The following is a 57,339-nucleotide window of genomic DNA, read 5'->3' on the forward strand; positions in this document are numbered from 1 at the left end:
GCCGCTTGCGTGAAATCACACCCGCATCGGCATCAGCACGTACAGCGCGTTGCGATTGTCACGATCCTGGATCAAGGTCGGCGAGCCCGGATCGGCCAGCCGGAGCACCGCGACCTGGCCCTCGATCTGGGCGGCGATGTCGAGCAGATAGCGCGAGTTGAAGCCGATATCGAGCGCGTCGGCGGCGTATTCGACCTCGAGCTCTTCCGTCGCGCTGCCGGAATCCGGATTGGTCACCGACAGCACCAGCTTGCCGGGGGCGAGGGCGAGCTTCACCGCGCGGCCGCGCTCGGAGGAGATGGTGGAGACGCGGTCGACGGCGGCGGCGAAATCGGCCTTGTCGACGACGAGCTCCTTGTCGTTGTTCTGCGGAATGACGCGGCCATAGTCCGGGAAGGTGCCGTCGATCAGCTTGGAGGTGAGAACCACCTGTCCCAAGGTGAAGCGGATCTTGCCCTGCGACAGCTCGATCTTGATCTCGCTGTCATTGTCTTCGATCAGCCGCTGCACCTCGCCGACGGTCTTGCGCGGCACGATGACGCCGGGCATCTCGGCCGCGCCGGCGGGCTGCGGCAGGTCGACCTGGGCGAGGCGGTGGCCGTCGGTTGCGACCGCACGCAAGGTGGGTTGCTTGGCATTGCCGCCGGCATGCAGATAGATGCCGTTCAAGTAATAACGTGTCTCCTCGGTGGAGATCGCGAACTGCGTGCGGTCGATCAGGCTCTTGATGTCCTTGGCGGGAACGCCGAAGGCATGCGTCATTTCGCCCGCCGCCAGATCAGGGAAGTCGCTCTCGGGCAAGGTCTGCAAAGTGAACTTCGAACGGCCGGCGCGGATCGCGAGCACCGCGCGCTCGCCGTCGCTTTCCAGCACGATCTGCGAGCCGTCCGGCAGCTTGCGCACGATGTCGTAGAACATATGCGCGGGGACCGTGGTGGAACCTGCGGTCGCGGTCTCGGCCGCCAGCGTTTCCGTCACTTCGAGGTCGAGGTCGGTGGCGCGCAGCGACAGCCGGGCATTCTCGGCGCGGACCAGAACGTTACCCAGGATCGGGATCGTGTTCCTGCGCTCGACCACGCGATGGACATGGCCCAGCGACTTCAGCAGCTGCGCGCGTTCGACGGTCACCTTCATTGCACTATCCCGCCCGTTCCCAACTGAGCTCGTCCTGGAATGCCGGCGGGCTGGAACAGCGCCGCGGCCGATGGCACCTCGCCGCCCGAACAGCGCTTTTTCAGCGTCCAGGAGCGTGAGGGGGAGGCGTAAAGTGGCGCGGATGAGGCCCGAGCGCAAGGGATTGCGGGCCGATTTCCCATGTTTCGGCAGGCGTTTCGGCGCGCCGGGGATCTGGTCGGAGGTCGGTGGTTTTGCGGGCCAACCGCGGCTGGGGCCGGACCTTCTGTCCGCGCCCCCTAGCCGATCGGTTGGTGGTGCGGGTGAACTAGTCCTGCAACTGCCGCTTGAGCGACTCGACCTCGTCGTTCAGCGTGATGTCCTTGCCGACCAGCGCCTCGATCTTGCGCACGGCATGCAGGACGGTGGTGTGGTCGCGCCCGCCGAAGCGGCGGCCGATCTCGGGCAGGGATCGCAGGGTCAGCGTCTTGGCCAGGTACATCGCAACCTGGCGCGGGCGCACCACATTGGCGGTGCGGCGCGACGACAAGAGGTCGGAGCGGCTGACATTGTACTGCCGGGCGACGACGCGCTGGATGTCCTCGATCTTGATCCGCTTCGGCTCCTGCGGACGGACCAGGTCTCGTACCTCGCGCTCGGCCATGTCGAGCGTGACCGGCTGATTGTTGAGCTTCGAATGCGCGAGCAGGCGGTTGATCGCGCCTTCGAGGTCGCGGCCGTTATGGGTGATGGAGCGGGCGAGATAGTCGAGCACCGGCTCCGGCACGTCGAAGCTCGCATGATGCGCACGGGCCGCAGCGACGCGCGATTTGAGAATGCCCAGGCGCAGATCTTCGCCAAGCGTGGCCATCTCGACGACGAGGCCGCCGGCGAGCCGCGAGCGGACGCGATCGTCGAGGCTTTCGAGATCGGACGGCGGCCGGTCGGCCGCGATCACCACCTGGCGGCCGGCGTCGATCAGTGCGTTCAGCGTGTGACAGAACTCGGCCTGGGTCGATTTGCCCTGCAGGAACTGCAGATCGTCGATCACCAGAACGTCGATGCCGCGCAGCGCTTCCTTGAAAGCCAGTGCGGTCTGCGATTTCAGCGCCGCGACGAAGCCGTACATGAACTTCTCGGCGGTGAGATACAGCACCTTGCGCTCGCCGCCGGCATTGCCGGCCCAGGTCACGGCCTGCAAGAGGTGCGTCTTGCCGAGGCCGACGCCGGCATGGATGTAGAGCGGGTTGAACATCACGGGATCGCCGCGGCGGCCATCCGCGACCTGGCGAGCGGCGGCATGCGCGAGCGTGTTGGCGCGACCGACGACGAAGCTCGCGAAAGTCAGGCGCGGATCGAGCGGCGAGCCGCCGAGCGCATCATGGCCGGCCGCGACCGGAGTCATCATCGGAGCGCGTGTATCGGCGACGGGCTTGGCGTCGCTGCGCTCGGTGCGGCGCGCTTCCACCGGCGCCGGCGCTTCCTTGGCCGGCGTCGCGCAACGCATCGCGGTGCGAACGGACAGATCGATGCGGTGAACTTCGGGCATCTCGGCCTGCCAGCACGACAGCACGCGCTCGGCATAATGCGCCTGAATCCAGCTCTTCAGGAAACGCGTCGGCACCGACAGATGAACGCTTTCGTCCTGGACAGCTTCGAGGTCCATGCGGGCGAACCAGCTCGTATAGACGTCCTCGCCGACGGTCGAGCGCAGCCGACCCTTCACGCGAGACCAGCGTTCCTGTTCCGAATTTGTCATGGCAGTCGCAACTTTTCGAATTGAGTGGTGGTGTCGTGTGACCGCCGGGCAGACGTCCAAATGAAAAAGACGCATCTGCCGCAGCGAGACCTCGAGCGGAGGTTCAACTCCAGACATGGCTTGCCGTTCGGCGCGCGCGCCGTCGGGCATCATCGATGCTGGGGAAGAAAAGTCTCCGCGAGGTCAGCGCATACTCGGACGCGCGATGGAGGCGGGGGGCGGGCCGATGGCCGTGCTGGTGATGGCCGCGCTGGCGATGTCGATCACTTCGGTCTCTAAGGGTGCGTGATCCGGAACCAGCCTCTGGCGTTTACCCGCAATGTGTCCGTAAAGCATGCAACCTCCCCGCCTTACCGTGATCGCTCACGGCAAGTTGTCATCCCAATGCCGGTGTGTCCGAACCCCAAGATTCAGCCGCACCGCCGTCAATCCCGTCCAACTTTTCCACCCGCTGAGCGCAGCCGCCGCAAGCTTCAGCCGGTCGACCGACGTCGTATTTCTCTTGTTCAAAGCGGCGCAACGATGATGCTGCGCCCGAGAAATTTCGACAACATTCAGTCGCTCCCCATATTGCTATGGAGATTGATCCGGCCACCGCTTTGGAAAGCGTCGCCAACGCGCACACCGCCGCCGATTTGCACGTCCGCCCCGTTTCTAAAACCGCGCTGGTCTCAAGATCGTGGGCGCCGCGAGTGGATAAAAGAAATACACGATGCGTCGGGACTCGCAATCCATTTGATTTGCGCACGCCTGACGAGTCTTCGCGCACCTCGCCGCGCGATGATCGGCGTTAAGAAAGCAAGGTTTTGAATCATCGCGAGGAATCTCGGATGTGACAAACAACATGGTCTGCGCAAAATTTCTTCATAATTTTTTTAACTTTGGACCGAGCTCACCCGCTTTTCCAATCACTTGGACTCGCTATGCGCTTAAGTCATTTTCGAGACGATGTTTTTCGCGATTGCTCGCAGCGGGTAACTCCCGTCGCGTGCGCTGCGTGAAGCGAGCGGGGCATCTGCGCTCTTGACATTGATGCGCAGCCACAACGCGCAGATTCGCAGCTGTTTCCGGTGAGACAATATTGTCACCGCGTAAAACTACGGAACGATACGTAGGACTACGGAACGTGTCAGGCGCGCGCGACAGTGCGTGTGTTCCAGCACGCGGAGAATGCATTGTTGCGATGATGTCGCCATGAACTAGAAGGCAAGAACTAGAAGGCAAGCCGATGCGATGAACGAGAAGCGCCGCCACGGGCGTGCGCAAAAGAAAAGCCCGGCGCGAGCCGGGCTGTTTGCATCTTGATAGTTCGTCAGTCGCGCGATGTGTTCAGTCGCGCGATGGGCTCACTTCGCGAGCTTCGCGATCTGATGCACGAGGCGCGAGACTTTGCGGCTGGCGTTGTTCTTGTGAATGATGTTGCGCTGGGCGGCGCGCATCAGCTGCGGCTCGGCGTTGGCCATCGCCTTCAGCGCGGCGTCGCGGTCGCCCTTCTTGATCGCGTCCTCGACGGAACGGACAGCGCCGCGCATCTGAGTGCGACGCGACTTGTTGATGATGGTGCGGCGGGCAATCTTGCGCGTCGCTTTCTTCGCGGAGGTCGTGTTGGCCATGCTCTCAAATATCCTTCGGCGGCGAGCAGTCGCCGCTTGTGCGGGTACGCGCGCGGCCCGCTTGACGCGGCCCCATCGACGCGGTGGGTTGTTCGGACGCCTCTCTGAGAATGCCATGACCGGAGCGGTTGCTCGGCGGATCGGCGCTGCTCAAAGAACAGCGGCGGCGGGATTGCGCCCACCGCCAGTGGCGGACCTTATAGGCGCAGCCTTACCGACCGTCAACGGTCTCGGAAGCCGCATCGCGCGCCGGAACCGGTCAAAAGCCGGTTCTAAACCCCTGACGAGGTTGAATTTCTAAGGAGGCCCCGCTATGGCCTTGCTGCCCGTGGGGGCGAGCGAGAGAGGGCAGGTGAGGCATGATCCGCGGTTTTTTCCGCCTGGTGGGGCTGTTGCTGCTGGCCGGAAGCTTCATTTTCCTGGTCTATGACGGCGCCCGCTGGGTCGCCGACCAGACCCTGCAGTTCACCCGCTTCGGCCAGCTCTGGAACGACGTCCACCAGGCCAGCCAGGCCGCCTTCAAGGCCTGGGTCGAGGCCAAGGCCCCGTTTCTGTGGGAGTGGATCGTCAAGGCCTTCCTCGACCAGCCGGTCTTCGCCGTGCTCGGCCTGCTCGGGATCCTCTTGATGCTGCTGTTCCGGCCGCGCAAGCCGCTGATCGGCTATGGCCGCGACTGACCGCCCGCAAGCGGCGTAACACCGCTGGGGCTGGCGTCGTAGAGACCTATATAATCCCAGACTGACCGTCATCGCGCCGCGGGACTCTCTCCCGCGGGCGAATGCCATGCCCGGAGACACCCCATGTTCTTCATGCGCAAACCCGCTGCGATGCCGAGCGCCGCCGAGGCGCTGCCCGGCCGCGCCCAGCCGATCCCGACCGCGAGCACCCATTTCGTCAACGGCCGCCGCCTGCTGCCGCCCTATCCCGCCGGCCTCGAGCAGGCCGTGTTCGGGCTCGGCTGCTTCTGGGGCGCCGAGCGCAAGTTCTGGCAGCTCGGCGACGGCATCCATGTCACGGCCGTGGGCTATGCCGGCGGTCACACGCCGAACCCGACCTATGAGGAGGTGTGCTCGGGTCTGACGGCGCATACCGAGGTCGTGCTGGTCGTGTTCGATCCCAAGGTGATGTCCTATGAGCGTCTCCTGAAGACGTTCTGGGAGAACCACGATCCGACCCAGGGCATGCGCCAGGGCAACGACGTCGGCACGCAATATCGCTCGGCGATCTACACGTTCAGCGATGCGCAGCGTGAGACGGCCGAGGCCTCGAAGCAAGTCTATGAGCAGGCGCTGCGCGCCAAGGGGCTCGACGCGATCACGACCGAGATCGCGCCGTCCGGACCGTTCTACTTCGCCGAGGACTACCACCAGCAATATCTGGCCAAGAACCCGGCCGGCTATTGTGGCCTCGGCGGCACCGGCGTCGCGTGTCCGATCGGTGTCGGCGTCAGCGCCTGACCGGCGCAGCGCGCGACCCACACACCTCTCCCGTCCGGCGGGCAGGGCTATCGCCCATATGAAGTTCGGAGCCATCCGGACGAACGATCCTGCCGGTTTGTTACTCCGTCATGCCCGGGCTGTCCCGGGCATCCACGCCGTCCCCCGGCATGCTGACCGACGTGGATGGCCGGGACAAGCCCGGCCATGACGAGTGGAGAGAGACGAGCGCCAAACTTTGTCATACGCGATAGCCTGGTTCGACAGGGCGCGGATTTTTCGCAGCTGATTTGCAACAGATCTCGCTTGCGACAGACGGCGACTGCACGCGCCAACGATTTGTTAACCTTAACCGCGCATGACTAGGGCACATCCTCATTCAAGGATTGTTCGAGTGCGCGCGTTGTTTCTTCCGGTCATTGCCGTCGTTTCCACGATCCTGCTGTCGGGTTGCATGCACACGGCCTCCCCCGTGGCTGTGGCCCAGCCGAGTGATCTCGACGCAATGGCCTATGGGACACCTTCGACCGGCCCGGTTGCCGCCACCGGGCAGGGCGGAGCGATCCCCGCGCTGCGCAACGCCTTCGCCGCCGCGCCCAGTCCGGGCGCTTACGTCATGCCCGCCGGCTACGCGCCGGGGCGGCGCGACGCCGCCTATCATCTCGATGCCGGCGACAAGCTGCGCGTCGTCGTCTACGGCCAGGAGGGCCTGACCAACACCTATGCGATCGATGCGTCCGGCTCGATCACCATGCCGCTGATCGGCAGCGTGCCCGCGCGTGGCCGCACCACCGCGGGCCTCGCCGCCGAGATCACCGCCAAGCTGCGCAACGGCTACATCCGCGAGCCGTCGGTCGCAGTCGAGATCGAAGCCTATCGCCCGTTCTTCATCCTCGGCGAGGTGCAGGCGCCCGGCCAATATCCGTACGTGCCCAACATGACAGTCGAGAGCGCGATCGCCATCGCCGGCGGCTTCTCGCCGCGGGCTCGGCGCGACATCGTGACTCTGACTCACACGGACCCCTCGGGCGCCATGCGTTACGAGGTGCCGCTCGGCACGTCGCTCAAGCCCGGCGATACGATTCAGGTCGGCGAGCGCTGGTTTTGAATTCCGCGTCAATGGTTCCTGCGCACCCGGAAACATGTTCGCGGAATGAAGCGACGCTGCATCCTCCGTCATTGCGAGCGTAGCGAAGAAATCCAGGGGCGTCACGCGCGGTCCTGGATTGCTTCGTCGCTTCGCTTCTCGCAATGACGACGGAGGAAGATCAGCGCAGATGCTGCGCGAAGAACGCCAGGCTGCGCGTCCAGGCGAGATCCGAACTCGCCTTGTCGTAGCTGGCGCGCTCGTCACAGCCGAAGCCGTGCTGGGCGCCGGGATAGACGAAGATCTCGACATCCGGCCGCTTGGCCTTGATCGTCTTGACGTCGGCGAGCGGAATGCCTGAGTCCTTCTCGCCGAAATGCAGCTGGGTCGGCACGGTCGGCTTGTCATCGGCGAAGCGCACGACCGCGCCGCCATAATAGCCGACAGCGGCCTTCAACCCGGTGAGCTTGGTCGCCGCCGCGTAGGCGATGCTGCCGCCGAGGCAGAAGCCGATGATGCCGACCGGGCCTGTGCCCTTCACCGCATCGATCGCAGCCTGGGTATCGCGCAGGAACGCCTGCCAATCCGGATTGGCCACGAACTTCCGCGCCACGGCGATTTCATCGGGCGAATAGCCCGAGGTGAAGTTCGGCTCGACGCGGTCGAAGATCGCCGGCGCGATGGCGACATAGCCTTCGGCGGCGAGCCGGTCGCAGACGTTGCGGATGTGATGGTTGACGCCGAAAATCTCCTGGATCACGACCAGCGCGCCCTTGGGCGTTCCGGTCGGGTCGGCCCTGTAGGCGCCGAGCTGGAAGCCGTCCGATGCGGTGAGCTTGATGTCCTGTCCCACGTTCTGTCCTTTGCAAATTGGCGCCTCGCGCTCAGCGCCACATCCAGTTGGTGCCGTAGTCCTCTTTCCAACCCGTCAGCCGCCCCTTGCGGAACTTGAGAAACAGGCGGTGATGGTGCGGGACCAGTCCGCTGCCGCCGAGATCGCGCAAGGCGAGGAAGGTCTCGTTGCCTGGCGTGCCCTCCAGATAGATCAACGGCTGCGCCAGCACGCGCGATGTCTCCCCGACATCCATGCCGAAGGCAAGCGGCGACACGTTGGATAACGTCGCTGTGAAAGGGGCGCGGGTCATCGAGAGCGGCGGAGGCTGCGCCGCTTCGGCTTGCTCCGCGATCAGCACAGCGGTGAGCGGCAGGGCAGATGCAAGCATCGCGGCGGCGGCGCGCCGATTGGCGTAGGCCTGTAATCTCATGAGCTGACGTCTCCTCGCGTGCCGCCGACTGCAGCCTTCTTAGCCGATGCGGCGCAGCGATCCCACAGCTTCTGCGTTGCACAACCCGAATTGCCGATTTCTTTCGCAAAGCGGTGTTCCAAATTCCGTTGCGTCGTTCCGCCAACGCGATCATTCTTTCGCGCAGGCTGGCATCGAACCGGTGGGTGCTGGCGTCCAGACAAACCGAACTTCGCCGTAAGCGAAGTCGTAACGCCGGGCGGGGAAGAAACCAAATGCCTAATCTCACCATCAATGGGCGGACCATGTCCGTCGATGCGGCGAACGATACGCCGCTGCTATGGGTCATCCGCGAGCAGTTGCAGATGACCGGCACCAAGTTCGGCTGCGGCGCCGGGTTGTGCGGCGCGTGCACCGTGCATGTCAATGGCGAGGCGGTGCGCTCGTGCCAGACCATGGTCGGCGACGTCAAGGACAAGAAGATCACCACCATCGAGGGCCTGTCGCAGAAGGGCGACCATCCCTTGCAGAAGGCGTGGATCGCCGAGCAGGTGCCGCAATGCGGCTACTGCCAATCGGGGCAGATCATGCAGGCGGCCTCGCTGCTCGCCAAGACGACGAGCCCGACCAAGGAGGAGATCACAGCGCATATGGACGGCAATCTCTGCCGCTGCATGACCTATTCGCGGATCCAGAAAGCGATCCAGCGCGCCGCATCCGAGATGCGCACCGCCTCGAACACCAGCGACCGGAGGGCGACATGAACCAGCACGTGAAAGCAGCGCCCGCCATGACCCCAGATATGGCCACTGATCTCAGCCGCCGCTCCTTCCTGGTCGGCACCGCCGCAACCGGCCTCGTGCTCGGCTATGCCGGCCTCGCCGATTCCGCGCTCGCGGCCACCACGCCCTCGGCGTTCGAGCCGTCCGTGTGGTACTCGATCGCGCCGGATGGCCTGGTCACCGTGACTTGCGGCAAGGCCGACATGGGCCAGCACATTGCCTCCACCATGGCGCAGATCGTCTGCGAGGAGCTGGGCGCGGCCTGGAAGGACATGCGCGTCCAGCTCGCCTCCAACGATCCGAAGTTCAACGATCCCGTGCTCGGCGCCCAGATTACCGGCGGCAGTTGGAGCACAATGATGAACTTCGACGCCATGAGCCGCGCCGGCGCCGCTGGCCGCATCGCGCTCACCGAAGCGGCTGCGACCTCCATGGGCGTGCCCGCCAAGGAGCTCGTGGTGCGTGACGGCCTCGTCATGCATCCGAAGTCGAAGAAGCAGATGAGCTATGCCGAGATCGTCAAGAGCGGCAAGATCACCAAGAGCTTCACGCCGGACGAACTGAAGGCGATCACGCTGAAGACGCCCGACCAATACACGATGATCGGCGTCTCGGTGCCGCAGCTCGACATCCCCTCGAAGACCAACGGCACGGCGAAGTACGGTATCGATACGATGCTGCCGGGCATGGTCTACGGCAAGGTGGTGACGCCGCCGGTGCGCTTCGGCGCCACCGTCACGTCGGTGGATGACAGCGAGGCGAAGAAGGTCCCCGGCTTCATCAAGGCGGTCGTGCTCGACGACAAGACCGGCTCGACGTCGGGCTGGGTGGTCGCGGTCGCCTCGACCTTCGCCAACGCCAAGAAGGCGGCGGACGCGCTCAAGATCAGCTACGACAAGGGCCCGTACGCCAATGTCAGTACCGACACCATCATCACCGAGGCGATGCGGCTGCAGGCGCAGGACGATGCCGGGCAGTTCTTCGTCAAGGACGGCGATGCCAATGCGGCGCTCGCCGGTGCGGTGAAGGTGCTGGAAGCGGAGTACACCACCAGCATCAACATCCACGCGCCGATGGAGCCGATGAACGCGACCGCCGAGTTCAAGGGCGACATCCTGCACATCTACTCCGGCAATCAGTTCGCGACCCGCTCCGGCGCGATCGCGGCGGGCGCTGCCGGGATCGATCCCAAGTACGTCGTGATGCACCAGGCCTGGCTCGGCGGCGGCTTCGGCCGCAGGCTGGACGCCGACATGATGGTGCCGGCGGTGCAGGCGGCGAAGGCGGTCGGCAAGCCGGTCAAGGTGATCTATTCCCGCGAGAACGACATGACGATGGACTACTCGCGGCCGCTCACCTACCAGAAAGTGAAGGCCGGTCTCGACGCCAGCGGCAAGCTGGTCGCGCTCAGCCACGACGTGGTCTCGGCCTGGCCGACGGCGCGCTGGGGCATCCCGGACTTCCTGTCACCTTCGGTCGACAAGAAGGGCCCGCTCGACTCGTTCACGGTCAACGGCGCCGACTTCTTCTACACCGTGCCGAACCACCATGTGCGCGCGATCAAGAACGAGCTCGCGCACAATGCGACGCCGTCCGGGCAGCTCCGCTCGGTGGCGCCGGGTTGGACGTTCTGGGCGGTCGAGAGCATGATCGACGAGATCGCCGCCGCCTCGGGCCAGGATCCGGCGCAGTTCCGCATCGCGCTGCTCGACGGCAAGGGCAAGAACGATGGCGGCGCGCAGCGGCTGCGCAACACGCTGCTCGCAGCGATGGGCCTGTCCGGCTACGGCGCGAAGAAGCTGCCAAAGGGCGAGGGCATGGGCGTCGCCTGCGTGTCGTCGCAGGAGCGCGCAACCGCGAGCTGGACGGCGTGTGTCGCGCATGTCGCGGTGGCCGACAACGGCGCTGTCACGGTGAAGAAGCTCACCGTGGCGACCGATGTCGGCACGCAGGTGCATCCCGACAACATCCGCGCCCAGGTCGAGGGCGCGGCGCTGTGGGGATTGTCGCTGGCGATGTACGAGAAGGCGACGTTGAAGGATGGCGGCATCGAGCAGACCAACTTCGACAGCTACACGCCGTTGCGCATGAGCCAGGTGCCGGAGGTCGCGATCGCCGTGATCGCCAATGGCGAGAAGGCAACCGGCGTCGGCGAGCCTGCTGTCACGGTGGTCGCTCCGGCGCTCGGCAACGCCATCTACAATGCCTGCGGCGCGCGGTTGCGCTCGCTGCCGATTACCGCGGAGGCGGTGAAGGCGGCGATGAAGGCGTAGCCGTATTCGCAACGACGCATCAATGGGAAGCCGCCGGAGATCCTCTCCGGCGGTTTTCGTTTGCTTCGGGCTTTGGCAGAAAGAAAGTACAATTTGAATGATTGTCGCAACGCTTCGCTCACCCGAACGCAGACAGCTTGAACGATCAGATTAAGCCGCGTCGAACCCGGAGCCCGGTAACGTGCGTGTGCAGCAAACCGACAGGGGCGAGCACGTATGAGCGCGACAGCCAAGCAGACCGTGACCCAGAACGCGACCAGGCGCCATCTCCTGCTCGCGTCCGATCGCGGTGACCAGAGCAGCGAGCTGGCGCGCATCCTGCGTTCGGTCGGCGACGTCGACCTGATGCCGACTACCGAAATTCCAGAGAATCCCGGCAATCGCTTCTCCGGCGTCATCGTCGACATCAACCTGCGCTCGCCCGAGAGTGTGCAGCGGGTGCGCAAGAAGCTGTCCTCACGCGCCTATAGCGAGGTGCCGCGCCTGTTCGTTCTCGCCGAGGCGCTGCATCACGCCACCATGCAGGCCTGGGCGCTCGGCGCCACCGACACCATTGCGCGTCCCTTCACCCCGGCCGATGTACTGCAGCGGGTCCGCTCGGCGCTGCCGGCCGACGACGGCTATGACGAGAGCGATCGCGGCAAGCTGCTCAATCGCGGCGTCGAGGCCGCGCATGCTGTCATGGTCAAGATCTTCGAGAAGCTGCCCGCCGGCGTCGCGCTGACGATGGAGGACATCGTCGCCGCCGAGAACAAGATCCTGAAGGCGATCAAGCACTCCTCGCTGCGCGAATGGATGACCGTTGTGGGCTGCCACCACAACGACACCTACCGGCACTGCCTGTTCGTGACCGGCTTTGCCGTCGGCTTCTCGATGCATCTGGGCATGCGCGAGGACGATCAGCGCCGGCTGGTGCGCGCGTCGCTGCTGCATGATGTTGGCAAGGCCTTCATCCCCGTCGCGATCCTCGACAAGCAGGGCAAGCTGACGGCCGAGGAGATCGCGGTCCTGCGCCAGCATCCGCGGCGCGGCTACGAGGCGCTGTGGCGGCAGGGCGGCTTCCCGCCGGAAATGCTCGATGTGATCCTGCACCACCACGAGTTCCTCGACGGCTCCGGCTATCCCGACGCGCTGCATAACGAGCAGATCAGCGACATCGTCCGTCTCACCACGATCGTCGACATCTATGCCGCGCTGATCGAGCGCCGCGCCTATCGCCCGGCGTTCACGCATTCCCGCGCGTTCCAGATCATGGAGAACATGGGCCCGAAGCTCGACCAGCAGCTGCTGCAGGCGTTCCGCCCGGTGGCGATGGGCGCGCATTAGGCACGCGGGCCTTAGCTCGAGCGCCGCCTCGTTCAATCCACCAGCTTGCGCAGCTCGGCCTTGGCGACTTTTTCCAGGGTCGAGCGCGGCATCTCATCCACCAGCCTCACCTCGCGCGGCACCTTGAAGTCGGCGAGACCGGCGCGGCAGGCGGCCAGCACCCTCTCCGGCAGATCGTCGCGCTTCGCGCCGTCGTGCGGGATCACGAACGCAACCGGCACCTCGTCGAGCATCGGGTGCTTCTTGGCGACGACAGCGGTCTCGCGAACGCCTGCGACGGTGATGATCACCTGCTCGATCTCCGACGCCGCGACATTCTCGCCGCCGACCTTGAGCATGTCCTTGGTGCGGTCGCCGAACTTGATGAAGCCGTTCGGCAGGCGCGTGACGCGATCGCCGGTCAGGAAGAAGCCGTCGGCATCGAAGCTCGTCCGGGTCGCTTCTTCGTTGTAGAGATATTCGGCGAACAACGACAGGCCGGGCACGCCCTTGATGGCGAGATTGCCGGTTGCGCCGACCTCCGTCGGCCGGCCGTCATCGTCGGTGATGCGGATGGCGTATTCCGTCGCGGCGCGGCCGATCGACATCGGCGTGTTCGGCTGGTCGACCTCGCCGATGATGCCGTGGGTGATGGTCTCGGTCATGCCCCACCAGCCGATGATCTTGATGCCGAACTTGCCGAAGATGGCCGGCTCCGATACCGATGTGCCCCACAGTCGAAATTTGTGGTTCTTCGGCACCTCCTGATCGAGCAGGGCCTTCAGGCAGAATGGGATGGTCGAGGTCCAGGTGCAGCCATGCTCCAGCGCCACGCTCCAGAACCGGCTCGCCGAGAAGCGTGGCTGGATCACGCAGGTGGCGCCGACCCACAGCGTCGCCAGCATCGAGTAGGCCAGCGCATTGGTGTGGAACAGCGGCAGATAGGTCTGGTGCACGTCACCTTGATGCAGGTCCTCATGCACCGCATTGACCTTGGCGCCCCACAGCGCATTGGCGTGGGTCCATAGGACCGCCTTCGGCCGCGACGTCGTCCCCGATGTATACTGCACGCTGCACGACGCCATCGGATCGACCGCGCGGCGCGGCCTGTCAGCGCTATCCGCGAATAGCGTTTCGAAACGGTCCCCCACGCCGACCGCTGTCGTTTCCGGCTGCCCCGGATCATGCGAGATCACTGCGAGCCAGCGGATGCCGCGGCAATGCGCCGAGATCATCTCGGCATAGGCAGGCTGTGTGATCGCGGCCACCGCGCGGCAATGATCGGCGAAGTAGTTCATCTCGGCGGCTGCCGAGCGCGTGTTGGTTGTGACGGCGAGTGCGCCGAGCTCGACGCAGGCGAACCAGGCGAGCAGCGCCTCGACGCAATTGTCGAGATGGATCAGCACCGCATCGCCCGGCTTGATGCCGCGCTTGACGAGACCGGCCGCGAGCGCGCCGACATCATCGTGAAACTCGCCATAGGTCCAGCGCCGCGCCGGCGCGTCGAACGGGGCCCAGATCAGGAACGGATGATCACGCCGTGTCGTGCTGCGCAGCTTCAGCAGCCAGGGCACGTCCATGCCGTCGAACGGCGTCACCGTGCCGGACGCGATCCTCGATCCGTTCATCTTCGCTCCCACTGTTTGTTGTCCGCGGCCCGTCCCGGCCGCTTCGTTGCGATCTTGCCCGATCGTTCTGCCATTCCCCGCTGCCGTGATCAAATCAGGATTGAACCCGTCTTCCTTTGGCAGCGACCAATGGCGCGGCAAAACACGTCCGGAGGTTCGCATGCAGGCCCTGGCACGACCATGGCGGCTGCCCGATGCCCGCTATTTCCAGATCGCGGCATTAGCCACGCTGCTGTCGATTAATTTCGCTCTGATCGATTTCGGCGCGCGGCCCGAAGCGAGCATCATCGCGGTGACGACCGCCTTGCTCACGCAAGTCGTCGGCTGCCGCCTCACCGGCGCACCACTCGATTTCAAGTCGCCGTTGATCACCGGCCTGTCGCTCAGCCTGCTGTTGCGCGCCGATGCGCTGTGGCTCTACGCAGCGGCGGCGGCCATCGCGATCGGCTCAAAATTCGTGCTCCGCGTCAATGGCAAGCACGTCTTCAATCCCGCCGGCTTTGCGATCGTCGTGCTGCTGTTCACATCGGGTGGCGTGTGGATCTCGCCCGGCCAGTGGGGAACGGAAATCTGGTTTGCGAGCCTCGCCGGCTTCTTCGCCATCCTCGTGCTCAATGCGTCCAGGCGTGTCGATATCGCGTTCTATTTCTTCGCAAGCCATGCAGCGCTGCTGCTGTTGCGCGCTGTGTGGCTTGGTGATCCCATGGTCATTCCGCTGCATCAATTGCAGAGCGGCTCGCTCCTGATCTTCACCTTCTTCATGATCTCCGACCCGCGCACGACGCCGGACTCGCGCGCCGGCCGGCTGCTGTTCGCGATGACGGTTGCCGTGACCGGGCATTACCTCGCCTTCGTGATGCAGATGCGCCCGGCACTCTATGTCGCGCTGATCGCGCTCTCGCCGCTCACGCTGGTGCTCGACCGGCTGATTCCGGCTGCCCGGTTTTCCTGGCACTCGTCCGTTCCCAAAGGAGTATCGACATGACCCCTCGCTTCAGCAAGATGGCCCGCGCTTCCCTGGCGACTGCTGCGATCCTGTCCCAGGCGGCGCTCGTGCCGGCCCAGGCCTTCTGCGGCTTCTATGTGGCGCAGGCGGACTCCAAGCTGTTCAACCAGTCCTCGAAGGTGGTGCTGGCGCGAGACGGCCAGCAGACCTCGATCACCATGGCCAGCGACTTCGAAGGCGACGTCAAGGAATTCGCCGTCGTCGTTCCCGTGCCCACCTTCATCGAGCGCAAACAGATCGGCGTGGTCGAGCCGAAGACGATCGATCACCTCGACAAATACACCGCGCCACGGCTGGTGGAATATCATGACGAGGACCCTTGCAATCAGCTCATGTCCCGCATGGCCGCGGCCGCGCCGATGCCGTCGGCGGTGTCGCGAGGGCAGGCATTCACGTCCCGCCAATACGGCGTCACCATCGAGGCCAGCTATGACGTTGCCGAATACGACGTGCTGATCCTGTCGGCGGAGGAAAGTGACGGCCTCACGCGCTGGCTGACCGACAACAACTACCGCATTCCCCAGGGCGCGGAAGCCGTGCTCGGCAGCTATATCAAGCAGGGCATGCGGTTCTTCGTCGCCAAGGTCAATGTCGAGCGGATGAAGGACATCGGAAGCAATACTCTGCGGCCGCTGCAGGTCCGCTACCAGAGCGCCAAGTTCATGGTGCCGCTGCGGCTCGGCACGGTCAACGCCAAGGGGCCGCAAGACCTCATCGTCTACGCGCTGACCAGGAGCGGTCGGATCGAAGCCGCTAATTATCGCACCGTGAAGATCCCTTCCGACATCGACGTGCCGCTGTATATCAAGAGCGAGTTCGGCCCGTTCTACAAGGCGCTGTTCGAGCGCGCGGTGGCGCGCGAGAACATGCAGGCGGTGTTCGTCGAATATGCCTGGGACATGGGATGGTGCGACCCGTGCGCCGCCGACCCGCTGAGCAACAAGGAGCTGGTCGAGCTCGGCGCGCGCTGGATCGGCAGCGACGACGACACGGCGTTCCGTGTCGCCCGCCGCGGCGGCGGATCCGACGCCTACGTGACCCGGCTGCATGTGCGCTATGATGCGAAGTCATTCCCCGAGGATATCGTCTTCATCGAGACCAAGGACCGCAGCAACTTCCAGGGCCGCTATGTCCAGCACCATCCCTGGCGCGGCGAGGCGAAATGCGATGCGGCGAAGTCCTATCAGGAGAGCCTGTCGGCGCGCTTCACCAGAGAAGCCCTCGACCTCGCCGCCTTGACCGGCTGGCCGCGCAGCGAGATCGATGCCAAGATGGCGGCGAGTGGCGAGACCGTCACGAAGTGACGCGGCTTAGCCCTGATAGGACGAGATCTCGATCAGGCTGCCGTCGGGATCGCGGCAATACACCGAACGCAGGGTACCGCGGGCGCCCTGCTTGTCGACCGGGCCTTCCTCGATGGCGATGCCGAGCGCCTGCAGATGCGCGACGACCTCGTCCGGTGTGCTGCCCGTCAGGAAGCAAAGGTCGTCGCTGCCAGCCATCACATGGTCGGCGGTGAACCAGTCGACCTTGTCTGCGTCCTTCGGTCGCACGTTGATCTTCTGGTTGCCGAACAGCAGCGAGGTCCGCTTGGCCCGTCCCGGGCCAGGGTCGGACACCTGCAACGTCATGCCCAAGACCTTCTGGTACCAGTCCGTGGTGCGGTCGACGTCGGCGACGTTGATCACGAGGTGATCCAGCGCATCGATCTTGACCGGCATCAACTCTCTCCTTTGAGACAACGACCTCGCCGCGTCGGCGGCCTTCTGTTACGATCCGTGTCGGCTGTTCGTTAACGAACGCTCAACGATATATCCGAGGAAACGCATGATTTCACGTCGTACTGCGCTTGGTCTGATCGCTTCTGCCGTCCCGTCCGTCGCCGCCATTCGCAGTGTGTCCGCAGCGGATTATCCGGCCCGCCCGGTCCGTTTCGTGGTGGGCTATCCGCCGGGCGGAGCCACCGACATCCTCGCGCGGCTGATCGGCCAGCGCCTGTCCGAGACGCTGGGCCAGCAATTCGTGGTCGAGAACAAGCCGGGCGCCGGCAACAATATCGGCACCGAGTCGGTCGTGAACGCGCAGGCCGACGGCTATACGCTGCTGCTGGTCAATCCGGCGAACTACATCAATGCCAGCCTCTACACCAACCTGAAGTTCAACTTCGTGCGCGACATCGCCCCGGTGGCGTCGTTCAACCGCGTGCCGAACGTGATGACCGTCAACGGCGACATCAAGGCCAAGACCGTCGCCGAGTTCATCGCCTACCTCAAGGAGAACCCGGGCAAGGTGAACATGGCGTCCTCCGGCAACGGCACCTCCGTGCATCTGTCGGGTGAGATGTTCATGGCCATGACCGGCACCAAGATGCAGCATGTGCCGTATCGTGGCGCCGCCCTGGCCATCACCGACATGCTCGGCGGCCAGGTCCAGGTCATCTTCGACAACATGCCCTCCATCATCCAGCACATCCGCTCCGGCTCGCTGCGCGCGCTCGGCGTCACCACCCAGGAGCGCTCGGCGCAATTGCCGGACGTGCAGGCGATCGCCGAGACGGTGCCGGGCTATGAGGCGAGCGCCTTGTTCGGCATGGGCGCGCCGAAGAACACGCCGAAGGAGATCGTCGAGAAGCTCAACAAGCAGGTCAACACCATCCTCGCCGAGCCGGACATCAAGAAGCGGCTGGTCGAGCTGGGCGGTGATCCGCTGATCCAGACGCCGGAGCAGTTCGGCGCGCAGATCGCTGCCGAAACCGACAAGTGGAAGAAGGTCGTCGAGTTCGCCGGCCTGAAGCTGGATTGAGCGCAGGCGCTTTGGCAGCAACGGCGATGGCGTGCCCCGTCTGCGACACGTCATCGCCCTGCTTGGTGATCCGAACCGCCAATCCGTCGTTTTTTGACCATGCCAGTGTGCTGCAATCTTCCCGCCAGAAGAGGAACAGATCATGCGCAAGGTTTTGATGATGGCGGCCGGCCTCGTCGGCGTTGCACTCGTCAGCGGCGGCAATGTCACGCCGGCGGCGGCCGGAGGCTACGATTATCCCTGGTGTGTGCAGGGCAGGGGTGTCGGCTACCCCGGTGAATGCTCCTATCAGACGTTCGAGCAATGCCGAGCCAGTGCTTCCGGACGCAACGCCGGTTGCGGCATCAACCCGCGCGTGGCCTTTGATTCCGCCCGGCGTGGCCCCACTGTCTATGTCGACATGCCGCCGCCGCGGCGCGTTCATCGCTACAACTATTACTGAGCTCTCCCACACCCGAGGGCCGGGCGGCTGCTGGTCCCTGCGTGGTATCACGCGGCGTAGGTCCTGAATCTCGTCGGCCGGCAGACTTGCGTTCACTTTGCGAACGTGTATACTTTGTGTCGCAAAGTAAATCGCGCCCCAGGCGGCGCCGGGTGAGACATGCGCGACCTGGACAAGGCGCTGGCCGACATCATCGCGATCCGTAGCCAGCTTGCGGCCGGCACGGCGTTCCGCGGCTATGGGCCGGCGACGATGGCGGCAACCGCGGCGGTCGCGCTCACGACGGCCTTGATCCAGCAATTCGTGCTGCCCGATCCCACGGCAGAGCCGCTCATCTTCCTGCTTGGCTGGGCAGCGGCGGCTTGCGTGTCGCTTTCGATGATCTGGATCGAGATGCGTGCGCGCTCGCGCCGGCATCATTCCGGCCTCGCCGATGCCATGATCCATCAGGCTGTCGAGCAGTTCCTGCCGGCCGGCATTGCCGGCGTGCTGCTCGCAGTGCTGCTCTGGAAATTCGCGCCGGAGGCGCTCTGGATGCTGCCCGGCCTGTGGCAGATCCTGATGTCGCTTGGCGTGTTCGCCTCGGTGCGCTCGCTGCCGCGTACGGTCGCGCTGGCGGGTGCGTTCTACTTCCTGGCCGGCTTTGCGGTGCTGCTGCTCGGCAGCGTCACTCACCTGCTGTCGCCCTGGACCATGGGGCTGCCCTTCGCCGCCGGCCAGGCGCTGATGGCGGGCATTCTGTATTTTGCGACCGGAGACTCCGATGTCGAAGACTGACGGCAGCGCGCCGTTTTCCTATGACGGGCTCGACCGCGTCATCCATGAGAAGGCGCGGCTCGGCCTGCTCACCTCGCTGATGGCGCATCCCAAGGGCCTCGCCTTTGCCGATCTCAAGCAGCTGTGCGGCCTGACCGACGGCAACCTGTCGCGTCACCTTCAGGTGCTGCAGGAGGCTGGGCTGGTCGAGGTCACCAAGGGCTATGAAGGCAATCGCCCGCATACCAGCTGCCGTCTCACCAAGGCCGGGCGCCGCCGGTTTCTCGACTATCTCGCCGTGCTGGAACGCCTGGTCCGCGACGCCGCGGCGGCAGCCGGCAAGGATCACGCGCCCTCATCGGCCGGCCTCATCCCCGGCCGCGCCTGATCGTCTCATCGAATTTTTTTGACCTGGAGCTTTGCAATGCAGAGTAGTCTGCAACCGAAATCGCCTGCTGTGGTCGATGGACTGCATGTCGGCATCATCATGGACGGCAACGGCCGCTGGGCGACGCGGCAGGGCCTGTCGCGGCTGCGCGGGCACGAGGCCGGCGTCGAGGCGATCCGCCGCGTCGTCGAAGCCGCGCCCGATCAGGGCGTCGGCACGCTGACGCTCTATGCGTTCTCCAGCGACAACTGGCGCCGGCCCCGCGCAGAGGTCGCCGCCCTGATGGCGCTGCTGCGCGTCTATCTCGCCAGCGAGGTGGAGTCGCTGGTGCGCAACGGCGTCCGCCTCACCGTGATCGGCCGCCGCGATCGCCTGCCGGGCGGCATTGCCGATGCCATCGGCCGCGCCGAAGCGGCAACGCGCAACGGCCGCACCCTGCATCTGCGCATCGCCGTCGACTATTCGGCGCGGGATGCGATTCTCAATGCGGCTGCGAAGGCTGGCGGCCTCGACGGACTGACGCGCGAGCGGTTCTCCGACCTCGTGACCGGCGAGGCCGGCCTGCGCGACGTCGACCTGATCATCCGCACCTCCGGCGAGCAGCGCCTGTCGGACTTCCTGCTGTGGGAAGGCGCCTATGCCGAGCTGCACTTCACCCAGCGCATGTGGCCCGATTTCGATGCCGCCGATCTCGCCCAGGCACTGGCGTCCTTCCGCGGTCGCGAGCGTCGCTTCGGTGGCCTCGAGGCGGTGCCGCTCGCGCCGGCTTCCGTGTCCTGACGGCGGCCCCGTCGAGCCGCAATCTTTCCGCGCATCGAGGAATCATCTACCGCTTGCGTCACGAGCGCAGAGATCCCGTGATGAAGCACAAGCCGCACCGGCCCGCCGGCAAGTCTCCGGTGAAACCCGGATCGTTGGGACGCAGCGATACGCCGGATGCGTTGTGCGCGGCGGCGTTGCGGCTGCTGCGCGCCGGCCAGCTGGCACAGGCCGAGGACGCCTGCCGCCGCGCATTGACGCTGAATGCCGCCTCGATCGATGCGCTGCAGGCGATGGGCCAGGTCTGCCTCGCGCTCAAGCGCGCCGACGATGCGATCGAATGGTTCGCGCGTGCGATCAGGCAGGATATCACGCTCGCATCGTCCTTCGTGGGACTCGCCCATGCGCTGCGGCTCGTCGGCCGGCTCGACGAGGCCATCAAGGCGTATGATCGCGCGCTCCAGGTGCAGTCGGACTCGGCCGAAAGCTGGGATGCTCTCGGTGAGCTGCTGCAGCTCACGGGCCGTCATGCCGAGGCGGCGCTCGCCTGCGATCGCTTGCTGCAGCTCGCACCCGATCACGTCCCGGCATGGCTTCGGCTCGGCGAGGTGCTGGAAGCCCAGGGCCGTCGTGACGAAGCCGCGCTCGCCTTCGATCAGGTGGTGAAGTTCAGGCCTGACCAGCTCGAGGCTGCCAACAAGGCCGGCGCGGTGCATTTCGACGCGGGCCGATACGACGAGGCGATCGCGCGCTTCGACCACTCCCTGAAGCAGCAGCCGGACCAGGCCGGCGTGCTCTGTCTCAAGGGCATCTCGCTGCGGCGTCTGCGCCGCTACAACGAGGCGCAGGTGTCCGGTCAGCGCGCGCACGCGCTGGCACCGCATGATCCCGACATCGCCAACAGCTATGGCTGCATCCTGCAGAATCTCGGCCGCCATGACGAGGCGGTTGCCGTGTTCGACAAGGCGATCGCGATCCGGCCGCAGACGGCCGAGTTCTACAATCATCGCGGCACGTCGCTGGCCGAGCTGCATCGCTTCGACGAGGCGTTCGCCAGCTTCGACCGCGCCGTCGCGCTGAAGCCGGACCTTGCTGATGCGCATTGGAATGCCGCGCTGTTCCGGCTGCTCACCGGTGACTTCGCGCGTGGCTGGGCGGCGCGCGAGTGGGGCCGCAAATGTCGCGCGGTCGGCTTCGTCGAGCGCAGCTTCGAGGCGCCGATGTGGCTTGCCGACGCGCCGCTCGCGGGCAAGACCATCCTGCTGCACAGTGACGAAGGCTTGGGCGACACGATCCAGTTCGCGCGCTACGCCGCGATGGTCGCGGCCGAGGGCGCGCGCGTCGTGCTCGAAGTCGATGCTCCGCTGCAGCCGCTGCTGGCTGGCCTGGAGGGCGTGGCGGAGTGCTTGGCTCGCGGCGTCCATCCGATCCCGGCGATCGACTATCACTGCCCGCTGTCGAGCCTGCCGCTCGCCTTTGCGACCCGCCTCGACACCATCCCGGCCTCGCCGTGCTATCTGCCGCGCCCGGCGGCGGAGCGCCGCGAGGTTTGGGAGCAGCGGCTTGGACCGCATAAGTCCTTGCGCGTTGGCCTCGTCTGGTCCGGCAACCCCGTGCATCTGAACGACCACAACCGCTCGATGCCGCTGGCGACGCTGCTTCCGCTGCTCGACATCGGGGCGCAATTCGTCAGCCTGCAGAAGGACGCGCGGCCCGCGGACAAAGCTGTGTTGGCCGAGCGCAACGAGATCCTCGACCTCACCGCCGACATCCGTGACTTCGTCGACACGGCGGCGCTGATCGACAATCTCGATCTCGTCCTCACCGTCGATACCAGCGTCGCGCATCTTGCCGGCGCACTCGGCAAGCCGACCTGGATCATGCTGCCCTATACGCCGGATTATCGCTGGCTGCTCGATCGCGATGACAGCCCGTGGTATCCGAGCGTACGGCTGTTCCGCCAGGATGAGCGCCGCGATTACGGCGATGTCGTCGCGCGCGTCCGTGAGGCGCTGGCGCGGCAGATCGAGGGCTTTGCTGCAAGGTAAGCTGGCCGTCAACTTTCCCTCAGCCTGATCGAGATTTCGTGCACGCGCCGCGTCAGCTCGGCGACGCTGCGCCATCCCGTCTTCTCTCGCGTCCGCTTCAGATGCGTATAGACCGTGGTGACCTTGACGCCGCGATGTGCGGCGTATTCGACCGCCGTCATGCCCGTGCTGAGGGCGCAGGCGAGCTGAGCTTCGGCCCGGGTCAGGCCATGAAGATCCTGCAGCAGATGTGTCGCTGCGCTTTCCTGCAATGGATCGTGCACGAGCACCATTACGACAGCTCCGGGAGCATCGCATCCCGGCCAGCGTTGACGCAGGGCTCGCAGTGAAATCGTGCACGGCGGCAGCCCGCCGGGACGCGGCGCCAGAAAGTCGATGGCTTCGTCGGCGAGGGTGAGACCGTCACGGCCCATCACCGCGCCGAACGCTCGCGCATAGCGGCTGCGCAGATCGGACGCGCCGAAGTGAATGCCGCGCGCATCGATCCGGAACAGTCCGGTCTCTATGGCGATGGCCTGCAGGCTCGGATTGACGTGGACGACCTCTCCCTTGGGATCGAGCAATGCGACGCCGTCCTTCAGGAGGTCGAGGACCTTGGTACCAACACCGTCGCCGTGAGCTGCGGCCATGCTGCCTCTCATCCCATAGGCGCGCTGCAAATGCGGCGTCAGACGTTGCATCAGCGCGATCTCGGACCTGCCGACATGCCCGCGTTGCGATGACCGCTGCAGGGTGAAGGCGACGAGCCGCTGCGGCGATCGGTCGAGCACCACCGAGAGAAAATAGCGGAGACCAGCGCGCGGCAGAAAGTCCGCGTAGAATGGATCACGCGTCATCGCGCTCTCATCCATGACCTGATAGTCCCATGACAGCTCACCGCGTTGCTGGCGCAAGGCCACCGGCAGGCGCGGATTGCGAGGCGCGAAGTGCGCGAGATAGTCATCGCCCTCGGCCGACGCGACGCCGCTGCTGTGAAACAGCACCGGCCGTCGGACGGACGTGTCGATGACTTCGAAGGTCGCGCCTTCGGCTCCTATCAGATTGCGGATCGACTCCAATGCGCTGGGGATGCCGTCCACGTCCGCAAGGCCCTGATAGATGGCGTCCAGCGCCTGAGTATAGCGTTCGCTCACCACGGTCACCTCTCTGCGATCGCCCCGGGGCCGCCGATCTGAACTGTCAACATGGATCGGCAGACAATATTCCCCCTCATGGGTCGTCACGGAGGCCGCGAGGTTCACGACGTGACCCTTCGTGAGAGTCCATCGCCTGGGGCACGCCTCCAGACGATGGAAACACCGAGCTTATTCGGCGATGGTCTCGCCCGAGCCGCCGAACTCGCGCGGAAAATCCTTCAGCTTCGGCAGGCCGTCGCGCATCGGCAGCACCGTCTCCGCGTAGTTCACGTGGACGACCGGCTGGAATGCGAGGTCGGGGATGGTGGCCGCGAACACGTCGATCAGTCCGAGCGGCGGGTGAGCGGTCATCAGATGACCGCCGCACTTGGCGCAATATTGCCGCTGGCTGAGCGGCGTCTTCTGGAAGGTCGCCACATGGTCGGCTCCGGACGTGATCTTCACCGCCTCGGGCTTCCACAGGCTGAAAGCATTGACGGGTCCACCGGACCAAGACCGACAGGATCGGCAATGACAATAGCCCATTGCCTCCGGTGCACCCGACACCTCAATTTCCACCAAGCCGCAAAAGCATCGTCCAGAGAGTTTCATCGTCGTCCTCATGGGTTTTGAAAGCGGCGGACCGCAACATTCCTGCGCGCTCCACGTCTTGGTGCCTGACGACCATTGCCGGGGCTGCCACGACCAGACGTGATCCAGTTCACATCCGAAGACCGCCGAGGACGGCAGGTACCCTCATCAGAGGACGCCGGCCGCAAGCGGATGGCGCTAACGATTTCGCCATCTACGCGAAGCTCCAGGTGCCAGTTGTAAAAGTCTCGGGTGATTGCATGTCGGACCTCAACTCTCGCATCGTCGAATTCTCGACCGATCACATTCCGGAGCGGGAGCGCGCGGCCTACTGGCGCGAGCATTACGGACGGATCATGCTGCGCGTCGACTTCGAGCCCGCTCCCGATATCTCGTTCAAGGCGCGCAATCGCGCGCTGGCTTTGCCCGGCTTGCAGCTGCTCGATGCCTGGGCCACGCCGGCGCGCATCTCGCGATCGGGCTGCTATCTCGGCGATGGCGCGGAGAATGTGCTCCTTGCGCTCAATCGCGAAGGCACGGCCTTCGTCGAAGGGGCAGGGCAGACGCGTGAGGTGCGACGTGGCGAGGCCGTCCTGCTCAGCGGTGCCGATCCCTGCGCCTTTCACCGCACGAGCGACGGCCGTTCCTTCACGCTGCTGATGCCCCGCGTGATGATCGAAGCCGCCGACATCAGCATCGACGATGCTGTCATGCGGCCGATCCCCGTCGACCAGGGCGCGGTGCAATTGCTCGATCACTATGCGAGCTGGCTGATGAGCAGCGGGGGCGCGCTTGATGCGCAGTTGCTCAATCTGTCGGTACGTCACATTCAGGACCTGCTGGCGCTGGCGATCGGACCGGCAGCCGGTCTGGCGGAGACGATGCGCGCGCGCGGATTGCGGGCGGCGCGGTTGAAGCTCGCCAAGTCCTTCCTCATCGCCAACAGCCGGCGCCGCGACATCTCGGTGGCGGTGGTCGCGGCCAGGCTGAACGTGACGCCGCGCTACGTGCAGCGCCTGTTCGAGACCGACGGCACGACCTTTTCTGCGTTCCTCTCCGGCGTGAGACTGGCGGATGCGCATCGCATGCTGTGCGACCCGGCTCACGCGCAGCTGGCGATCGCCAGCATCGCCTATGATGTCGGCTTCGGCGATCTGTCGCATTTCAATCGCTCGTTCCGCCGGCACTACGGGATGACTCCGCGGGAGGTGCGAGGCGATGGCGGCCGCGAGCGGCCCGGCGCGTGTCTGGTCGATGGAGAGGTGCGATGACCAGCAAGATGATCGCGCTGAAAATTCTCGACGGCATCTTCGTCGCGGGAACGGGCTTTCTGCTGCTGATCGTTGCCGGCCTTCCGGTCGATTGGATGCTGGCTCTGCTCGACATGTCTCTGCATGAATTCCATGCCTTCGCGCTGTTCGTCATCTTCAGCTGCCTGCTGCTGATCCATGCCATCGCGACGTCTGATTCCGCGCCGTAAACCAAACGTGATCGTGCGTGCGGGCGACGCCATCGCCGCCGATTGAGCTGTGTCAACGGATTTACGAGGGCCTGTGGCAAACGGGGCGCCTGCTTCAGTGAAGAAGGCCTCTCGGAATGGATCCACAGGACACCCAGCTCGTCGGTGACGAACGGCCCGTTCAGCAGGTTCGGACCGAGCCCGCAGCGCTCGTTCCTGCGCCGGTGTTGCCTGTTCCCGCAGCACATGAGCCGCGAGTGGTGCGGCGCCGGTGGCCGCTTCTGCTGCTGCTTCTGATCGTCGGCGCGGCCGGAGGCGGCGGCTATGTGTGGTGGCAGCGTCTGCATCCGCCGCTGCCGCCCGGCATCAGCGTCAGCAACGGTCGCATCGAGGCCGACGAAATCGACATCGCAACCAAATATGCCGGCCGCGTCGCCGAGCTGCGGGCCGATATCGGCGATCTCGTCGAGGCCGGGCAGATCGTTGCGCGGATGGACAGCAAGGAATTGCAGCAGTCGCTGTCGAAGGCCACCGCGCAGGCCGAACAGGCGCAGCATGTGGTCGATCAGGCGCGCGCCAATCTGGCGCAATTGCAGACGCAGAAGACGCTCGCCGAGCAGGAAATGGAGCGCACGCGCAGCCTGCTGCAAAATGGCTGGACGACACGCGAGCTCGCCGACCAGCGCCAGCAGGCGCTCGATGCCGCCACTGCGGGCCTTGCCGGCGCACAGGCGCGAATCTCGGAGGCCGAGCGCGGGCTCGAAGCCGTCCGTCACGATGTCGCGCTCTACACGGTGCAGATTGCCGACAACTCGCTGATCGCACCGAAGGCGGGCCGTATCCAGTACAGGCTTGCCAATGTCGGCGAGGTCCTGGGCGCGGGCGGCAAGGTCTTCACCATGCTCGACATCGGCTATGTCTACATGGACGTGTTCCTGCCGACCGAGGAGGTCGGCAAGATCAAGGTCGGCAGCGACGCCCGCATCGTGCTCGATGCCTATCCTGATCGTCCCATTCCGGCCAAGGTGTCGTTCGTCGCGACCCAGGCGCAGTTCACGCCAAAAACCGTGGAGACGCGTAGCGAGCGTGACAAATTGATGTTCCGCATTCGCGTCCGCGTCGACCCGGACCGCTTGGCCGCCCACGCTGATGCCGTCAGGAGCGGGTTGCCAGGCGTCGCCTATGTCAGGTGGAATCCCGACGTTGCCTGGCCCGCACGTCTGCAAGCTGCGCCATGAGCACATCAGCGCCTCCGGTCGCGGCCGCGAGGCATCTGTCTCAGCACTATGGCGATGTCACCGCGCTCGACGACCTCTCGTTGGAGATTCCGAGCGGCTGCGTCGTCGGCCTGATCGGGCCGGACGGCGTCGGCAAGTCGTCGCTGCTGTCGATGCTCGCCGGCGCCCGCGCCATCCAGAACGGGCAGGCCGTCGTGCTCGGGGCCGACATGTCCGACCGGCGGGCGCGGGAGCGGATCTGTCCGCGCATCGCCTATATGCCGCAGGGGCTCGGCCGCAATCTCTATCCGGATCTCAGCGTGCGCGAGAACATCGCCTTCTTCGCGCGCCTGTTCGGCCAGGCCCGCGCCGAGCGCGACTGGCGGATCAACGAGCTGATGCAGGCGACGGCTCTGTCCGACTTCGCCGACCGGCCGGCGAAGAAGCTCTCTGGCGGCATGAAGCAGAAGCTCGGCCTGTGCTGCTCGCTGATCCACGATCCGGACTTCCTCATCCTCGACGAGCCGACCACCGGCGTCGATCCGCTGTCGCGGCGGCAGTTCTGGGACCTGATCGATCGCTTGCGTGCGCGCAGCGCCACCGGCATGAGCGTCATCGTGGCCACCGCCTATATGGAGGAGGCTGCGCGCTTCGACTGGCTGATCGCCATGAATGATGGCCGCATCCTCGCGACCGGCACGCCGGCCGAGCTGAAGGCGCGGACCGGAGCCGATACGATCGAGGATGCCTTCATTGCGCTGCTGCCTGCGGAGGCCTCGGGCGATCACGCCCAGATGCCGGCCAAGTCGGAGCTCGACGGCAGCCATGAGACGGTCATCGTCGCCCGTCACCTGACCTGCCGCTTCAGCGACTTCACCGCCGTCGACGATGTGAGCTTCGAGATTCGCAAAGGCGAGATCTTCGGCTTCGTTGGCTCCAACGGTTGCGGCAAGACCACCACGATGAAGATGCTGACGGGCTTGCTGCCGCCGACGGCCGGCGAGGCGTTGATCTTCGGCCGCTCCATGGAAGCGGGCAACCATGAATCGCGCAGCCGGGTCGGCTACATGTCGCAGGCATTCTCGCTCTATGGCGAGCTCACCGTGCAGCAGAATCTCGTGCTGCATGCCCGGCTGTTCCAGCTGCCGCGCGACGTCGCCGCCAAGCGGATCGCCGAGCTGATCGACCGCTGTGACCTCGCCGAGCACGTCGACGGGCTCGCCGCCGATCTGCCGCTCGGCATCCGGCAGCGGTTGTCGCTCGCGGTGGCGATCGTCCACAAGCCCGATCTGCTCATCCTGGACGAGCCGACATCCGGCGTCGACCCGGTCGCGCGCAATCAGTTCTGGCGGCTGCTGATCGAGCTGTCGCGCCGGGACGGCATGACGATCTTCGTTTCCACCCATTTCATGAACGAGGCGGCGCGCTGCGATCGCCTGTCGCTGATGCATGAGGGCCGCGTGCTGGCGACCGACACGCCGGACGGGCTGATCCGCGCCAAGGGGGCGCAGACGCTCGAGCAGGCGTTCATCGCGTTCCTGGAGCAGGACGCCGGCGTCGCCGATCCGCCGGTCACGCTGACGCAAGCGCAGTCCGTCGCGCATCCCCAGGCCGCGCCGGGCGACGGTGGCGTCCAGCCTGGCTTCAGCCTGCGGCGGCTGCTGGCCTATACGATCCGCGAGGGGCTCGAGCTGATCCGCGATCCGATCCGGCTGATGTTCGCGCTGTTCGGAACGGCGTTCCTGATGATCGTGATCGGCTTCGGCATCTCGACTGACGTCAACAACCTCACCTTCGCCGCGCTCGACCGCGACCAGACGCCGGAGAGCCGCGCCTACCTTGCCGAGCTCCGCGGCTCGCGTTACTTCGTCGAGAAGCCGCCGCTGGCCGACTACACCGAGCTGGAGCGGCGGATGAAAAGCGGGGACATCAAGGCTTCGATCGAGATCCCGCCGAACTTCGGCGTCGACATCAAGCGCGGCCGCCCCGCCTTCGTGTCGGCCTGGATCGACGGCGCGATGCCGTTCCGCGCCGAGACCATCCGCGGCTATCTCGAAGGCACGCACCAGCTCTATCTGTCCGACCCCGCTGTCAAGACGACGCGGCCGCAGGCGGCCTCGCCGGTCAGTGTCGAGATCAGGTTCAAGTACAACCAGGCCTTCGATAGCATCTATGCGATGGCGCCGAGCACGATCGCACTGCTGTTGGCGCTGTTTCCGGCGATCCTGATGGCGCTCGCGGTGGTCCGCGAAAAGGAGCTCGGCTCGATCACCAATCTCTACGTCACGCCGGTGACGCGGCTGGAATTCCTCGTCGGCAAGCAACTGCCCTATATCGCCGTCGCGCTGGTCAACTTCGCGCTGATGTACGTCATGGCGCTGACCCTGTTCCGCGTGCCCATGAAAGGCGACTTCCTGCCACTGCTCGTCGGCACCGTCGTGTATGTGATCACCACCACCGGCTTCGGCATGCTGATCTCGACGTTCTGCCGCACCCAGATCGCCGCGCTGTTCGGCACCGCGATCCTCACCGTCCTGCCGGCCACGCAGTTCTCGGGAATGCTGGTCCCGGTGTCGTCGCTGTCGGGCGTCGCGCGCCTGCTCGGCATGGGCTTTCCGATGACCTATTACCGCCCGATCACGGTCGGCACTTTCACCAAGGGGCTGGGCTTTGCGGATGTCTGGTTCGATATCCTGGTGCTGCTGGTCTTCATCCCGGTCCTGACCGGGCTCAGCCTCGCCATGCTGCCGAAGCAGGAGCGCTGAGCCATGATGCGGTCGCTCTCCAACATCTTCTGGCTCGGCACCAAGGAGCTGCGCAGCCTGTTCGGCGACCTCGTGCTGATCGGGCTCGTGGTCTATTCGTTCACCGTGGCGGTGATCAGCCAGGCGCAGAGCAGTTCGCAGGAGCTGCACCGCGCCTCGATCGCCGTCGTCGACGAGGACAATTCCGAGCTCTCGCGGCGCATCGCGGCTGCGTTCCTTCCGCCCTATTTCCAAAAGCCGGTCTATATCAGTCAGCGCGAAGTGGAGCCGCTGATGAATGACGGCCGCTTTACTTTCGTGCTCGACATTCCGCCGAATTTCCAGCGCAACGTTCTCGCTGGCCGCAAGCCGTCGGTGCAGGTCAATGTCGACGCCACCGCGATGATCCAGGCCGGGATCGGCTCGGGCTATGCGCTGCAGATCATCAGCACCGAAGTTGCCTGGTTCGTCGCCCGCTCGGAGACCTCAGTCCAGGCGCCGGTCAATCTGGTGACGCGGATCGCATTCAATCCCAATGTGACGACCGCTTGGTTCGAAGGCGTGATGGGCATCATCAACAGCGTCACCATGCTGGCGATCATCCTGGCCGGCGCCGCGCTGGTGCGCGAGCGCGAGCATGGCACGATGGATCATCTGCTGGTGATGCCGCTGTCGCCGTTCGAGATTGCGATGTCGAAGATCTGGGCCAATGCGCTCGTGATCGCGGTCGCCGTCGCGGTGGCGCTCTATCTCGTCGTGAGATGGTACCTGCAGGTGCCGATCATGGGTTCGATCCCGCTGTTTCTCGGCGGCACCGTGCTCTATCTGTTTTTCGCGACCGCCGTCGGCCTGTTTCTCGGCACCATCGCGCGCTCGATGCCACAGCTCGGGCTGCTCTATATCCTCGTCGCGGTGCCGATCAACATGCTCTCGGGCGGGATGACGCCGGTGGAGAGCCAGCCGGTCTGGCTTTCGACGATCATGAAGGCGTCGCCATCGACGCACTTCGTGTCGTTCGCCCAGTCCATCCTTTATCGCGGCGCCAGCCTCGACGTCGTCTGGCCGCAATTCGTGTCGGTGGCGGTCATCGCTGCGCTGGTGCTGTGGCTGACCCTGCGCCGATTCCGCGCGGCGATCGCGGCGGCCTGAGCTCAGCAAAAAGGCCTCGGCGGAGCCGAGGCCTTTGCGCGCGGATGAAGTTGCTGTCGCGATCAGTAGCGGGCTGCGACCGGGCCGCCGAACTTGTAGTTCACGCCGATCCGCACGGTGTGGAACGAGAAGTCCTGGGACAGGTTTTCGCGATAATTGAAGCCGGGGGGAGCGAAGGTGCTGCCCGGGACATAGGCGGTGGCGTAGTTGATGCTGCCGAGATCGGTGTAGAGATATTCGGCCTTGACCGTCCAGTTCGGTGCGAACGCGTGCTCCACGCCGGCACCGACCGTCCAGCCGACCTTCGTCTCGTTGGCAGAACCGGTCTTGGCGTAGCCATTGCCGGAGGTCAGATCCCAGCTGCCCTTGACGTTGCCGACGGCGAGGCCGCCCGTGACATAGAACAGCGTGGTGTCGACCGCATAGCCCGCGCGGCCGCGCAGGGTCATGAACCAGTCGCTGCGGATGCTCTCGTTGAAGGTCCGGGTGGTCGGCGCATTGGGCGCGGTATAGACGACGCGCTTGTTGATGTCCGTGCCGTTGATGTCGGCCTCGACGCCGAACACGCCCGCGCCGCTCTGCCAGTTGTAGCCGGCCTGCAGGCCACCCAGCACGCCGGCCGGATTGAGCCTGTTGTTGCTGATGCTGACGAACTGATTCTGGAAGGCGGCGCCTTCGAGCTGCCAGTCGCTGGTCTGGTCGAGAGTCGTGCCGAGATTCGATCGGCCCCAGCCATAGCCGACGTTGCCGCCGAAGTAGCCGCCCGTCCAATTGTAGATCGCGGCCGGAGGCGGAGCCTTGGTGTAGCGCGCCGGCAGATCGGCGGCGAAGGCGCTGAGCGAGCTTGCGAGAAGCAGCGAGACGGCGGAGGCAAGCATTTTCATGGTCACAATCCCTGATCAAATTCAGCAACGTTCGGACATGCTCCTCTCACATTTTGGGCCGCTCGGCTGTAGTCGAACTACAACACTCGTGTTTGGATGCGTCTGTGATGGCGTCACTAAGTGTCTGTGATTACGTCACTTTCGGAGCTCGTGCGCGTAACCCTAAGAATCCGTAAATGGACCGCGTGAGCTCCCGCTCCGGTCGGCAAATACTTTGCTGGTGATGATGACCCAGACAATTCGATGCATTCGCTTAGGCAAGGATTTGCCAACCATCAGAACGCGCTGTGCCGGCCGCTAACGATTTGGCAAAGCGCGCCCGTGCACCTTCGGGGCGTCCTGAGGGGACGGAGAGGGGAGAGCAATCATGACGATGAATGGGGAAGCGGTTCTCGAAAACGTGCGGCGCTATCGTACCGTCGCGTCCTTGTACCGGCAGACTGCGACATTTCGTCCCCATCAGCGCGATTCGTTGCTGGCGCAGGCCGCGGAATGGGAAAGCCGGGCGGTCGCCGAGCTCGAGGCCTATTTCGTCGCGCGCCAGGCGCCATCGCAGCCCCCGGCAAATCGGAACTATCACGCTCCCTCCTACACGCCGTCGCCTTGGCAGTTCGCCGCGGCATAGCTCGACATACAGCTCGTCGGTCTCGCAGCGCGACCGCGCCCGAGTTGATGCGACAATCGACCCTCTCGAACTGAGAGGAGCAGGGAAGACCAGGCGCCGACCGGCGCCTGCGGCCCCCGTGCGAAAAGAATGCACGGGGCAGGAACCACAGGCTTAGCCGGACATCCCGGCCTTCCCTGCGCAACGGGCTACGGCTTATACGTGCTCTCCTCGGTGCACCGGCTTTCTGGCCACCGTTGCGCATCACGCTCACGCGTCAGCGCGGACACCGGCGTCGGGGTGTCAGGACCACACGACTTCACCGTCCGCCGCGAACCGTTCGTCGGCATCCCCCAAGGGCATGCTGCGGTCGCCGCGGCCATCGCTCCCCGCCTCGCGTGTCGTGACGACCGCGATACGCCCTCTGCCCGAGGCGGTGTGGGGTCATCAGACACCAGATTCCGAAAAAGCGAAAGAAGAATATTTTCGCGTCGGCATCTGGACAGAGGTCATCGCGTTGAGGCCGTGCGTGAAATCGGTTTTGAGCCGCACGCATCAACGGTCGTCGAAGACAGTTGTTCGAAGCGCTACCGCGTCTCCATCTGCCCGACGGGCGACTCATTGTCCCCCGGAGATCGCGACGCGCGGGTTGATCCAGTGCGTCGTCAAAAACCGATGTCGTCCCGGGCAAGGCGTGGCGCCGCGAAGCGACGTCATGGCGTTGACCCGGGACCCATAACCATAGGCGATCGTTGTGACGAAGAACGCCGCTCCAGCGTGCGCGACACGGACAGCGCGGCGTATGGATCCCGGATCTGCGCCCGACCACGCTGTCGCGTGTTCGGACTTGTCCGGGATGACGGCGGAGGGGATGAGAGGGCGGAGTGAGTTGATCCAGTGCGTCGTCAAAAACCGGTGTCGTCCCGGGCAAGCCTGACGTCGCGGAGCGACGTCGGGCGCCGACCCGGGATCCATAACCACAGGCGGTGATTGTTACGAAGAACGCCGCTCCAGCGTCCGCGTCCCTGATAGCACGGCGTATGGATCCCGGATCCGCGCCCGACCACGCTATCGCGTGTCCGGACTTGCCCGGGATGACAGCCGAACAAGGGGGCTACTCCGTCGCCATGCGCGCAGAGGCAAGCAGGCCGATCAGTGCGGTCAGCGCGGCGACGCTCATCGCGTTGATCGACACCAGCGAAGCGTAGTTGGCGCCGGCGACTCGCATCACCGGTTCGCCGAGCCGGGAATCGATCAGTAGATATGACACGAACGGGAGCGCCAGCAGCGGCAGCGAGCGCGGGCGTTCGTCGGGCCGGAACAGCAGCGCGCCGAGCAAGGCGCAGGGAATGAGGAACAACTCCACGCCGCTATGCGTGCCGAACAGCTTGACGCAGAACACCGTGTTGAGCGTGCCTGCCAGCACCATCAGCGCGCGGCCGGCGAACGGATTGCGCCGCGCCAGCAGCGGCACGCTGGCGAACAATGGCGTCGTCAGCAGCGTCAGCCAGGCCGGCCAGGCGGCGGTGCCGGCGATGGCGTGGAGATACAGCGGATAGAACGGCTGGTTGGAGACGATGACCAGCGCCACCTTGGCGGCGATGTCGGACTGCGGATCATCGGCCGATGCATAGGCCTGCACCGCGGCCAGCCAGCGCCCGAACATGTTACGCATTCAAGTCCCTCGATCCCGCACGCTTTACACATTTCTTCCGTCCGGAAACCCACCCGCATGAGTGCCGGATCATTCGGCGCCACTGACCGGGATCATGCGTTCAGCGCCGTCCGGAGCATGCGGGCGAGATCCGCGCTCTGATAGGGTTTTGTGAGCAGCAGCACTCCCGCGTCGAGCCGACCGTGATGCACGATCGCGTTCTCGGTGTAGCCGGAGGTGTAGAGCACCTTCAGGGTCGGGCGCCGCTTCAAGGCTTCGATCGCGAGCTGCCGTCCGTTCATGCCGCCGGGCATGATGATGTCGGTGAACAGCAGATCGATGCGTGCGGGGCTGTCGATCAGCGCCAGCGCCTCATCCGCCTTGCTGGCGGCGAGCGTGGTGTAGCCGAGCCGCTTGATCTGGGCGATGACATATTCGCGCACCAGCGCATCGTCCTCGACGATCAGGATGGATTCGTCGCCGCGCTCCATCCCGGCGGTGTTGGCCTCGGCGAGCCGGGTCTCCGCATCGACCGTGGCCTGCGGCAGGTACAGCTTCACCGAGGTGCCGTGGCCCGGTTCGCTGTAGATCTTGATGTGGCCGTTAGATTGCTTGACGAAGCCGTAGACCATGCTGAGCCCGAGGCCGACGCCCTTGCCGACGTCCTTGGTCGTGAAGAACGGCTCGAACACCTTGTCCAGCAGATTGGCCGGAATGCCGACGCCGGTGTCGCTGACGGCGATCATGACGTAGTTGCCTGGGATCACCTCCGGGTTCATCCGCGCATAGGCGTCATCGAGCAGGACGTTCTTGGTCTCCAGGGTGAGCTTGCCGCCCTCGGGCATGGCATCGCGCGCGTTCAGCGCGAGATTGAGGATCGCAGTCGACAGCTGGCTGGGATCGATCATGGCCGGTGCGGAATCGTGGGCCAGCATGGATTCGATCTCGATCTGCTCGCCGAGCGTCCGCCGCAGCAGGCGGGCGGTATCGACCACCATGCCGTTGATGTCGACGCTGCGCGGCTGCAGCGGCTGCCGGCGGGCAAAGGCCAGCAGGTGCTTGGTCAGGTCGGCGCCGCGCGCTGCGGCCGAGTTGATCAGGCTGGTGATCTGCACCAGTTGGGGGCGGTCCTTCACCGCCTCGGCGAGGATCTCGATAGTGCCGGTGATCACCGTCAGGATGTTGTTGAAGTCATGCGCGACGCCGCCGGTGAGCTGGCCGATCGCCTCCATCTTCTGCGCCTGGCGGACCTGGGTCTCGGTCGCCTCGATCTCCTGGAAGCGCTTGACCATGGCTTCCGCGGTGCGTCGTTGCCGCGTCTCTTCCTCGAGCTGCGCATAGGCGTGCCGCAGCTCGGCGCGCGACGGCATCATCAGGACCCGCGGCAGCAGCAGCAGCAGCGCCGCGGCGATGCCGGCGGACATGAACGCGAGGAAGCCCTTTGTCGTCGCCTCCAGCACATAGGCTGGCACCCAGAGCGTCAGCACCTCGATCAGCCGTGTCAGCCCGCAGACCGACACCCACAGCGCGAACGCCCAGAAGATGTAGCTGAACTGAAAGTCGCGGCGGCGATAGACGATGTAGGCGAGCACGAACGCGATGGTGAAGAAGGCAAAGGAGATCAGCACGTCGGAGATCGCATTCACCCAGATGAGTTCGGGCGACCACTGCAGGCACTCGCCATGCGGCGTGAGCTTCGACATGTCTTGAAATCCCCAAAGCGTCTGGCCGGCGGACCGTGTTGTCCCCGCGATCCGGCCGGTTCCCTTAGCAGATCATTCAAATTTCCATTGAGCACACAAGCGTGCTGACTGGCGCGATGTAAAGATCGGTAGGTCCGCACCGCGCTTTCGGCAACTCCGGCGAGGAACGACGGGCATTGCGCGTGACAGCGGGATCATGTTCGAAGGCCGGTCGCTTGACTCTCTGTACCTATAGGTACAAGGTAGTCAGATTGGTACAATGGAGAGCTTTCATGAGCGGGCTGGTCCCTCCCTTCACCCTGCAGACCGCAACTCAGAAGGTGCGGATGGCCGAGGACGGCTGGAACAGCCGCAACCCGGAGCGTGTGTCGCTGGTCTACACGCCCGACAGTCGCTGGCGGAACCGGGCCGAGTTCATCACCGGCCGTGCCGAGATCGTCGCATTCCTCACCCGCAAATGGGCGAAGGAGCTCGACTACCGATTGATCAAGGAGATCTGGGCCTACACCGACAATCGGATTGCGGTGCGCTTCGCTTATGAGTGGCATGACGATAGCGGCAACTGGTTCCGGTCCTATGGCAACGAGAACTGGGAGTTCGACGCCGAGGGGCTGATGCAGCGCCGCTACGCGTGCATCAATGATCTGCCGATCCAGGAGGCTGACCGCAAATTCCACTGGCCGCTCGGGCGCCGGCCGGACGAGCATCCCGGCCTGACTGACCTCGGTCTCTGAGAACGCGTGCATGCGGACGCTCAACGAGCGTGCCGACGTGATCCCCATGCTCGCGGAAGTGTTCCGCGAGTTGGGCTTCGAGGGCGCCTCGCTCAGCCGCATCACCGAGCGGACGGGCCTCGGCAAAGGCAGCCTGTATCACTTCTTTCCGGGCGGGAAGGATGAGATGGCACGCGCCGTGCTCGCGCATGTCGACGGCTGGTTCGAGCGCGAGATCTATGTGCCATTGCGCGACGATGCCCCTGACGTGGCGATCGCGCGGATGTGGCGTGGGGTCGATGACTACTTCCGCTCCGGCCGGCGAGTGTGTCTGGTTGGCGCCTTTGCACTCGACGGGACGCGCGACCGCTTCGCGGCGGCGATCGCCAGCTACTTCACGCGCTGGATCGAGTCGCTGCGCGATGCGCTGGTGCGTGACGGCTGGCCGGCGACAGAGGCCGCTGATCGCGCCGAGGAGGTCGTGCTCGGCATCCAGGGGGCGCTGGTACTGGCGCGCGCGACGGGCGATGAGGCCATCTTCGGCCGCGCTTTGGCGCGGTTCCAAGGACGTCTGCGGCAAAAGCCTTCGCTCTGACGGAACCGCAAATCGCTGCTGCCTGCGCAAGCGGCAGCGCGCGCTGAAATATCGGCGCGCGGCTTCCGCTGAATCGTGGTTGTCTTGACCAAAATTCTGACGGCAGCGACACAGGGAGGTCCGGCATGAATGGGCTCGGCGGTCTCAATAAATCCGAACACGGCGTGGTCATCGGCTTGGTGCAACTTCAGTTGCCGGTCGTCGTGACCAAGGAGGATCTCGCGCGGCAGACCGAGAAGATCGTCTGGATGGTCGGCAAGGCGCGGCGCAATCTCGGCACCATGGATCTCGTCGTCTTCCCGGAGTATTCGCTGCACGGCCTGTCGATGGACACCAATCCGGAGATCATGTGCCGGCTCGACGGGCCGGAGGTCGCCGCCTTCAAGCAGGCCTGCATCGACAACAAGATCTGGGGCTGCTTCTCCATCATGGAGTACAACCCCGACGGCAATCCCTACAATTCCGGCCTGATCATCGACAGCAATGGCGACATCAAGCTGTATTACCGCAAGCTGCATCCATGGATTCCGGTCGAGCCGTGGGAGCCCGGCGATCTCGGCATTCCCGTGATCGAGGGCCCGCGCGGCGCCAAGATCGCACTGATCATCTGCCATGACGGCATGTTCCCGGAGATGGCGCGCGAATGCGCCTACAAGGGCGCGGAGATCATGATCCGCACGGCCGGCTACACCGCGCCGATCCGCGACAGCTGGCGCTTCACCAACCAGGCGAACGCCTTCCAGAACCTGATGGTGACAGCCAATGTCTGCATGTGCGGCTCCGACGGCTCGTTCGATTCGATGGGCGAGGGCATGATCGTCAACTTCGACGGCAGCATTCTCGCTCATGGCACGACGGGCCGCGTCGACGAGATCATCACCGCGGAGGTGCGCCCCGATCTCGTGCGCGAGGCGCGCCTCGGCTGGGGCGTCGAGAACAACATCTATCAGCTCTGGCATCGCGGCTACGTCGCGGTGAAGGGCGGCGCGATGGATTGCCCCTACACCTTCATGCACGACATGGTCGCCGGCACCTATCGCCTGCCGTGGGAGGACCAGGTCAAGATCACCGACGGCACCTCCTGCGGCTTCCCGGCGCCGACCCGCGTGTTCGGCAAGATGGCCAAGGCGGCGGAATAGCGGAGCCGGCCGTGCGCCGGAGGGCGCCAAGCTTGACAGACTGATCGCCCGCCAATTATTTTATGTTTAAAATAATTGGCGAGCAGGTCCATCATGAGTGCATCGGCGAAGGTGATCCCCCGCGACTGGCTCGACTGGCCGTTCTTCGAGCCGCGTCACCGCGACCTGTGTAGGCAGCTCGACCGCTTCGTCGGCTCGGGCGTGCTCGACGACGTCGATCACGACAATGTCGATGCCGCCTGCCGCAAGATCGTGCGCGCGCTCGGCGCCGCAGGTCTGCTCGACAGCGCCGTCGTGGCGCCGGATGCCGATGCTGCTGCGATCGATTCCCGCGCCATCTGCCTGTCGCGCGAAACGCTTGGCTATGCCGACGGTCTCGCCGACTTCGCCTTCGCGATGCAGGGGCTCGGCTCCGGCGCCATCGCGCTCGGCGGCTCGCCCGAGCTGCGCGCCGGCGTGCTGCCCAAGGTGCGCACGGGCGAATGGCTGGCGGCCTTTGCGCTGTCGGAGAAGGAGGCGGGCTCTGACGTCGCCGCGATGGCCTGCAGCGCACGGCTCGACGGCGACGCCTACGTGCTCGACGGCGAAAAGACCTGGATCTCCAACGGCGGCATCGCCGATGTCTACACGCTGTTCGCCCGCACCGGCGAGGCGCCGGGCGCGCGCGGCATCTCCGCCTTCGTCGTGTATCCCGACGATCCCGGCTTCTCGGTCGCCGAACGCATCGAGGTGATCGCGCCGCATCCGCTGGCGACCTTGCGCCTCGAGAATTGCCGCATCCCGGCGAGCCGGCGGCTCGGCGCGCCCGGCGGCGGCTTCAAGCTGGCGATGCAGACGCTCGACATCTTCCGCGCCTCTGTCGCCGCCGCCGCGCTCGGCTTCGGCCGCCGCGCCCTCGACGAGGCGCGCGCGCATGCGCAGAGCCGGCAGATGTTCGGCGGCGCGCTGGCCGACCTGCAGATGACGCAAGCCGCGTTCGGCGAGATGGCGACCGACATCGACGCCGCCGCGCTTCTGACCTACCGCGCCGCCTGGCGCCGCGACGTCCAGAAGCTGCCGACCACCCGCGAGGCCGCGATGGCCAAGCTCACCGCCACCGAGACCGCGCAACGCGTCATCGACCGCGCGCTGCAGATGTTCGGCGGCCGCGGCGTCCGCAAGGGCGAGATCGTCGAGAGCCTCTACAGGGAGATCCGTGCGCTCCGCATCTATGAGGGCGCGACGGAAGTGCAGAAGCTGATCGTCGCGCGCGAATTCCTGAAGCCGCGCGCTGGGACGACGCCGGCCTGATCACGCGCAGCGCTGCCGCTGGCCAACAGGGATTGCGATAAGGACACCGCCGAGTCACCCGCGCGTGCCGGCGCAACCTCTTAGCTTAGCGATGCAGATGTCTCGCGGCGTCATTCATTTGAATGAGGCCGCGTATGTTGTGCCGTGGTCTCGCAGCAAAGTGACAGGTCCGTCTTCCGATCAGGACTGATGTGAGTTTGCTGATCTGATCAGTGATTGTCCCGTCTGTGTCTGCGGAGAAACACCCGTTCTCAAAACGCGGTATCGAGGGCGATTGTCCGCTCTCCGTCGTATGGGATCATCAGGTTCGGAAGTAACATAGGTTGCGTATTCACGAGACTCGTTCGGACGATCATGCAGAAGCAATTGATTTCGGGCCTTGTTGTTGGATTGGCGATTGTCGCGGTCGCGCCTGCGTTTGCGGCGGACTTGCCTGTGTCGGTTCAGAAGCGGCGCGTGGAGCCGCAGCGGACCCAGCAGGTCGCCAAGAACAACTGGTCCGGCGGACAGCTCGGCGGCTCCAACGGCGTCAGCTCGGTCAACAACAATTTCGTCGACCCCGGCGCCTATGTCTGCCCGGCCGGCTTTCCGTTTGGCGTGAGCTGCTTTGAAACGCCGTTCTCGTTCGGGCGGCACCCGCTGAGCTATACGGTCGGTCCATTCCTCGGTTACCGTTGGCAGTTCGGCGATACGGTGGTCGGCGTCGAAGCCGACTGGTCGTGGAAGCGTGGGGAAAGCTCGGCGCTGCAGTCCTTGCCTGCCGTCTGTTTCGATCCCGGCTGTCTCAACAGCCGCTCCGACACGAAGTTCGGCTCGGTCAGGCAGAACTGGGACAGCTCGCTTCGCCTGCGTTACGGCTGGCTCGTGACGCCCTCGACCCTGGTCTACGGCACCGCCGGCGTCGCGGTTGGCAACATCAGCGGGTCCTTCAACTACGCCGGCGCGCTCAGCACCACGACGATCCTCGTCTCGTTCCCGCCCGTCATCACGCCGGGCAGCACGGCGACGGCTTCGGCAAGCTGGTCCGACACCAGGGTCGGCGGCACCGCCGGCGTCGGCATCGAGACGGCGCTGTGGGATCGATGGAAGGCGCGTGTGGAATACCGCTACACGGACTTCGGCAGCTATTCCAAGACGGTGGCCGTCAATACGGTGTGTATCGCGCCGACCGGGTGCAGCGCGGCGTCCAGCAGCGCGACGATCAACCTGCGCGAATCCTTCCACACCATTCGGGTCGGCATCGGCTTCGACTTCTAGCCGCCTCTCAGGCGTCTGCTTGCCTCGGCGATGCAAGCAGAGCGTTTGCTGTGTCAGCGTCGGGCACCCTCTCCGATCAGCGAGAACGGACCCCAGATCGCCGGATGGGCGCTGGTTCGTGACGACCTGTCATTGAGCAGCGCCAGCATGGCGCGTCGTAGCGCTTCGGCGCGCCCGAGCGTCGGCTCCGCCTTGAGCGCGGCGAAGGTCGAAATGTTCAGCCGCGTCGCTGCCTCGGAGTCGACCGGCCAGTGCGAGACCAGCAGTGCTCGCGCTCCCGCGAAGAAGAAGGCGCGCGCAAGGCCGGACAGCGCCTGCGCGCCAGGCTTGTCACCGGCCGCCGTGTTGCAGGCCGACAGCACGACCCATTCGGCATTCAGCTTGAGCTGCGCGGCCTCGCTGGCGGTCAGCAGCCCGTTGTCCTCGTCGCTCGGCTGGGCGGGCAGGCTCAGCAGCAGCGCGGGCTCGGCCAGGCCCTTGATGTCGCCCGCGACGAGACCATGCGTGGCGAAGTAGACGACGCGAAACTCGGCGAGCGGTGCGTGCTTCACGGTCGTGACGCTGGCGTCCCGACCGAGATGGATATCGGACATCGCAGCGCCCAGGTCCGACGCCACCGCCTTCAGCTCATCCGCCGTATCGGGAAGTCGTGGCGCCGACGCCAGCGCGGAACGATCAAGGCCGGCGCCCCGCCAATATTCGGTATAGGCGCGGGCGAGCCGTCGCGTGCCACGGCCATCCTTGCTGTTGCCCGGCGCCGGCACGCGGCTGAACACGGGGTCGCCAAATCCGATCATCGGCTTCTGGCTGGAGGCCCTGCGAACGAACGAACGCAGCGTCTGCAGGCTTGCGACCGAAGGCAGAACCGTCACCGCCTGGCGTTTGATCAGCCACGCAGCGTCGCGATAGGCCGTGCCATCCTGCACCGGGGCGCTGGGCGGCGCTTCCGTCACGAGCAAATGAAACGGTAGGGCCGTGAGCGCGCCCGATGCGACCACGAGCAGATTGCGCTTGGACTTGATGGTCCCGTCGACAGGACCGATCAGCTGCTCGAACATGCGGTGCGCGAGCGGCAGGTCGAACGGTCCGAGCTGATCGATATCGAGGCCCTTGCGGAAGTTCGCGATCTCGCCGGCAAGCTCGCTGCCGCCGATTGGGATGGCATGCCAGTCGAATGCGTCTGCCGTCAGAGCGAAGACGTAGCTCTCCTTCTCACCCGTCAGGAACAGCAGCAGCGCCTCGTCCGGCCCGAGCAGCTTCTGTGCGTCCTCGACTTTCAGGGGCTTCGGCGCCGACAGGCCAGCGAATTCGGGAAACTGCGTCTGCAACAGCGCCGCGTTGGCGGCGAGCTTGCTCTCGGCATCGGCGATGCTCTTGCGGATATCGTCGATCCGCGCCGTCGCGGACGCAACATCCAGGCTCGCCAGCGCTGCGACCAGCGCCTTGTTGCGATCACGCAGATAGGCCGACAGATCCTGGTTCGTCCGCACCAGCGCAGCAAGCGCATCGTTTCCGGCAGCAAATCGCGGTCCCAGCTGTTGGAGCGCGGTGCCGGCCGACGACTGGATGGCCCACTGCGCGCTGTCGAACGCCTCCCGTCCGAGCGCGCGCGCCGAGCCGCCATCCTCATGGACCGCGGCTGCCAGGCCGGCGACGTGGGTGACGAAAATGTCGCTGCGCTGCTCGATCAGTCCACCCGATCCGCCGTCCGTCGGCATCGCCGGCGAGATGTCGTTGTCGGCATGTGCCAGGATCGCCGCGGTGGCCTTGCGGGAAAAAGCGACGGCGTCGGTCGGTTTTCCCTGCAGGAGGCTCAGCGACGCAAGGTCGTTGAAGCCGCGTGCGACCTCCGGATGGTTCGGACCGCGTGCCGCTTCGTTGATGGTGAGCGCGCGCTTGTAGGCCTGCTCGGCCTGATCGTAGCGGCCCTGATGCTCGAACAGATGGCCTTGGCTGACCAGGACCGGAGCGATGAAGCGGTGGGTCGGCCCGACCGCCTTGGTGAGGATGGCCAACGCGCGATCGAACTGCGCCTCGGCCTCAGCATAGCGGCGCTGCCCGTCATAGGCGACGCCCAGCTTGCGGAGCACTTTCGCCGTATCGGGATGCGTGGGGCCGATCGACGTCTCGGCGATCTCGAGCGCTCTCCTCGCGTATTTTTCGACCTCCGCATAGCGCTCCTGCGATTCATAGATCGCAGCCAGATTGTTGAGCACGGTGGCGACGCCGAGACTGTCCGCGCCGAACGCGGCCTCCCGGATCACGAGCGCGCGCATGTAGAGCGCCTCGGCCTCGTCGAGCCGATCCTCATCCGCGTAGACGCTGGCGAGATTGAGCAGCGAGGTCGCGAGGCGCGGATGGTTCGCCCCGACGCTCTTCTCCCAGATCGCGATCGCGCGCCGAAACAGGCTCTCGGCCTCGGCGTAGCGGCCGACCCGCTCGTAGACATGCGCGAGATTATTGAGGCTTGCCGCGACGTCGGGATGATCAGGGCCGAGCGCCTGCTCGCGAATCGCCAGCGCCCGTTTGGTGGCCTGCTCGACCTGGGCGAAGCGGCTCTCGTCCTCATAGAGCTTGGTGAGATTGTTCAGAACCAGCGCGACGGGAAGGCTGTTCGGGCCGCTGGTTTTCTCAGCCAGCGCCAACGCGCGCTGGTACTCGGTCTCGGCGTCCGCGTGACGCGCCTGGCTGGTGTAGACGTCGCCGAGATTGCCAAGCAATCTGATCACGGCCGGATCGTTCGGACCGAGCGCCTTGGTCGCGATCTCGAGGGCCCGCTTGTACAGCGTCTCGGCCTCGCCGCTCTTGCCCTGCAGCAGTTGGACCGTCGCGAGGTTCGCGAGCGCCTGCGCGATCCGCGGGTCCGATGGCGGCACGTTCTTCTGCAGGGCGTCGAGCACCTGCTTGAACATGCCGGCCGCCGCGGCGTAGCGGCCCAACTCCTGATTGGCGCGGGCGAGGTCGTTGAGGGCCAGAACGTAGGTGAGGTTGTTCGTCCCGGCGCGCTTGGCCGCAGCCTCGGTCGCCTGCGCCAGCGTGAGAGCCCCTGAATAGTTGCCAGCGGCGTAAAGCTCCGTGAACCGCTTCTGCGCGGCTTCGATATCGACCTTCTGCGCCGCCACCGGCGCCAGAGCAGCCGCCAGGACAATGCCGACAAGTCCGTTCCACCAACCCGATCGCATCAACCACTCGCATGTATTGACGGACCGATCCGGCAGCTCGCGCTGCCGCCTCCACGTCAATCGATCCACGTCTCCGCCGGAGCGAACCACAGCGCCGGCGAAACACCAACGTCTGTCCCGTGCTCTATAGCCGGGCCGACGACAGATCTGTGATGGTCAGCATTGATATGGACGGCAATGACATTGGGATCGGAGGCGATCACGCCGTCCAGGGCAGGCCATCCGGGTGTGGTCAGTGAGCAAACCGCCAACTGCGGCACGATGCCAGCGTTCCCAGAGGCTGGCGCACCCGACACGATTCGAACGTGTGGCCTTCGCCTTCGGAGGGCGACGCTCTATCCAGCTGAGCTACGGGTGCCTGCGCTGCTTACGCAGTGCTTACGCGGAAACTTCGTGGCTGTGAAGCGAACCGCGCCGATTTTTTAAGTCTCTGAAATTTTTATCTCTTTTTAGTCTGACGCTCCCGGAAAACAGCTTGACACCTGCCTTCGGAGGGCAACGCTCTATCCAGCTGAGCTACGGGTGCGTGCGGGGACCGGTTTAGCCGATTGGTCCGTGGTCGGCAACGCCCTTTGGGCGTTGCTTTCGACGCCATGGCGCGGATCCGTCCGCTGACCCCGAGGGCCGCCGCAGGGCTTTGGCCGGCCCATTCCCGGCAGGGGGCGCGGTTACGCCGGCACGATGGTCTTGCCGATGGGCCACAGTGCCAGCCCGGCGAGCTTCAGGTGGGCCCAGGCGAAGGGCAGGCCGATGATGGTGACCGCCAGCGCGACCGCAGTCAGGAGGTGGCCGAGGGCGAGCCACCAGCCGGCCAGGACGAACCAGATGATGTTGCCGAGCAGGCCGAGCGGTCCGGTGCCGATATCCTCCATGCCGGTGACCTCGTCGCGGCGGACGGCGCGCGAGCCGAACGGCAGCAGCGTATAAGCGGCGATGTTGAAGGCGGCGCGCGCCCAGGGCAGGCCGACGATGGTGATGGCCATGACAACAGCCGCCACCAGCCAGCCGAATGCCATATAGGCGCCGCCCAGCACGATCCAGAGGACGTTGAGGAGCAATGAGACGGGTTGCATGGGCCACCTTCCAGGTTCCGACGGCGCTTATATAGGTGGTTCTCGGCCGGAACAAAGGCGGCGCACCACAACGTCGCAGGGCGTTGCCGGGCGGCGTTGTGGTGTCATCAGTGTGATCGCGGTCGCGACCGCGCGCCGCTGTCAGCGCATCCTCATCGCGCCGGCCGATGATCGCGCAAACGGAGCCCGCCGACCGACGTCAGCCGGCGGCTTGCAGGTCCTCGGCGGTCGCCGCGTCGGGCGCGAACAGCTTGCGCAACTCGGCGGCCGGCTTCGGCGCGCTGAACAGGTAGCCCTGCATCTCGGTGCAGCCGAGCTGGCGAAGCGCGGTCTGCTGCGCGCCGGTTTCGACACCCTCCGCGGTGGTCGTCATGTTGCTGGCAGTCGCGATGCTCACCACCGCCTGAACGATCGCCGAGGAGCTTCCGGCGTCGATGTCGCTGACGAAGCAGCGGTCGATCTTGATCTTGTCGAACGGGAACCGCTTGAGATAGCTCAGCGACGAATAGCCGGTGCCGAAATCGTCGAGCGCGATGCGCACGCCCATGTCATGCAGCTGATGCAGAATGCTGAGCGCGACGTCGTCGTCGCTGATCAGCACCGCCTCGGTGATCTCGACCTCGAGCCGCTCCGGCGCGAGACCGGCGGCGGAGAGCGCGCTCGCGATGCGTAGCGCCAAGGTCGGCGATTTCAATTGCACCGGCGAAACATTGACCGCGATGCGGATGTCGGCCGGCCAGCTCGCGGCTTCCGCGCAGGCGGTGCGCATCACCCAGTCGCCGATCTCGTTGATCAGCCCGGTGTCCTCGGCGAGCGGAATGAAGTCGAGCGGCGGCACCATGCCGCGCTCGGGATGGCGCCAGCGCAGCAGCGCCTCGCAGCCGGTCATGACGTTCTCGGTGAAGCCGAGCAGCGGCTGGTAATGCAGCTCGAACTGGCCTTCGGCAATGGCGCGGCGCAGGTCCTGCTGCAGCTGCAGCCTGGCGCGCGCACTTTCATCCATCGACGGTTCGAAGAACCGGAACGTGTGGCGGCCGCCGGCCTTGGCGGCATACATCGCCAGATCGGCATTTTTGGTCAGCTGATCACACTCGACGCCATCCTGCGGGGCCAGCGCGATGCCGATGCTGGCATCGGTCGACAATTGGTGACCGAGGCAGCGATAGGGTTTGCGGATCGTCTCCAGAATTTCCCGCGCGGCCACCATGACTTCGTCCTGGTCGGCCACCGTCGTCAGCAACACGGCGAACTCGTCGCCGCCGAGCCGAGCGACCATGTCCTCCGGCCCGAGGCAGCTCTCGATGCGTCGCGCGATCGTCTTCAGCAGCTCGTCGCCGACATGATGGCCGAGCGAGTCGTTGATGCCTTTGAACTCGTCGACATCGATGTAGAGCAGCGCGAAGAACGTGCCGTGGCGCGTGCGCTCCAGCTCCTGATCGATCCGCTCGCGGAACAGCACGCGGTTCGGCAGCTCCGTCAGCGCATCGAAATGAGCAAGGTGGGCGATCTTCTCGTCGGCCAGACGCCGCTCGGTGGTGTCCTCGATCACGTTGATCAGGTAGCGCGGCCGGTGCTGCTCGTCGGCGATGGCGATGCGCCGCGAGGTGATGTAGCGCGCACCCAGCGCAGGCGTCTGCCAGGGATGCTCGGCCAGGACCAGCCCATCCGGCTGCTCCAGCGCGCGATCGTCGTCGGCGGTCACCTTTTCAGCCGCCGATCGCGGCAGCAGGTCGAACACCGTCCGGCCGACGATCTCGTCGCCCTGCAAGCCGAAGCCGCGCTCGGAGGAGCGGTTGACCAGCACGTAGCGGCGGTCGCGGACATCCTTGACCATGATGTGCGACGGGATGTGGTCGATGATCTCGCGCAGGAACGCATGATTGCGGTCGCGCTCCTGCTCCAGCCTGCGATGCTCGCTGATGTCCTCGATCGTCGTGACCCAGCCGCCCGACGACAGCGGCTTGTCGATGACATTGAAGAAACGACCCGAGCTCGCCTCCGTGACCATCTGCGACGTGCCGCCGGCTGCGGCCCGGCTGATGACATCTGCGCAGAAATCCGCATCGTTGCCGACGAAGGCGCCGCGAGCCTTGCAGTGCGCGACGACCTCGCGGAGGTGCATGCCGGGCCGGATCACGTCGGTGGACAGGTCGAGCAGATCGATGAAGCGCTGGTTGAACATCACGACGCAGCCATTCGCGTCGAACGAGATCAGCCCCTGCGTCATGTTGTCGAGCGCGGTCTCGACCCGCTGCTTCTCCTCCTCGAGCTGCTGAGTTGCCATCCGATTCTGGCGCACGATCTGACGGATCATCAGGCTGAACATGACGGCGATGACGAGCACGGCGAGCATCGCCGCCGCGACCAGTAGCACCATCTGCGAACGCCAATCGGCCAGCGCGTCGTCGACGGTCTTGGTCGCCGTCATGGTGAGCGGAAAGCGGCCGACCTTGGCGCCGGCTGCGATCTTCTCGACATCGTCGACCGGACTGGTGATCAAGCTGGTGTGGACGTTGCCGTCGGCCACTGTGCTATGCAGGTCGGCGGTGGCGATCTTGCGTCCAATGATTGACGCGACATGCGGATAGCGCGCCAGCACCGTGCCGTCAGCGTGGAACAAGGTGATCGCCGCGTTTTTGCCGAGCGCGATTGACGCCATGAAGGTCTCGTAGGCGCGCGGGTCGACACGGCGCGTGAGCAAGCCGAGGAATTCGCCGTTGGCACCGCTCAGGCGATGCGCGACGATCGTGGCCCAGCCGCCGGTGACGCGGCTCATCACCGGAGCGATGACGAAGCCGTCCAGCTGTGAGGATGATTTGAGGTCCTTAAAATACGGGCGGTCGCTGACATCGATGGCGGGCAGCGGATCGTTGATCGACCAATTGACGAAACGGCCGTCGTCGCCGATGAGGGTCAGGTCGCCCATGTAGGACAGGCCATTGACCTGTGCCTGCAGCATCTCTTGGATGTCGGGCTGTGACATCCGGGCACGGAACGCATCAGGGGAGGCAATCGATCCCGGCTGCAGGCGTCGGACCACGTGCGCCACCGCCGTCTCGGCGTCCTCGAACTGCTGGCTGAAATGCCGGCTCAGCAACAGGACCGTGTTCTCGAGCTCGCGCTCGTTGTTGGCGATCGTGCGGGCGCGAAAGTCGTTCGCCATCACGATCGTGCCGATGACGATGGCTGCAATCAGCAGCGCACCGCAGGCGATCAGCCACGGCACCGGCCCGCGCCAGAGGGACGTGCCAACCCGTTCCGGCTCGATTGCACCGGCCCCCGACGTGTCTGCTGCGCCCTGCATGCCCTGATCGACCCGGAAGAAGATGACGTGTTGCAAGCAAGCTTGATAACAAGGCAGTGGTACCGGAGGGGTTAGGAAACGCGGTTAGCCGCGGCTTAAGGCGACGAAGAAACGTCGTCTCAAACAGGCGATTCTCCATCGGAGTACCGCGCGGCCGCTGTCATCGCGGCCGCGATGCGCAGAGTTTTAATGTTATTTGCAGCTCAGCGTGAGGAGCTCGGCTTGCTGCGCAAGCGGCCGACGACCCCGGTCGGAAAGAAGTAGACGCTGGCGATGAACAGCAGGCCGAGCCACAGCAGCCAGCGGTCCGGATGCAGCAGGCCCGGCAGCAGCGGCAGCCCTGCCTCCGACGCGGCCGTCGAGGCGATGCTCATCAGCGCCTGCAGATAGTTCTGCGCCAGGATGAAGATCGCAGCGCCGATGATCGCGCCATAGATCGTGCCCATGCCGCCGATCACCACCATCAGCAGGATGTCGAGCATGATCGAGAACGACAGCGAGGTGTCGGGGCCGGCATAACGTAGCCACAGTGCGTTCAGCATGCCGGCGCAGGCCGCGATCATGGCCGCGATGCAGTTGGCGTAGGTAAGGTGGAAGACGGTGCGGTAGCCGAGCGCCTCGGCGCGAAACCTGTTCTCGCGGATCGCCTGCAGCACGCGGCCGAACGGCGAGTTGACCACGCGCAGCAACGCCAGGATCATCAGCGCGCAGGCGGAGAACACCAGGTAGTAGGTCAGAATGCGGCCGTTGATCGGGAAGCCGAACCACTCCTTGCCGATGAACACGGTGCCGGGGCGCAGCAGCTCGGGCAGCTGGAAGCTGCGGCCGTCCTCGCCGCCCGTCAGCCACGACAATTGCGAGGCCAGCACCAGGAAGGCGGAGGCCACGGCGAGCGTGATCATCGCAAAGAAGATCGCCTCGACGCGCAGCGAGAACAGCCCGATCGCGAGCGCCAGCAGCAGCGCGAGCGGCAGGCCTGCGGCGACGGCGACGGCGACAGAGGTCCAGTTGGGGCCGAGGCCGTAGAGCGCGATCGCGATCGCGTAGGATCCGATGCCGTAGAACATGGTGTGGGCGAACGACACTGAGCCGGTGTAGCCGAGCAGCAGGTCGTAAGAGGCAACCAGCGCCGCGAAGATGCAGATCTTGGCGGCGACGTTCAGCGCCTTGGCGCCAGGGAAGATGAAGGGCGTCGCCAGCAGTGCGAGCACGATGACGACGAGGAGGACGGACAGCGCGCGGCTGCGCGGCGGATCGCCGGAGAGGATCATCATCGGCTGGTCACCGCATAGAGGCCGCGCGGCCGCCACATCAGAACGGCGACCATCAGCAGGATGTTGGAGACGAGGGCGAGCTTGGGTACCAGGAAGCCGCCGTAATTGGCGACCATCGCGACCAGGATCGCGCCGATGAAGCAGCCGGTGATCGAGCCGAGCCCGCCGATGATCACGACGATGAAGACGAGCACGGTGAGCTCGTCCCCGATCGAGGCATGGACCTGCTCGCGATAGAGACCCCACATCACGCCGCCGAGGCCGGCGAGTGCCGAGCCGGTCATGAACACGCCGAGGAACAGACGGCGGATGCGATAGCCGAGCGCCTCGACCATTTCGCGATTCTCGACGCCGGCGCGGATCAGGAGCCCGATCTTGGTGCGGTTCAGCACCAGCTCGATGGCGATGAAGATCACGAGGCCGATCAGCCGCGCCAGCAGCCGGTATTTCGAGATCGCGATATCGCCGAGGATGAAAGAACCGCGGAATGCCGTGGGCAGCGGCAGTGGGATGATCTGCGGGCCGAACAGCGCATACAAGGTCTGCTCGGCAACGATGAGGCCGCCGGTGGTCATCAGGATCTGCTTCAAGTGCTGTCCATAGACCGGCAGCACCAGGACGCGCTCGACCACGAGACCGAGTGCACCGGTCACGCCCATCGACAGTAGTGCCGCGGGAACGAGAACGGCGAGGTTGGTCATCAGCGAATCGGCCTGCGCCCAGCTCGCGAGCGGCAACAGCACCAGCGTGGCGACATAGGCGCCGACGGCGATGAAGGCACCGTGGCCGAAGTTGAGCACGTCCATCAACCCGAAGACGAGCGTCAGGCCGGAGGCCATGATGAAGATCATCATGCCCATCGCGAGGCTCGCCACCGTCAGCGTCACCCAGGAGCTCGCCGAGCCCACCAGCGGGATCATCAGGAGCGCCAGTACGACGGGGAGCAGCAGCGGCGCGATGTCGCGCTTCGGCTTCGGCAGCGCGTCGGTTGCGGCGATCTCGCTCATTGATGCGCCTCCAGGCTGAGGCCAAGCAGGCGCTCCTGCAGCGGCACGTCGGCGGCGAGCGCGGCCATCGCGCCGCGATGGACGATGGTGCCGTTGTCCATCACCAGCACCTGGTCGCCGAGCTCGCGCGCGGCGTGGAAGTTCTGCTCGACGAGGAGGATGGTGGCGCCACGGCGCTTGATCTCCTTCAGGCACTCGATCAGCGACATCACGATCGCCGGCGCCAGCCCCTTGGTCGGCTCGTCGATCAGGAGCAGCTTGCGCGCCTCGACGATCGCGCGCGCGATCGACAGCATCTGCTTCTGGCCGCCCGACAGGCTGCCGGCGCGCGACAGCCAGAATTTCTTCAAGGCGGGGAAGAAGCCGAAGATCCAGGCAAGCTGCGCGTCGTCGAGCGGACCGTTGCGGGCCGCCAGCACCAGGTTCTCCTTGACGGTGAGATCGGAGAACACCGCCATGCTCTCGGGCACGTAGCCGACGCCGCGCTGGGCGATGTCGGGTGTCGCGAGCTTCTCGATCGGCTCGCCGGCAAGTGAAATGCTGCCGCTCTTCGCCTGCCAGAGTCCCATGATGGTCCGCAAGGTCGTGGTCTTGCCGGCGCCGTTGCGGCCGAGCAGCATCGTGGTCTGGCCCTCGGGCACCTCGAAGTCGACGCCCTGGAGGATGTGATAGCGGCCGATATAGGTCTCGACGCCGGTGAGCTTCAGCAGCGCGCTCATGCGGCGCTCCGCGGCGACACGCCGAGATAGGCTTCCTGCACGATCGGCGAGGCGATGACCTCCGCCGGCTTGCCGTCAGCGACGAGCTGGCCGTTATGCAGCACGATGATGCGGTCGGCGAGCGAGCGGACGACGTCCATCTTGTGCTCGACGAGCAGGATGATCTTGCTCTTGTCCTGCTTGAGCCTGGCGATCAGGTCGAGCACGACCGGCACCTCGTCGATGCTCATGCCGGCGGTCGGCTCGTCGAACATGAACACCTTCGGCTCCAGCGCCATCATCAGCGCGACTTCGAGCTTGCGCTGGTCGCCATGCGACAAGGTGGTCGCGGTGACGCTGCGTCGGCTACCGAGCGCGACCTGGTCGAGGATGGCATCCGCGCGTGCGATCAGGTCGCGCCGCGCCATCCACGGACGGAGCAGATCGTAATGCGTGCCGCTCTGCGCCTGCACGGCGAGGCGGACATTCTCCTCGACGCTGAGATTCGGAAACAGGTTGGTGAGCTGGAACGCGCGTCCAAGGCCGGCGCGGGTGCGCAGCGGTGCGGACAGGCCAGTGATGTCGCGACCGTCGAACAGGATGGCGCCCGAGGAGGCCGTCAGCTGGCCGGAGATCAGGTTGAAATAGGTGGTCTTGCCGGCGCCGTTGGGGCCGACGATCGCAGTCAGCTCGCCGGGCCGAAAGCTGCAGCTGACGCTGTTGACCGCGACATGGCCGCCGAAGCGGATGGTCAGATCGCGGGTTTCGAGGGTGAGGGACATGACGCCAGCTGTATGACTTCCAAGTATCGCTTCCAAGTATCGCTTCCAAAGTGGACGTGCCCGGCGCGAGGGCCGGGCACGGATTGCATCCTTAGCGCTTGTTGCGGATCGGGATCGTCATCTCGTCGATCTTGATCTCGCGGACCGGCTCGTTGACGGCCCAGGCGAGGTTCGGATCGACCTTGACCCGGAAGTGATACATGCTCTGCAGCGCCTGGTGATCCTCCTTGCGGAAGATCATCTTGCCCTTCGGCGTGTCGAACTCCATGCCCTCCATCGCGGCGATCAGCTTCTCGCTGTCGGTCGACTTCGCCTTGGTCACCGCGGTGACGACGGCCATCGCCGCGGAGAAGCCGCCTGCGGTGAAGAAGTCCGGCGGCGCGTTGAAGCGCTTCTGGTGCTCGGCCACCAGCCAGTCGTTCACGGGGTTCTTGGGGATGTCATAATAGTAGTAGGTGGCGCCTTCCATGCCCGGCAGCCGCTTGTAGGCGGCGAGCGCCGGCAGGATGTTGCCGCCGGTCGACAGCTCGATGCCGTAGCGCTTCGGATCCATGTCCTGCAGCTTGGTGAGCGGGTCGCCGGCGCCGGCCCAGATCACCCAGATGATCTTCTTGCCCGGCTTGTCCTTCAGCGCATCGAACAGCCGCTGGCCGACGGCCGTGAAGTCGGTGGTGTTGGTCGGCACATATTCCTCGGCGCCCAAGGTCGCGCCGGTCTTGGCCAGCGCCTCCTTGAAGGCAGCGACGCCGTCCCGGCCGAAAGCGTAGTCCTGCGCCAGCGTCGCCACGGTCACACCCGGCTTGCCGATCGCCACCGCGTTGGAGATCGCGTCCTGCGAGGAGTTGCGGCCGGTGCGGAAGATGTAGCGGTTCCACTTCTCGCCGGTGATCTGGTCGGCCACGGCCGGCTCGACGATCAGGATCTTCTTGTTCTCCTCGGCGACCGGGAGATCGGCCAGCGCCGCGGCCGACGACGTCGTGCCGATCGCGATATCGGCGCCGTCGTCCTGATAGGCTTCGGACAAGGCGGCCTTCGACAAATCCGGCTTGCCCTGGTCGTCCTTGGTGATGATGACGATCTTGCGACCGTCGATCATGTTGGTGCCCTTGGTGGCGTATTCGAAGCCGAGGCGGAGACCGGCTTCGGTCTGCTTGGCATAGGCTTCGAGCGGGCCGGTCTTGCCGTAGATGAGAGCGATTTTCAGATCATCGGCCTGGGCCGCGGTGGCCAGCAGGGCTGCAGTCAGTGATGAAACAATGCCTTTGAAAATATGTGACGTTCTCACGAAGCCTTCCTCCCAGCTACCGGCGGCTGTTGTCTGCAACTGATAGTGTGCAGGCTTAGGGCCGGTCAAGGCGCTTTCGGCGGCAGTCTGGCTTCGCTCATACTTTGTGCTGACAGGTCCTCGTTCCGATTGATGTCAGCGGCGATACCGGCTGCTGCGTGCGTAGGCCTGTCGATTTTCCTGCACAGCGCGACTGGCGAGGCTCATGCGCGCTTCGCTTGCAAGCGGCACCGCGGGCTTCAGCTCCTCGAGGAAGATCGGGCGCGAGAAGTAGTAGCCCTGCGCATAGCGGATCTTGGTCGCGGCCTGCAGGTAAGCGAGCTCCTCGAACGACTCGATGCCTTCGGCGATCACGGTCATGCCGAGCGCTTCGCTGAGCGACTCGATCGCGCGCAGGATGCCCTGGCTGCGCGGCCGCTTGTGGATGTCCGTGATGAAGGAGCGGTCGATCTTGATCTCGTCGGCGGTGATATCGGCGAGCGCCGACAGCGACGAATAGCCGATGCCGAAATCGTCGATCGAGATGCCGACGCCGATCTCGCGCAGCAGCGGCACGATCTCGTCCTGGAAATGGCTGCGGGTCACGAAGGCGTCCTCGGTGACCTCGACCATGAAGCGCTTCGGAAACCCGGTCGCCTCGAGGGCGCGTGCGAACGGCTGCATGAAGTCCGGATTCGACGCCTGCTTGGCAGCGACATTGATGCTGATCGTCGCGTCCTGGCCGAACGTGTCGTTGATCAGGTCGATGGACTTGACGATCTCGTCCAGCACGAGATGCGCCAGCTCGTCGATCAGGCCGAGCTCGACCGCAAGGTTGATGAAGGCCCCCGGCGCCTGGATCACGCCCTCATTGTCGCGCAGCCGCACCAGGGCCTCGATGCCCTTGATCTCTTCGGTGCGGATATCGACCTTGGCCTGGAACGCGCAGCAGAAGCGCTTCTCGAGAATCGCGAGCCGCAGCGACTGCTCGACCTTCATGCGCGCCAGCGCCTCGTGCTCCATCGCGCTGGAGAAGAAGGCCAGCGTGCCCTTGCCGCTGTTCTTGACGCGGTACATCGCAAGGTCGGCATTCTGCCGCAGCACGTCGTAGCTCGCGCCATGCTCGGGAAACAGGCTGACGCCGACGGAGGCGGAGGCGAACACCTCGGCGCCATCGATGAAGAATGGCGCATTCAGACGATCCAGCAGGGCGTGGAGGAATTCGGCGACCTCCTCGGCGCGCTCGATCGGATGCAGTAGCAGCAGGAATTCGTCGCCGCTGATGCGCGACAGCAGGTCGGATTCGCGCAGGTCGCGGCTGATGCGCTTGGCGAGCTCGATCAGCAGCGCGTCGCCGGTGGCGTGGCCGTAATAGTCGTTGATGTACTTGAAATTGTCGAGATCGAGGAAGGCCAGCGCGAAGCGCCCTTCGACACGGCCGCGGCGAACCAGCGTATCCGCTCGGTGCTCGACGACGCGGCGCATCGGCAGCCCGGTCAGCTCGTCATAATAGGCGGCGCGGAACAGCTGGTCCTCGAACTCCTTCTGCTCGCTGATATCAGCCGAACTCGAGATCAGCACCTGGCGGTCGCCGATGCGCACTGGCCGATGGGCGGTCAGCAGCGTCTGCGCGCCGCGCTCGCCCGTGACCTTCTCCTCGGCGATCACGGTGCGACCCCGGCCGAGAATCTCGCGGCAGCTCGTTCGCCTGATATCCAGATGCGGCGCCGAGACGCCGTCGACGCTGTTGGCGGCGGCGCCAAGCTGCACGGCGGCTGTATCGTTAACGAGAAGAAAACGACCCTGCTCGTCCTGCACCGTGACGCCCGACGGCAGCTGGCTGAGGACGCTGCGCAGGAAGCGCAGCTCGGCCTCGGTGGCGCCCAGCCCGTCATTGGCGTCGGGGGAAAAGTTGAAACGGTCGCTGCTGTACATGCGCCGATTGTGCAAAGTTCCCGCTTCATTTTAGTTAAGCGGTACGTAGAAACACGGAATGCGCGAACCAAGTATCTGGGACGCCGCGCGTTTGTGCCGCGGTGTCATTAACGGATCCTCAATTTGGTCTGGCACTGCTGGCCCGCGCCTGCTGCAAAAGTCGTAGGCCAAATTGGCCGCCCGCCGGCGCCTCAGCTCGGCGGCACCCGGCACTGCATGGTGCAGTGAAGACCGGTTGCGAGAAACGTCGTCTCGGTGCTGCCGTCGAACGACGACAAGGCCGCCCTCAGCAGCTTGGTGCCGAAGCCGGGCTTGCCGATCGGGCCGGGCGGCGGTCCCTCGGCTTCGACCCAGGTCAGCTTGAGGCGGTCGCCCTGCATCGTCCATGACACCTGCAGGAAGCCGCGGGGGGAAGCGAAGGCGCCGTATTTGCCGGCGTTGGTGGCGAGCTCGTGGAAGATCAGCGCCAGGCTGACGGCGAGCTTGGCAGGAAGATACAGCGGATCGCCGGTGAGCTCGAAGCGGACATGGCCGTAGGGTCCGAGCTCCGACGTCAAGAGATCCCTGAGATCGCAGCCCTGGGCGTCGGCGCGCGCGATCAGGTCGTCGGCGGTCGCGAGCGCGCGGATGCGCTGGTCGATGCGGCCCCAGACCTGCGGCTGGTCGTGCAGCACCTGATGCAGCACCGCGTGAATGGTCGAGGTCTTGTTCTTGAGCCGGTGATGCAACTCGTCGACCAGCAGCTTGCGATACTGCTCCTCTTCGGTCAGCCGCCGCGCGATCTCGCGCTGCTTGGCGGCCAGAGAGCGATAGTGATTGACGCCCCAGATCACCAGACCTGCGACCGTCAGATACATCGTCATCAGTGCGAGCCGCGCGCCATCGGCCGGGCCGCCGCCAAAGTCGAGCACGAGGCCAAGCGCTGCGCCGAGAATCGCAGTGGCGAGGCCAACGCCCGATCCGCCCATCGCCGTGGCGAAGAACACGGCCGGCATATAGGGCGTGAAGAACACGTCGGGCCGCAGATGCGCCATGCCGTAGCGGATCGCGGTCGCCGCGATCAGGCACATCGCTGCAAACAGGCAGCTCCATGTCAGCGATGGCTGCTGCTCGCCCCGCCAGACCCGCTTGATGTCGTCGATGAGTCGCGTCATGGACTCCCATCAGCCTCAATCGCGCAACCAAATTAAGGCCGACGTGGCGGTAATTTGTCCAGCTGATGAAAGCTGCTTCGCTTATACTGCAATTCCAAATGCAGGATGGTGGTTCCATGACAGGAACTCGTCGTGCATCGGGGCCGGATGATCTGCAAACAATCAACAGGAGGAGTGGGGGATGGGACGGTTGGACGGAAAGGTGGCGGTGATCACCGGCGCGACCAGCGGCATCGGCTTGCGCACGGCGGAGGTGTTCGTCGCGGAAGGCGCGACCGTGATCGCCGCGGGCCGGCGCCGTGCCGAGGGCGAGGCGCTGGCTGCTCGGCTCGGTGCGAGCTGCATTTTCCACCAGACGGATGTCACTGATGATGCGCAGATGCGCGCGCTGATCGATCTCGCTGTGCAGCGCTTCGGCCGGCTCGACTGCCTGTTCAACAATGCCGGCGGACCGGCGCAGACCGGCGGCATCGAGGGGCTGGAGGCGGATCGTTTCGACCAGGCGATGGCGGTGCTGGTGCGCAGCGTGATGCTCGGCATGAAGTACGCGGCGCCTCACATGAAGAAGCAGGGCGCGGGCAGCATCATCAACAATGGATCGATCGCCGGCCGGCTCGCGGGCTATTCGACGTCGGTGGTCTACAGCACGGCGAAGGCCGCGGTGATCCATCTCACCAAATGCGTCGCCATGGAGCTCGGCGAATCCGGCGTGCGCGTCAACTCGATCTCGCCGGGCCTGATCGCGACCGGCATCTTCGGCAAAGCGCTGGGCCTGTCGACCGAAGATGCCGAAAGGACGCCGGAGACGATCCGCAACGCCTACGCCACCGCGCAGCCGATCCCGCGCGCCGGCCTGCCCGAGGATATCGCACACGCGGCGGTGTTTCTCGCCAGTGATGAGTCCAGCTTCATCAACGGCCATGATCTCGTCATCGACGGCGCCATCACCGGCGGCCGCAACTGGAGCCAGCAGCAGCAGGGCTATCAGGCGATGCGCAAGCTGCTCGGGGATGCGGTGGAGTAGAACCTTCGGTCCATCACCCTGGATTGCTTCGCTTCGCTCGCAATGACGTGCTGATAGAGCCGTGATCTAACCTCCGTCATCGCGAGC

48 protein-coding genes and 1 tRNA gene are annotated in these 57,339 nt (G+C 65.2%); 26 read left to right on the top strand and 23 right to left on the bottom strand.

Features of this window, described 5'->3' with window-relative positions:
* Positions 1-15: 15 nt before the first annotated feature.
* The 3 genes from dnaN to rpsT all read right to left on the bottom strand — a co-directional run bounded on the left by dnaN (position 16) and on the right by rpsT (position 4,485).
* Positions 16-1,134, bottom strand: a complete 1,119-nt coding sequence (gene dnaN / locus BRAD285_RS34605) for a DNA polymerase III subunit beta (RefSeq protein ID WP_006610328.1) — start codon at positions 1,132-1,134, stop codon at positions 16-18.
* A gap of 307 nt (positions 1,135-1,441) precedes the next feature.
* Positions 1,442-2,872 carry a chromosomal replication initiator protein DnaA gene (dnaA, locus tag BRAD285_RS34610; protein ID WP_006610327.1) on the bottom strand — a complete coding sequence of 477 codons (1,431 nt, stop codon included), beginning with the start codon at positions 2,870-2,872 and terminating at the stop codon, positions 1,442-1,444.
* 1,346 nt (positions 2,873-4,218) lie between these two features.
* The gene (gene rpsT, locus BRAD285_RS34615; RefSeq protein ID WP_006610326.1) at positions 4,219-4,485 is read right to left on the bottom strand and encodes a 30S ribosomal protein S20; all 267 of its coding nucleotides are present in this window, start codon (positions 4,483-4,485) and stop codon (positions 4,219-4,221) included.
* Between the two features lie 359 nt (positions 4,486-4,844).
* On the opposite strand from rpsT, the gene BRAD285_RS34620 reads away from it, so the two are divergent.
* The 3 genes from BRAD285_RS34620 to BRAD285_RS34630 all read left to right on the top strand — a co-directional run bounded on the left by BRAD285_RS34620 (position 4,845) and on the right by BRAD285_RS34630 (position 7,029).
* Positions 4,845-5,162, top strand: coding sequence for a hypothetical protein (locus BRAD285_RS34620; protein WP_006610325.1), 318 nt, complete (start codon positions 4,845-4,847; stop codon positions 5,160-5,162).
* Positions 5,163-5,285: 123 nt separating this feature from the next.
* On the top strand, positions 5,286-5,942 hold the full coding sequence (gene msrA / locus BRAD285_RS34625; RefSeq protein ID WP_006610324.1) for a peptide-methionine (S)-S-oxide reductase MsrA: 657 nt from the start codon (positions 5,286-5,288) through the stop codon (positions 5,940-5,942).
* A gap of 373 nt (positions 5,943-6,315) precedes the next feature.
* A complete protein-coding gene (locus BRAD285_RS34630; RefSeq protein WP_006610323.1) occupies positions 6,316-7,029 on the top strand; it encodes a polysaccharide biosynthesis/export family protein in 714 nt (237 codons plus the stop codon).
* 160 nt (positions 7,030-7,189) lie between these two features.
* On the opposite strand, the gene BRAD285_RS34635 is transcribed toward BRAD285_RS34630, so the two are convergent.
* Both BRAD285_RS34635 and BRAD285_RS34640 read right to left on the bottom strand, forming a co-directional pair.
* The gene (locus BRAD285_RS34635) at positions 7,190-7,861 is read right to left on the bottom strand and encodes a dienelactone hydrolase family protein (protein WP_006610322.1); all 672 of its coding nucleotides are present in this window, start codon (positions 7,859-7,861) and stop codon (positions 7,190-7,192) included.
* 31 nt (positions 7,862-7,892) lie between these two features.
* Entirely contained in the window at positions 7,893-8,273 is a 381-nt protein-coding gene (locus BRAD285_RS34640; protein WP_006610321.1) for a hypothetical protein, read from the bottom strand.
* 254 nt (positions 8,274-8,527) lie between these two features.
* On the opposite strand from BRAD285_RS34640, the gene BRAD285_RS34645 reads away from it, so the two are divergent.
* The 3 genes from BRAD285_RS34645 to BRAD285_RS34655 all read left to right on the top strand — a co-directional run bounded on the left by BRAD285_RS34645 (position 8,528) and on the right by BRAD285_RS34655 (position 12,633).
* Positions 8,528-9,016, top strand: a complete 489-nt coding sequence (locus BRAD285_RS34645; RefSeq protein ID WP_006610320.1) for a (2Fe-2S)-binding protein — start codon at positions 8,528-8,530, stop codon at positions 9,014-9,016.
* A complete protein-coding gene (locus BRAD285_RS34650; protein ID WP_006610319.1) occupies positions 9,013-11,307 on the top strand; it encodes a molybdopterin cofactor-binding domain-containing protein in 2,295 nt (764 codons plus the stop codon). Before BRAD285_RS34645 ends, BRAD285_RS34650 begins: the two co-directional genes overlap by 4 nt.
* Before the next feature lie 216 nt (positions 11,308-11,523).
* Positions 11,524-12,633, top strand: coding sequence for an HD-GYP domain-containing protein (locus tag BRAD285_RS34655; RefSeq protein WP_006610318.1), 1,110 nt, complete (start codon positions 11,524-11,526; stop codon positions 12,631-12,633).
* A 32-nt stretch (positions 12,634-12,665) separates the two neighbouring features.
* Here BRAD285_RS34655 and BRAD285_RS34660 read toward each other — a convergent pair whose 3' ends face one another.
* Positions 12,666-14,240 carry an AMP-binding protein gene (locus tag BRAD285_RS34660; protein ID WP_006610317.1) on the bottom strand — a complete coding sequence of 525 codons (1,575 nt, stop codon included), beginning with the start codon at positions 14,238-14,240 and terminating at the stop codon, positions 12,666-12,668.
* A 160-nt stretch (positions 14,241-14,400) separates the two neighbouring features.
* On the opposite strand from BRAD285_RS34660, the gene BRAD285_RS34665 reads away from it, so the two are divergent.
* On the top strand, positions 14,401-15,225 hold the full coding sequence (locus BRAD285_RS34665) for an RnfABCDGE type electron transport complex subunit D (protein ID WP_006610316.1): 825 nt from the start codon (positions 14,401-14,403) through the stop codon (positions 15,223-15,225).
* Positions 15,222-16,550 carry a DUF2330 domain-containing protein gene (locus BRAD285_RS34670; RefSeq protein ID WP_006610315.1) on the top strand — a complete coding sequence of 443 codons (1,329 nt, stop codon included), beginning with the start codon at positions 15,222-15,224 and terminating at the stop codon, positions 16,548-16,550. The genes BRAD285_RS34665 and BRAD285_RS34670 overlap by 4 nt, the downstream gene beginning before the upstream one ends.
* A gap of 6 nt (positions 16,551-16,556) precedes the next feature.
* On the opposite strand, the gene BRAD285_RS34675 is transcribed toward BRAD285_RS34670, so the two are convergent.
* Positions 16,557-16,967 (bottom strand): VOC family protein, encoded by a 411-nt coding sequence (locus tag BRAD285_RS34675; protein WP_006610314.1) that lies wholly within the window; start codon positions 16,965-16,967, stop codon positions 16,557-16,559.
* A 106-nt stretch (positions 16,968-17,073) separates the two neighbouring features.
* Between BRAD285_RS34675 and BRAD285_RS34680 the strand changes: the two genes are divergently transcribed.
* The 6 genes from BRAD285_RS34680 to BRAD285_RS34705 all read left to right on the top strand — a co-directional run bounded on the left by BRAD285_RS34680 (position 17,074) and on the right by BRAD285_RS34705 (position 22,441).
* Positions 17,074-18,048, top strand: coding sequence for a tripartite tricarboxylate transporter substrate binding protein (locus tag BRAD285_RS34680; RefSeq protein WP_006610313.1), 975 nt, complete (start codon positions 17,074-17,076; stop codon positions 18,046-18,048).
* Between the two features lie 142 nt (positions 18,049-18,190).
* Complete coding sequence (locus BRAD285_RS34685) at positions 18,191-18,490, top strand: DUF3551 domain-containing protein (protein WP_006610312.1); 300 nt, start codon at positions 18,191-18,193, stop codon at positions 18,488-18,490.
* A gap of 159 nt (positions 18,491-18,649) precedes the next feature.
* The gene (locus BRAD285_RS34690; RefSeq protein WP_006610311.1) at positions 18,650-19,267 is read left to right on the top strand and encodes a hypothetical protein; all 618 of its coding nucleotides are present in this window, start codon (positions 18,650-18,652) and stop codon (positions 19,265-19,267) included.
* Entirely contained in the window at positions 19,254-19,634 is a 381-nt protein-coding gene (locus tag BRAD285_RS34695; RefSeq protein WP_006610310.1) for a transcriptional regulator, read from the top strand. Before BRAD285_RS34690 ends, BRAD285_RS34695 begins: the two co-directional genes overlap by 14 nt.
* Before the next feature lie 36 nt (positions 19,635-19,670).
* The gene (locus BRAD285_RS34700) at positions 19,671-20,414 is read left to right on the top strand and encodes a di-trans,poly-cis-decaprenylcistransferase (protein WP_006610309.1); all 744 of its coding nucleotides are present in this window, start codon (positions 19,671-19,673) and stop codon (positions 20,412-20,414) included.
* Between the two features lie 80 nt (positions 20,415-20,494).
* Complete coding sequence (locus tag BRAD285_RS34705; RefSeq protein WP_035645088.1) at positions 20,495-22,441, top strand: tetratricopeptide repeat protein; 1,947 nt, start codon at positions 20,495-20,497, stop codon at positions 22,439-22,441.
* 8 nt (positions 22,442-22,449) lie between these two features.
* On the opposite strand, the gene BRAD285_RS34710 is transcribed toward BRAD285_RS34705, so the two are convergent.
* Positions 22,450-23,574, bottom strand: coding sequence for a LuxR family transcriptional regulator (locus BRAD285_RS34710; protein WP_244422098.1), 1,125 nt, complete (start codon positions 23,572-23,574; stop codon positions 22,450-22,452).
* A 171-nt stretch (positions 23,575-23,745) separates the two neighbouring features.
* Positions 23,746-24,168 carry a GFA family protein gene (locus BRAD285_RS34715; protein WP_006610306.1) on the bottom strand — a complete coding sequence of 141 codons (423 nt, stop codon included), beginning with the start codon at positions 24,166-24,168 and terminating at the stop codon, positions 23,746-23,748.
* Between the two features lie 239 nt (positions 24,169-24,407).
* Between BRAD285_RS34715 and BRAD285_RS34720 the strand changes: the two genes are divergently transcribed.
* From BRAD285_RS34720 to BRAD285_RS34740, 5 genes are all read left to right on the top strand, one after another.
* The gene (locus BRAD285_RS34720; RefSeq protein WP_006610305.1) at positions 24,408-25,418 is read left to right on the top strand and encodes an AraC family transcriptional regulator; all 1,011 of its coding nucleotides are present in this window, start codon (positions 24,408-24,410) and stop codon (positions 25,416-25,418) included.
* On the top strand, positions 25,415-25,627 hold the full coding sequence (locus BRAD285_RS34725) for a hypothetical protein (protein ID WP_035645085.1): 213 nt from the start codon (positions 25,415-25,417) through the stop codon (positions 25,625-25,627). The genes BRAD285_RS34720 and BRAD285_RS34725 overlap by 4 nt, the downstream gene beginning before the upstream one ends.
* Before the next feature lie 116 nt (positions 25,628-25,743).
* Positions 25,744-26,844, top strand: a complete 1,101-nt coding sequence (locus tag BRAD285_RS34730) for an HlyD family secretion protein (RefSeq protein WP_006610303.1) — start codon at positions 25,744-25,746, stop codon at positions 26,842-26,844.
* Positions 26,841-29,588, top strand: a complete 2,748-nt coding sequence (gene rbbA / locus BRAD285_RS34735; protein WP_006610302.1) for a ribosome-associated ATPase/putative transporter RbbA — start codon at positions 26,841-26,843, stop codon at positions 29,586-29,588. Before BRAD285_RS34730 ends, rbbA begins: the two co-directional genes overlap by 4 nt.
* 3 nt (positions 29,589-29,591) lie before the next feature.
* A complete protein-coding gene (locus BRAD285_RS34740; protein ID WP_006610301.1) occupies positions 29,592-30,716 on the top strand; it encodes an ABC transporter permease in 1,125 nt (374 codons plus the stop codon).
* Positions 30,717-30,778: 62 nt separating this feature from the next.
* Here BRAD285_RS34740 and BRAD285_RS34745 read toward each other — a convergent pair whose 3' ends face one another.
* Positions 30,779-31,600: an outer membrane protein gene (locus tag BRAD285_RS34745; protein WP_035645082.1), complete on the bottom strand. Its 822-nt coding sequence runs from the start codon at positions 31,598-31,600 to the stop codon at positions 30,779-30,781.
* 367 nt (positions 31,601-31,967) lie between these two features.
* Here BRAD285_RS34745 and BRAD285_RS34750 point away from each other — a divergent pair, with 367 nt between their 5' ends.
* Positions 31,968-32,225 (top strand): hypothetical protein, encoded by a 258-nt coding sequence (locus BRAD285_RS34750; RefSeq protein ID WP_035645079.1) that lies wholly within the window; start codon positions 31,968-31,970, stop codon positions 32,223-32,225.
* A 1,093-nt stretch (positions 32,226-33,318) separates the two neighbouring features.
* Here the strand turns inward: BRAD285_RS34750 and BRAD285_RS34755 are convergent.
* Entirely contained in the window at positions 33,319-33,879 is a 561-nt protein-coding gene (locus BRAD285_RS34755) for a hypothetical protein (RefSeq protein ID WP_006610298.1), read from the bottom strand.
* A gap of 92 nt (positions 33,880-33,971) precedes the next feature.
* Positions 33,972-35,561, bottom strand: a complete 1,590-nt coding sequence (locus tag BRAD285_RS34760; protein WP_006610297.1) for an ATP-binding protein — start codon at positions 35,559-35,561, stop codon at positions 33,972-33,974.
* A gap of 272 nt (positions 35,562-35,833) precedes the next feature.
* On the opposite strand from BRAD285_RS34760, the gene BRAD285_RS34765 reads away from it, so the two are divergent.
* The 5 genes from BRAD285_RS34765 to BRAD285_RS34785 all read left to right on the top strand — a co-directional run bounded on the left by BRAD285_RS34765 (position 35,834) and on the right by BRAD285_RS34785 (position 40,555).
* Complete coding sequence (locus BRAD285_RS34765; protein ID WP_006610296.1) at positions 35,834-36,295, top strand: nuclear transport factor 2 family protein; 462 nt, start codon at positions 35,834-35,836, stop codon at positions 36,293-36,295.
* Positions 36,296-36,305: 10 nt separating this feature from the next.
* On the top strand, positions 36,306-36,869 hold the full coding sequence (locus BRAD285_RS34770; protein WP_006610295.1) for a TetR/AcrR family transcriptional regulator: 564 nt from the start codon (positions 36,306-36,308) through the stop codon (positions 36,867-36,869).
* A 125-nt stretch (positions 36,870-36,994) separates the two neighbouring features.
* A complete protein-coding gene (locus BRAD285_RS34775; RefSeq protein ID WP_006610294.1) occupies positions 36,995-38,008 on the top strand; it encodes a formamidase in 1,014 nt (337 codons plus the stop codon).
* 93 nt (positions 38,009-38,101) lie between these two features.
* The gene (locus tag BRAD285_RS34780; RefSeq protein WP_006610293.1) at positions 38,102-39,298 is read left to right on the top strand and encodes an acyl-CoA dehydrogenase family protein; all 1,197 of its coding nucleotides are present in this window, start codon (positions 38,102-38,104) and stop codon (positions 39,296-39,298) included.
* 435 nt (positions 39,299-39,733) lie between these two features.
* Entirely contained in the window at positions 39,734-40,555 is an 822-nt protein-coding gene (locus BRAD285_RS34785) for an outer membrane protein (protein WP_157681708.1), read from the top strand.
* A 53-nt stretch (positions 40,556-40,608) separates the two neighbouring features.
* On the opposite strand, the gene BRAD285_RS34790 is transcribed toward BRAD285_RS34785, so the two are convergent.
* The 11 genes from BRAD285_RS34790 to BRAD285_RS34845 form a co-directional block, all read right to left on the bottom strand.
* Complete coding sequence (locus BRAD285_RS34790) at positions 40,609-43,806, bottom strand: tetratricopeptide repeat protein (RefSeq protein WP_139020578.1); 3,198 nt, start codon at positions 43,804-43,806, stop codon at positions 40,609-40,611.
* A gap of 212 nt (positions 43,807-44,018) precedes the next feature.
* A tRNA-Arg gene (locus tag BRAD285_RS34795) sits at positions 44,019-44,095 on the bottom strand.
* 310 nt (positions 44,096-44,405) lie between these two features.
* Entirely contained in the window at positions 44,406-44,810 is a 405-nt protein-coding gene (locus BRAD285_RS34805) for a YccF domain-containing protein (RefSeq protein ID WP_035645076.1), read from the bottom strand.
* A gap of 199 nt (positions 44,811-45,009) precedes the next feature.
* Complete coding sequence (locus BRAD285_RS34810) at positions 45,010-48,114, bottom strand: EAL domain-containing protein (protein ID WP_050886772.1); 3,105 nt, start codon at positions 48,112-48,114, stop codon at positions 45,010-45,012.
* Positions 48,115-48,317: 203 nt separating this feature from the next.
* A complete protein-coding gene (locus BRAD285_RS34815) occupies positions 48,318-49,388 on the bottom strand; it encodes a branched-chain amino acid ABC transporter permease (protein ID WP_006610287.1) in 1,071 nt (356 codons plus the stop codon).
* Positions 49,385-50,395: a branched-chain amino acid ABC transporter permease gene (locus tag BRAD285_RS34820; RefSeq protein ID WP_006610286.1), complete on the bottom strand. Its 1,011-nt coding sequence runs from the start codon at positions 50,393-50,395 to the stop codon at positions 49,385-49,387. Before BRAD285_RS34820 ends, BRAD285_RS34815 begins: the two co-directional genes overlap by 4 nt.
* Complete coding sequence (locus BRAD285_RS34825; protein ID WP_006610285.1) at positions 50,392-51,114, bottom strand: ABC transporter ATP-binding protein; 723 nt, start codon at positions 51,112-51,114, stop codon at positions 50,392-50,394. The genes BRAD285_RS34820 and BRAD285_RS34825 overlap by 4 nt, the downstream gene beginning before the upstream one ends.
* Positions 51,111-51,875: an ABC transporter ATP-binding protein gene (locus BRAD285_RS34830; RefSeq protein WP_035645073.1), complete on the bottom strand. Its 765-nt coding sequence runs from the start codon at positions 51,873-51,875 to the stop codon at positions 51,111-51,113. Before BRAD285_RS34830 ends, BRAD285_RS34825 begins: the two co-directional genes overlap by 4 nt.
* Before the next feature lie 91 nt (positions 51,876-51,966).
* Positions 51,967-53,160 carry a substrate-binding domain-containing protein gene (locus tag BRAD285_RS34835; RefSeq protein ID WP_035645070.1) on the bottom strand — a complete coding sequence of 398 codons (1,194 nt, stop codon included), beginning with the start codon at positions 53,158-53,160 and terminating at the stop codon, positions 51,967-51,969.
* Positions 53,161-53,295: 135 nt separating this feature from the next.
* Positions 53,296-55,074, bottom strand: a complete 1,779-nt coding sequence (locus BRAD285_RS34840; protein ID WP_006610282.1) for a bifunctional diguanylate cyclase/phosphodiesterase — start codon at positions 55,072-55,074, stop codon at positions 53,296-53,298.
* 191 nt (positions 55,075-55,265) lie between these two features.
* A complete protein-coding gene (locus tag BRAD285_RS34845; RefSeq protein WP_006610281.1) occupies positions 55,266-56,228 on the bottom strand; it encodes a sensor histidine kinase in 963 nt (320 codons plus the stop codon).
* 181 nt (positions 56,229-56,409) lie between these two features.
* Between BRAD285_RS34845 and BRAD285_RS34850 the strand changes: the two genes are divergently transcribed.
* A complete protein-coding gene (locus BRAD285_RS34850; protein WP_006610280.1) occupies positions 56,410-57,252 on the top strand; it encodes an SDR family NAD(P)-dependent oxidoreductase in 843 nt (280 codons plus the stop codon).
* Positions 57,253-57,339 lie beyond the last annotated feature (87 nt).

Origin of the sequence: Bradyrhizobium sp. ORS 285, from assembly GCF_900176205.1 — a bacterium.
Taxonomy (GTDB): Bacteria; Pseudomonadota; Alphaproteobacteria; order Rhizobiales; family Xanthobacteraceae; genus Bradyrhizobium.

Bases quoted from the DNA above. Each gene is read 5' to 3' on its own strand.
- dnaN (WP_006610328.1), bottom strand. From the start codon at position 1,134: ATGAAGGTGACCGTCGAACGCGCGCAGCTGCTGAAGTCGCTGGGCCAT.
- dnaA (WP_006610327.1), bottom strand. From the start codon at position 2,872: ATGACAAATTCGGAACAGGAACGCTGGTCTCGCGTGAAGGGTCGGCTG.
- rpsT (WP_006610326.1), bottom strand. From the start codon at position 4,485: ATGGCCAACACGACCTCCGCGAAGAAAGCGACGCGCAAGATTGCCCGC.
- BRAD285_RS34620 (WP_006610325.1), top strand. From the start codon at position 4,845: ATGATCCGCGGTTTTTTCCGCCTGGTGGGGCTGTTGCTGCTGGCCGGA.
- msrA (WP_006610324.1), top strand. From the start codon at position 5,286: ATGTTCTTCATGCGCAAACCCGCTGCGATGCCGAGCGCCGCCGAGGCG.
- BRAD285_RS34640 (WP_006610321.1), bottom strand. From the start codon at position 8,273: ATGAGATTACAGGCCTACGCCAATCGGCGCGCCGCCGCCGCGATGCTT.
- BRAD285_RS34645 (WP_006610320.1), top strand. From the start codon at position 8,528: ATGCCTAATCTCACCATCAATGGGCGGACCATGTCCGTCGATGCGGCG.
- BRAD285_RS34650 (WP_006610319.1), top strand. From the start codon at position 9,013: ATGAACCAGCACGTGAAAGCAGCGCCCGCCATGACCCCAGATATGGCC.
- BRAD285_RS34655 (WP_006610318.1), top strand. From the start codon at position 11,524: ATGAGCGCGACAGCCAAGCAGACCGTGACCCAGAACGCGACCAGGCGC.
- BRAD285_RS34660 (WP_006610317.1), bottom strand. From the start codon at position 14,240: ATGAACGGATCGAGGATCGCGTCCGGCACGGTGACGCCGTTCGACGGC.
- BRAD285_RS34665 (WP_006610316.1), top strand. From the start codon at position 14,401: ATGCAGGCCCTGGCACGACCATGGCGGCTGCCCGATGCCCGCTATTTC.
- BRAD285_RS34670 (WP_006610315.1), top strand. From the start codon at position 15,222: ATGACCCCTCGCTTCAGCAAGATGGCCCGCGCTTCCCTGGCGACTGCT.
- BRAD285_RS34675 (WP_006610314.1), bottom strand. From the start codon at position 16,967: ATGCCGGTCAAGATCGATGCGCTGGATCACCTCGTGATCAACGTCGCC.
- BRAD285_RS34680 (WP_006610313.1), top strand. From the start codon at position 17,074: ATGATTTCACGTCGTACTGCGCTTGGTCTGATCGCTTCTGCCGTCCCG.
- BRAD285_RS34685 (WP_006610312.1), top strand. From the start codon at position 18,191: ATGCGCAAGGTTTTGATGATGGCGGCCGGCCTCGTCGGCGTTGCACTC.
- BRAD285_RS34690 (WP_006610311.1), top strand. From the start codon at position 18,650: ATGCGCGACCTGGACAAGGCGCTGGCCGACATCATCGCGATCCGTAGC.
- BRAD285_RS34695 (WP_006610310.1), top strand. From the start codon at position 19,254: ATGTCGAAGACTGACGGCAGCGCGCCGTTTTCCTATGACGGGCTCGAC.
- BRAD285_RS34700 (WP_006610309.1), top strand. From the start codon at position 19,671: ATGCAGAGTAGTCTGCAACCGAAATCGCCTGCTGTGGTCGATGGACTG.
- BRAD285_RS34705 (WP_035645088.1), top strand. From the start codon at position 20,495: ATGAAGCACAAGCCGCACCGGCCCGCCGGCAAGTCTCCGGTGAAACCC.
- BRAD285_RS34715 (WP_006610306.1), bottom strand. From the start codon at position 24,168: ATGAAACTCTCTGGACGATGCTTTTGCGGCTTGGTGGAAATTGAGGTG.
- BRAD285_RS34720 (WP_006610305.1), top strand. From the start codon at position 24,408: ATGTCGGACCTCAACTCTCGCATCGTCGAATTCTCGACCGATCACATT.
- BRAD285_RS34725 (WP_035645085.1), top strand. From the start codon at position 25,415: ATGACCAGCAAGATGATCGCGCTGAAAATTCTCGACGGCATCTTCGTC.
- BRAD285_RS34730 (WP_006610303.1), top strand. From the start codon at position 25,744: ATGGATCCACAGGACACCCAGCTCGTCGGTGACGAACGGCCCGTTCAG.
- rbbA (WP_006610302.1), top strand. From the start codon at position 26,841: ATGAGCACATCAGCGCCTCCGGTCGCGGCCGCGAGGCATCTGTCTCAG.
- BRAD285_RS34740 (WP_006610301.1), top strand. From the start codon at position 29,592: ATGATGCGGTCGCTCTCCAACATCTTCTGGCTCGGCACCAAGGAGCTG.
- BRAD285_RS34745 (WP_035645082.1), bottom strand. From the start codon at position 31,600: ATGAAAATGCTTGCCTCCGCCGTCTCGCTGCTTCTCGCAAGCTCGCTC.
- BRAD285_RS34750 (WP_035645079.1), top strand. From the start codon at position 31,968: ATGACGATGAATGGGGAAGCGGTTCTCGAAAACGTGCGGCGCTATCGT.
- BRAD285_RS34755 (WP_006610298.1), bottom strand. From the start codon at position 33,879: ATGCGTAACATGTTCGGGCGCTGGCTGGCCGCGGTGCAGGCCTATGCA.
- BRAD285_RS34760 (WP_006610297.1), bottom strand. From the start codon at position 35,561: ATGTCGAAGCTCACGCCGCATGGCGAGTGCCTGCAGTGGTCGCCCGAA.
- BRAD285_RS34765 (WP_006610296.1), top strand. From the start codon at position 35,834: ATGAGCGGGCTGGTCCCTCCCTTCACCCTGCAGACCGCAACTCAGAAG.
- BRAD285_RS34770 (WP_006610295.1), top strand. From the start codon at position 36,306: ATGCGGACGCTCAACGAGCGTGCCGACGTGATCCCCATGCTCGCGGAA.
- BRAD285_RS34775 (WP_006610294.1), top strand. From the start codon at position 36,995: ATGAATGGGCTCGGCGGTCTCAATAAATCCGAACACGGCGTGGTCATC.
- BRAD285_RS34780 (WP_006610293.1), top strand. From the start codon at position 38,102: ATGAGTGCATCGGCGAAGGTGATCCCCCGCGACTGGCTCGACTGGCCG.
- BRAD285_RS34805 (WP_035645076.1), bottom strand. From the start codon at position 44,810: ATGCAACCCGTCTCATTGCTCCTCAACGTCCTCTGGATCGTGCTGGGC.
- BRAD285_RS34810 (WP_050886772.1), bottom strand. From the start codon at position 48,114: ATGCAGGGCGCAGCAGACACGTCGGGGGCCGGTGCAATCGAGCCGGAA.
- BRAD285_RS34815 (WP_006610287.1), bottom strand. From the start codon at position 49,388: ATGATGATCCTCTCCGGCGATCCGCCGCGCAGCCGCGCGCTGTCCGTC.
- BRAD285_RS34820 (WP_006610286.1), bottom strand. From the start codon at position 50,395: ATGAGCGAGATCGCCGCAACCGACGCGCTGCCGAAGCCGAAGCGCGAC.
- BRAD285_RS34825 (WP_006610285.1), bottom strand. From the start codon at position 51,114: ATGAGCGCGCTGCTGAAGCTCACCGGCGTCGAGACCTATATCGGCCGC.
- BRAD285_RS34830 (WP_035645073.1), bottom strand. From the start codon at position 51,875: ATGTCCCTCACCCTCGAAACCCGCGATCTGACCATCCGCTTCGGCGGC.
- BRAD285_RS34840 (WP_006610282.1), bottom strand. From the start codon at position 55,074: ATGTACAGCAGCGACCGTTTCAACTTTTCCCCCGACGCCAATGACGGG.
- BRAD285_RS34845 (WP_006610281.1), bottom strand. From the start codon at position 56,228: ATGACGCGACTCATCGACGACATCAAGCGGGTCTGGCGGGGCGAGCAG.
- BRAD285_RS34850 (WP_006610280.1), top strand. From the start codon at position 56,410: ATGGGACGGTTGGACGGAAAGGTGGCGGTGATCACCGGCGCGACCAGC.